This is a genomic window from Microbulbifer maximicatervae (SeqCode) (assembly GCF_052468155.1).
Genome location: NZ_CP174335.1, coordinates 4558011 through 4615681, shown reverse-complemented (window position 1 = coordinate 4615681; position 57671 = coordinate 4558011). Strand labels below are relative to the sequence as shown.

Annotated in this window: 51 protein-coding genes and 1 tRNA gene (2 of these 52 cut by a window edge); 42 read left to right on the top strand and 10 right to left on the bottom strand. The window is 49.8% G+C overall.

Translation table 11 applies throughout. The features are described 5' to 3' along the window. Positions 1 to 624: the 3' portion of a TIGR01620 family protein gene (locus tag ACJJIY_RS19710; protein WP_445358672.1), read on the top strand. 501 nt of this gene lie to the left of the window's left edge; the window shows 624 of its 1125 coding nt (coding positions 502-1125); its start codon lies beyond the left edge, outside the window; the stop codon is at positions 622 to 624. 78 nt (positions 625 to 702) lie between these two features. On the opposite strand, the gene ACJJIY_RS19705 is transcribed toward ACJJIY_RS19710, so the two are convergent. Then, on the bottom strand, positions 703 to 1203 hold the full coding sequence (locus tag ACJJIY_RS19705; protein ID WP_413665163.1) for a hypothetical protein: 501 nt from the start codon (positions 1201 to 1203) through the stop codon (positions 703 to 705). A 241-nt stretch (positions 1204 to 1444) separates the two neighbouring features. Here ACJJIY_RS19705 and gorA point away from each other — a divergent pair, with 241 nt between their 5' ends. After that, complete coding sequence (gene gorA / locus ACJJIY_RS19700; protein ID WP_445358671.1) at positions 1445 to 2803, top strand: glutathione-disulfide reductase; 1359 nt, start codon at positions 1445 to 1447, stop codon at positions 2801 to 2803. Positions 2804 to 2890: 87 nt separating this feature from the next. Here the strand turns inward: gorA and ACJJIY_RS19695 are convergent, their stop codons facing one another. Beyond that, positions 2891 to 3247 (bottom strand): HPF/RaiA family ribosome-associated protein, encoded by a 357-nt coding sequence (locus ACJJIY_RS19695; protein ID WP_413665165.1) that lies wholly within the window; start codon positions 3245 to 3247, stop codon positions 2891 to 2893. A gap of 539 nt (positions 3248 to 3786) precedes the next feature. Between ACJJIY_RS19695 and ACJJIY_RS19690 the strand changes: the two genes are divergently transcribed. Further along, on the top strand, positions 3787 to 4716 hold the full coding sequence (locus ACJJIY_RS19690) for a hypothetical protein (protein ID WP_445358670.1): 930 nt from the start codon (positions 3787 to 3789) through the stop codon (positions 4714 to 4716). A 97-nt stretch (positions 4717 to 4813) separates the two neighbouring features. Here the strand turns inward: ACJJIY_RS19690 and thpR are convergent, their stop codons facing one another. Next, positions 4814 to 5398, bottom strand: coding sequence for an RNA 2',3'-cyclic phosphodiesterase (gene thpR, locus ACJJIY_RS19685; RefSeq protein ID WP_445356070.1), 585 nt, complete (start codon positions 5396 to 5398; stop codon positions 4814 to 4816). A 146-nt stretch (positions 5399 to 5544) separates the two neighbouring features. On the opposite strand from thpR, the gene ACJJIY_RS19680 reads away from it, so the two are divergent. Both ACJJIY_RS19680 and ACJJIY_RS19675 read left to right on the top strand, forming a co-directional pair. Next, entirely contained in the window at positions 5545 to 6021 is a 477-nt protein-coding gene (locus ACJJIY_RS19680) for an Hsp20 family protein (protein ID WP_445358669.1), read from the top strand. 1 nt (position 6022) lies between these two features. Beyond that, positions 6023 to 6676 (top strand): class I SAM-dependent methyltransferase, encoded by a 654-nt coding sequence (locus ACJJIY_RS19675; RefSeq protein WP_445358668.1) that lies wholly within the window; start codon positions 6023 to 6025, stop codon positions 6674 to 6676. Here the strand turns inward: ACJJIY_RS19675 and ACJJIY_RS19670 are convergent. After that, on the bottom strand, positions 6656 to 7642 hold the full coding sequence (locus tag ACJJIY_RS19670) for a GlxA family transcriptional regulator (RefSeq protein ID WP_413665170.1): 987 nt from the start codon (positions 7640 to 7642) through the stop codon (positions 6656 to 6658). The two genes, ACJJIY_RS19675 and ACJJIY_RS19670, sit on opposite strands and share 21 nt — an antisense overlap. 139 nt (positions 7643 to 7781) lie before the next feature. Here ACJJIY_RS19670 and ACJJIY_RS19665 point away from each other — a divergent pair, with 139 nt between their 5' ends. The 11 genes from ACJJIY_RS19665 (at position 7782) to ACJJIY_RS19615 (ending at position 23191) form a co-directional block, all read left to right on the top strand. After that, positions 7782 to 9638 (top strand): beta-ketoacyl synthase, encoded by a 1857-nt coding sequence (locus ACJJIY_RS19665; protein WP_445358667.1) that lies wholly within the window; start codon positions 7782 to 7784, stop codon positions 9636 to 9638. A gap of 75 nt (positions 9639 to 9713) precedes the next feature. Beyond that, entirely contained in the window at positions 9714 to 10298 is a 585-nt protein-coding gene (locus ACJJIY_RS19660) for a type II toxin-antitoxin system RelB family anti-toxin (protein ID WP_445358666.1), read from the top strand. Positions 10299 to 10597: 299 nt separating this feature from the next. After that, positions 10598 to 12754, top strand: a complete 2157-nt coding sequence (gene fadB, locus ACJJIY_RS19655; RefSeq protein WP_445358665.1) for a fatty acid oxidation complex subunit alpha FadB — start codon at positions 10598 to 10600, stop codon at positions 12752 to 12754. 11 nt (positions 12755 to 12765) lie between these two features. Beyond that, positions 12766 to 13941, top strand: a complete 1176-nt coding sequence (gene fadA, locus ACJJIY_RS19650) for an acetyl-CoA C-acyltransferase FadA (protein ID WP_413665174.1) — start codon at positions 12766 to 12768, stop codon at positions 13939 to 13941. Positions 13942 to 14123: 182 nt separating this feature from the next. Then, positions 14124 to 14208, top strand: a tRNA-Leu gene (locus ACJJIY_RS19645). Positions 14209 to 14393: 185 nt separating this feature from the next. Further along, positions 14394 to 15707 (top strand): trigger factor, encoded by a 1314-nt coding sequence (gene tig, locus ACJJIY_RS19640; RefSeq protein ID WP_445358664.1) that lies wholly within the window; start codon positions 14394 to 14396, stop codon positions 15705 to 15707. 188 nt (positions 15708 to 15895) lie between these two features. Then, complete coding sequence (clpP, locus tag ACJJIY_RS19635) at positions 15896 to 16537, top strand: ATP-dependent Clp endopeptidase proteolytic subunit ClpP (RefSeq protein ID WP_282933430.1); 642 nt, start codon at positions 15896 to 15898, stop codon at positions 16535 to 16537. A 162-nt stretch (positions 16538 to 16699) separates the two neighbouring features. Continuing rightward, the gene (gene clpX / locus ACJJIY_RS19630) at positions 16700 to 17986 is read left to right on the top strand and encodes an ATP-dependent Clp protease ATP-binding subunit ClpX (RefSeq protein WP_282933429.1); all 1287 of its coding nucleotides are present in this window, start codon (positions 16700 to 16702) and stop codon (positions 17984 to 17986) included. 267 nt (positions 17987 to 18253) lie between these two features. Next, complete coding sequence (gene lon, locus ACJJIY_RS19625; RefSeq protein ID WP_413665176.1) at positions 18254 to 20659, top strand: endopeptidase La; 2406 nt, start codon at positions 18254 to 18256, stop codon at positions 20657 to 20659. A gap of 256 nt (positions 20660 to 20915) precedes the next feature. Beyond that, the gene (hbs, locus tag ACJJIY_RS19620; RefSeq protein ID WP_010132873.1) at positions 20916 to 21188 is read left to right on the top strand and encodes a non-specific DNA-binding protein Hbs; all 273 of its coding nucleotides are present in this window, start codon (positions 20916 to 20918) and stop codon (positions 21186 to 21188) included. A gap of 119 nt (positions 21189 to 21307) precedes the next feature. Further along, positions 21308 to 23191, top strand: a complete 1884-nt coding sequence (locus ACJJIY_RS19615) for a SurA N-terminal domain-containing protein (RefSeq protein ID WP_444896709.1) — start codon at positions 21308 to 21310, stop codon at positions 23189 to 23191. 79 nt (positions 23192 to 23270) lie between these two features. Here ACJJIY_RS19615 and ACJJIY_RS19610 read toward each other — a convergent pair whose 3' ends face one another. Then, positions 23271 to 24833 carry a LysM peptidoglycan-binding domain-containing protein gene (locus tag ACJJIY_RS19610; protein WP_444896710.1) on the bottom strand — a complete coding sequence of 521 codons (1563 nt, stop codon included), beginning with the start codon at positions 24831 to 24833 and terminating at the stop codon, positions 23271 to 23273. 196 nt (positions 24834 to 25029) lie between these two features. Continuing rightward, positions 25030 to 25809 (bottom strand): hydroxyacylglutathione hydrolase, encoded by a 780-nt coding sequence (gloB, locus tag ACJJIY_RS19605; RefSeq protein ID WP_444896711.1) that lies wholly within the window; start codon positions 25807 to 25809, stop codon positions 25030 to 25032. A gap of 156 nt (positions 25810 to 25965) precedes the next feature. On the opposite strand from gloB, the gene ACJJIY_RS19600 reads away from it, so the two are divergent. Genes ACJJIY_RS19600 through dnaQ form a run of 3 tightly spaced genes read left to right on the top strand, consistent with a single transcriptional unit; the run spans position 25966 to position 27974 of the window. Then, positions 25966 to 26754: a class I SAM-dependent methyltransferase gene (locus tag ACJJIY_RS19600; protein ID WP_445356073.1), complete on the top strand. Its 789-nt coding sequence runs from the start codon at positions 25966 to 25968 to the stop codon at positions 26752 to 26754. A 42-nt stretch (positions 26755 to 26796) separates the two neighbouring features. Next, the gene (gene rnhA / locus ACJJIY_RS19595; protein WP_413665181.1) at positions 26797 to 27234 is read left to right on the top strand and encodes a ribonuclease HI; all 438 of its coding nucleotides are present in this window, start codon (positions 26797 to 26799) and stop codon (positions 27232 to 27234) included. Positions 27235 to 27248: 14 nt separating this feature from the next. Continuing rightward, positions 27249 to 27974 (top strand): DNA polymerase III subunit epsilon, encoded by a 726-nt coding sequence (gene dnaQ / locus ACJJIY_RS19590; protein ID WP_282933422.1) that lies wholly within the window; start codon positions 27249 to 27251, stop codon positions 27972 to 27974. Between the two features lie 116 nt (positions 27975 to 28090). Here dnaQ and nhaB read toward each other — a convergent pair whose 3' ends face one another. Continuing rightward, entirely contained in the window at positions 28091 to 29626 is a 1536-nt protein-coding gene (gene nhaB / locus ACJJIY_RS19585) for a sodium/proton antiporter NhaB (protein WP_444908425.1), read from the bottom strand. Between the two features lie 381 nt (positions 29627 to 30007). Between nhaB and ACJJIY_RS19580 the strand changes: the two genes are divergently transcribed. The 7 genes from ACJJIY_RS19580 (at position 30008) to ACJJIY_RS19550 (ending at position 38464) form a co-directional block, all read left to right on the top strand. Continuing rightward, positions 30008 to 31714, top strand: a complete 1707-nt coding sequence (locus ACJJIY_RS19580; RefSeq protein WP_444905760.1) for a FimL-related protein — start codon at positions 30008 to 30010, stop codon at positions 31712 to 31714. Between the two features lie 14 nt (positions 31715 to 31728). Continuing rightward, a complete protein-coding gene (nudC, locus tag ACJJIY_RS19575; protein ID WP_445358663.1) occupies positions 31729 to 32544 on the top strand; it encodes an NAD(+) diphosphatase in 816 nt (271 codons plus the stop codon). A 45-nt stretch (positions 32545 to 32589) separates the two neighbouring features. Further along, on the top strand, positions 32590 to 33240 hold the full coding sequence (locus ACJJIY_RS19570; protein WP_413665185.1) for a cation/multidrug efflux pump: 651 nt from the start codon (positions 32590 to 32592) through the stop codon (positions 33238 to 33240). 48 nt (positions 33241 to 33288) lie between these two features. After that, on the top strand, positions 33289 to 34434 hold the full coding sequence (sohB, locus tag ACJJIY_RS19565; protein ID WP_445358662.1) for a protease SohB: 1146 nt from the start codon (positions 33289 to 33291) through the stop codon (positions 34432 to 34434). Between the two features lie 40 nt (positions 34435 to 34474). After that, on the top strand, positions 34475 to 35488 hold the full coding sequence (locus tag ACJJIY_RS19560) for a YhdH/YhfP family quinone oxidoreductase (protein ID WP_444905755.1): 1014 nt from the start codon (positions 34475 to 34477) through the stop codon (positions 35486 to 35488). 159 nt (positions 35489 to 35647) lie between these two features. Then, on the top strand, positions 35648 to 36910 hold the full coding sequence (locus tag ACJJIY_RS19555) for a patatin-like phospholipase family protein (RefSeq protein WP_445358661.1): 1263 nt from the start codon (positions 35648 to 35650) through the stop codon (positions 36908 to 36910). 255 nt (positions 36911 to 37165) lie between these two features. Continuing rightward, positions 37166 to 38464 carry a polysaccharide lyase gene (locus ACJJIY_RS19550; RefSeq protein ID WP_445358660.1) on the top strand — a complete coding sequence of 433 codons (1299 nt, stop codon included), beginning with the start codon at positions 37166 to 37168 and terminating at the stop codon, positions 38462 to 38464. 43 nt (positions 38465 to 38507) lie between these two features. Here the strand turns inward: ACJJIY_RS19550 and ACJJIY_RS19545 are convergent, their stop codons facing one another. Beyond that, positions 38508 to 39278 (bottom strand): pseudouridine synthase, encoded by a 771-nt coding sequence (locus ACJJIY_RS19545; protein ID WP_445358659.1) that lies wholly within the window; start codon positions 39276 to 39278, stop codon positions 38508 to 38510. A gap of 390 nt (positions 39279 to 39668) precedes the next feature. Here ACJJIY_RS19545 and ACJJIY_RS19540 point away from each other — a divergent pair, with 390 nt between their 5' ends. Both ACJJIY_RS19540 and ACJJIY_RS19535 read left to right on the top strand, forming a co-directional pair. After that, positions 39669 to 40877, top strand: coding sequence for an RtcB family protein (locus tag ACJJIY_RS19540; protein ID WP_445358658.1), 1209 nt, complete (start codon positions 39669 to 39671; stop codon positions 40875 to 40877). 79 nt (positions 40878 to 40956) lie between these two features. After that, positions 40957 to 41145, top strand: a complete 189-nt coding sequence (locus tag ACJJIY_RS19535) for a hypothetical protein (RefSeq protein ID WP_413665191.1) — start codon at positions 40957 to 40959, stop codon at positions 41143 to 41145. A 21-nt stretch (positions 41146 to 41166) separates the two neighbouring features. Here the strand turns inward: ACJJIY_RS19535 and ACJJIY_RS19530 are convergent, their stop codons facing one another. Beyond that, complete coding sequence (locus ACJJIY_RS19530) at positions 41167 to 41556, bottom strand: YchJ family protein (protein ID WP_444916108.1); 390 nt, start codon at positions 41554 to 41556, stop codon at positions 41167 to 41169. A gap of 152 nt (positions 41557 to 41708) precedes the next feature. On the opposite strand from ACJJIY_RS19530, the gene ACJJIY_RS19525 reads away from it, so the two are divergent. The 7 genes from ACJJIY_RS19525 (at position 41709) to ACJJIY_RS19495 (ending at position 52966) form a co-directional block, all read left to right on the top strand. After that, positions 41709 to 42236, top strand: a complete 528-nt coding sequence (locus tag ACJJIY_RS19525; protein WP_282933409.1) for a TetR/AcrR family transcriptional regulator — start codon at positions 41709 to 41711, stop codon at positions 42234 to 42236. Between the two features lie 38 nt (positions 42237 to 42274). Further along, positions 42275 to 43339 carry an efflux RND transporter periplasmic adaptor subunit gene (locus ACJJIY_RS19520; protein WP_282933408.1) on the top strand — a complete coding sequence of 355 codons (1065 nt, stop codon included), beginning with the start codon at positions 42275 to 42277 and terminating at the stop codon, positions 43337 to 43339. A 43-nt stretch (positions 43340 to 43382) separates the two neighbouring features. Beyond that, entirely contained in the window at positions 43383 to 46490 is a 3108-nt protein-coding gene (locus ACJJIY_RS19515; RefSeq protein ID WP_445358657.1) for an efflux RND transporter permease subunit, read from the top strand. Positions 46491 to 46768: 278 nt separating this feature from the next. After that, entirely contained in the window at positions 46769 to 48979 is a 2211-nt protein-coding gene (locus ACJJIY_RS19510; RefSeq protein WP_445358656.1) for a hypothetical protein, read from the top strand. 243 nt (positions 48980 to 49222) lie between these two features. Beyond that, positions 49223 to 49774: a GmrSD restriction endonuclease domain-containing protein gene (locus ACJJIY_RS19505; protein ID WP_445358655.1), complete on the top strand. Its 552-nt coding sequence runs from the start codon at positions 49223 to 49225 to the stop codon at positions 49772 to 49774. 77 nt (positions 49775 to 49851) lie between these two features. Then, positions 49852 to 52578 carry a DEAD/DEAH box helicase gene (locus ACJJIY_RS19500; protein ID WP_445358654.1) on the top strand — a complete coding sequence of 909 codons (2727 nt, stop codon included), beginning with the start codon at positions 49852 to 49854 and terminating at the stop codon, positions 52576 to 52578. Positions 52579 to 52663: 85 nt separating this feature from the next. Next, positions 52664 to 52966, top strand: coding sequence for a hypothetical protein (locus ACJJIY_RS19495; protein WP_282933402.1), 303 nt, complete (start codon positions 52664 to 52666; stop codon positions 52964 to 52966). A gap of 123 nt (positions 52967 to 53089) precedes the next feature. Here ACJJIY_RS19495 and ACJJIY_RS19490 read toward each other — a convergent pair whose 3' ends face one another. After that, complete coding sequence (locus tag ACJJIY_RS19490; protein WP_108732688.1) at positions 53090 to 53404, bottom strand: DUF6471 domain-containing protein; 315 nt, start codon at positions 53402 to 53404, stop codon at positions 53090 to 53092. 148 nt (positions 53405 to 53552) lie between these two features. Here ACJJIY_RS19490 and ACJJIY_RS19485 point away from each other — a divergent pair, with 148 nt between their 5' ends. The 7 genes in view from ACJJIY_RS19485 to ACJJIY_RS19455 are tightly spaced (at most 14 nt apart) and all read left to right on the top strand, a layout consistent with a single transcriptional unit that may run on beyond the window. Continuing rightward, positions 53553 to 53957: a DUF2170 family protein gene (locus ACJJIY_RS19485; protein WP_108732689.1), complete on the top strand. Its 405-nt coding sequence runs from the start codon at positions 53553 to 53555 to the stop codon at positions 53955 to 53957. Beyond that, positions 53954 to 54649 carry a PspA/IM30 family protein gene (locus tag ACJJIY_RS19480; protein WP_282933401.1) on the top strand — a complete coding sequence of 232 codons (696 nt, stop codon included), beginning with the start codon at positions 53954 to 53956 and terminating at the stop codon, positions 54647 to 54649. The genes ACJJIY_RS19485 and ACJJIY_RS19480 overlap by 4 nt, the downstream gene beginning before the upstream one ends. A 4-nt stretch (positions 54650 to 54653) precedes the next feature. Continuing rightward, positions 54654 to 55724: a potassium channel family protein gene (locus ACJJIY_RS19475; RefSeq protein WP_445358653.1), complete on the top strand. Its 1071-nt coding sequence runs from the start codon at positions 54654 to 54656 to the stop codon at positions 55722 to 55724. Then, positions 55709 to 56362 carry a YjfK family protein gene (locus ACJJIY_RS19470; RefSeq protein ID WP_413665198.1) on the top strand — a complete coding sequence of 218 codons (654 nt, stop codon included), beginning with the start codon at positions 55709 to 55711 and terminating at the stop codon, positions 56360 to 56362. The genes ACJJIY_RS19475 and ACJJIY_RS19470 overlap by 16 nt, the downstream gene beginning before the upstream one ends. 14 nt (positions 56363 to 56376) lie before the next feature. Beyond that, positions 56377 to 56793, top strand: coding sequence for a DUF350 domain-containing protein (locus ACJJIY_RS19465; RefSeq protein ID WP_282933398.1), 417 nt, complete (start codon positions 56377 to 56379; stop codon positions 56791 to 56793). 12 nt (positions 56794 to 56805) lie between these two features. Next, the gene (locus ACJJIY_RS19460) at positions 56806 to 57420 is read left to right on the top strand and encodes a DUF1190 domain-containing protein (protein WP_282933397.1); all 615 of its coding nucleotides are present in this window, start codon (positions 56806 to 56808) and stop codon (positions 57418 to 57420) included. 3 nt (positions 57421 to 57423) lie between these two features. Then, positions 57424 to 57671: the beginning of a glutathionylspermidine synthase family protein gene (locus tag ACJJIY_RS19455; protein ID WP_444896729.1), read on the top strand. 919 nt of this gene lie beyond the right edge of the window; the window shows 248 of its 1167 coding nt (coding positions 1-248); it begins with the start codon at positions 57424 to 57426; the stop codon falls past the right edge of the window.

Here is a 57671-nt window from a genome sequence, read left to right as displayed (position 1 = left end):
TTTGCCGGTAAGCCCCAAGGTGTACTGCTCAATCGAGTTCTAGATGAGGCAGCTGACTATTACGATAGCAGTGAGTTGTTAGAGCATTTAGAGGTTACCTTCTTAAACGCCCTTGACCAAGAAGCTCTAAGGAGAGTCGTGCGCCACTCAACGAGCACTGGTGCACTGGTTGGGCTGAGCCCTTTTGCCAGTATCGATATTCTGGTTGCCCTGAGGCAGTCACTGCGAATGATTGATGATGTGGCGCAGATTTATGGCGTGCAGCCGTCTCTTGTGGTGCGATGGCGCTTGTTCAAGAGGGTTTTGTCTTTGGTCGCCTACACTGGCGCGAGTGAGTATGCGATCAGTGAAATGTGGCCGGAACTTGTTGGCGATAGCATGCTGAGCACAGTATCTGTGCGTTTGGGGCAGGGGGTCGGAGCCAGTCTGTTTGTTGCGCGTATCGGCTTGGCGACAATGCAAAGCTGTCGGCCAATCCCTTTTACTGAAAAGCAGCGCCCTCGCCTGAGATCAGTTATGGCCCGTATTGGTGGTGGCCTTAAAGAGAGGATGCCCGAGTTGTTTTCTATGGTTGGGCTTAGCTCGCGAAAGGAAGCAAAGGTTCGGAAGGCGGGTACCGAGTAGCTACTGGGATCGTAAGTCAATCTCTTGGGCTGACTATTTGATGTAAGGGGGCGAAAATCTGCCCCCTTTGTCAGCAACTTATTGAAACTGTTTTTTCATCAACATGCGGGTGTGATGTCGATCAACCAGCTGGGCCAGGGCTTCATAGCGGCGCTGTATGAAGGGGGCGGGGTTGTTATTTCCCGATTCATCCCGATATTCAACACCAGACCGGACGTGTTGGAGCTCCTTGGCTAACTCTCTGATGGCGGTGAAGATCTTTTGTGTGTCGTCTTTGCTGTGAAATACTGAGCTTTTTGTGGTGTCTGTCAGGTAATCATCGCACTCGCTCAGCCAGTCCAACCTCTGTTCGAGAAACTGTATTGTATTGCGAATTCCCCCGGTGTATTCGGGGTTGAAGTTATGGTTGATATACTTGTCGAGGCTACGCATGCCCGAGCCGACAAATTGTTCAACCACATCGCCACAGTATTTTTCTGACAGATAGGATGGATGAGACTTTGCGCTGCTTAAATTGCTGATGAGCAGTAGAGAGGTAAGCAATAGGGCGCGCTGCATCACTGCATTTGGGTATTTCATATTATTGCCCATAGGTTTTGCTCTTATTAATGACTGTTATTTTATCCGCCTCAGGTTTTTTTGTTGTGCAATTTCCTCTGGCGGGCTGATATCTGTGACAGCAGTCACATGAATATCCAAAGCGAAGTCAAGTGTCAACGGTTATTAAGTAAGAATTGTCAGCTTGAGATGGTTGTTCACAGAAAACTTATTGTCGGGCTGTTTAAAAATTATTCGAAGCATAGCTGAGTGGGAGTTTATTTTGGCTGAGTATGATTTTGATCTGTTTGTTATTGGTGCCGGCTCTGGTGGCGTGCGTGCAAGTAGGATGGCTGCTGCACAAGGAATGAAGGTCGCTGTGGCTGAAGACCGCTATATGGGGGGGACCTGTGTAAATGTAGGTTGTGTTCCCAAAAAATTATTTGTTTATGCGAGTGGCTATTCCGCAGGCTTTTCTGATGCTCGAGCCTATGGCTGGAATAGCGCGGGAGTTGAGTTTGACTGGCCAACGCTGCGGGATAACAACGCAAAAGAAGTTGCTCGACTCAATGGGATTTATCGCAATTTGCTGGATAACTCTGGGGTGGAAACCCTAAATGGCAGAGCCAGCATCAAAGGTCCTCACAGTGTTGTTGTTAACGGCAAAGAAATTACTGCAGAGCGTATTTTGGTGGCGACAGGCGGATGGCCATTTATTCCGAATATTCCGGGACGGGAATTTGCGCTGACTTCCAATGAAGTTTTCTCAATGGAAAACTTTCCCAAGCGAGTTTTGGTTGTTGGTGGGGGTTATATTGCCGTCGAATTTGCAGGCATCTTTGCTGGTCTCGGCGCGAACGTGCACCTCTCTTATCGAAGAGATTTATTCTTGCGAGGTTTCGATCGGGATATTCGCACTTTTGTTCGCGATGAGATGCAGAAGAAAAATATCGATCTAAAGTTTAACCACAACGTTGTTTCTATTGAGAAGCTTCAGGATGGCAGCTTGCTCGCTCATGCCGATGATGGTTCCAGTATTAATGTAGATATGGTGCTTTACGCTACTGGGCGCGTAGCAAATGTTGAAGGGTTGGGGCTAGAGGAGCAGGGTGTTGTCTTGCACAAAGATGGCACAATCTCTGTGGACGATAATTTTAGAACTAGTGTGCGGTCAATCTATGCACTGGGAGATGTAACGGGTGAGCCTCAGCTTACTCCTGTTGCCTTGGCGGAGGCTATGGCCTTGGTTAAGCATTGGCGCACGGGAGAGACGGCTGAAATTGACTATAACAACATTCCTACAGCAGTTTTCTGTCAACCGAATATCGGAACTGTGGGGTTGTCTGAAGAAGAGGCACGGGACTCTGGACTCAACGTCACTATTTATAAGTCGGAATTCAGGCCAATGCGTCACACAGTGAGTGGGAATACAGAGCGGACATTGATGAAGCTGGTTGTAGATGCGTCCAACGACAAGGTGATTGGCGTGCATATGGTTGGCGATGACGCAGGGGAGATTATTCAGGGGATGGCCGTAGCACTTAAGGCAGGAGCTACCAAAAGCACCTTTGATTCAACGATTGGAATTCACCCCACTGCTGCTGAGGAGTTTGTAACCATGAGAACTCCAGTTGCAGGTTAGGTTCTGTTGTTACGCTGTAGATATAAGTTGCAGTTGTGAATAATGAAAAAGGCGGCATTTTGCCGCCTTTTTTGTGACTCTCAGTTTTTAGCTGGGCTCTTCTACAACCTCTTGTAGGGCTTGGTGCCGCCGTGTTTTCTTGCGTTCGCTACGCTCTTTCAGACAGCGCTCGGCGGAGGCGAATGTGTCGTTTACCGCTCGGTGTATGGATTCGTTCTCACTACTAATAGTCACGGGATTGCCACTAATCGCAAGCTCTAGTGATGCCTTGAAGTGTCTGCCTTTAGTTTTGTGTTGATGAGGAGCTTCGAGGACTACGCGACTATGTATGATGTCGCCACAATAACGTTCCAGCTTGTTTAACTTCTTGGATACGGTAGTCGCCAGGGCGGCTGACTTGTCAATGTCGCGGAACACAATGTTATCGTTAGGCGCTGATTTCATGGGCACATACCTCCGGTTAAAAGAAACCATGCAGGCCGCTGTTGCGGTTTGCTGTAAAGAAGGTAGGGCGCCCTAGTGGGAGGGTTCGAGGCTGCAGTTGAAGCGCCGAGCTGCCGGAATCGCAACGATTGTTTGCTGACAAAGCAGCTTAGGGTGTTTTACGTCCGGGTCGGGTTTCCGCTGAGTCCAGCGATCTTCTCCCTGGTATCCATAATGCTTCCGCCAAAAAAAAAATCAAGCGCTATCGCAGAAAAATTTCATATAAATTTTGGAGTGGTGTCACTGTGGTGACTCAATATTGTGGATTTGAAGGTTTATTGATCAGCTGGTTGGCTCAGGTGAACGCAAGGTCATTGCTCATAGCTTGCTCCCTGCGTAAAATTGACCATATTGCGCAGTAGCTTCACTCTGTCGTAGATTCAGAGTCGCTGCGCTTCCAAAACACGAAACACATCAATTCGAGAAATGGGTTCACGACGATGGCGGTAAAGCGGTGTTGCTCGCTCCTTTTGGCGGGCTTAGTAGTTATGGGTGGGGCAGTGGCACAAGCGCAGACGCCCCTCACGGCGGAGAAGAACCGTCTTGCGCGATTGGAACAGTCTCTTGAAAATCGGAGTGTTGGGCTCGAGGATGTCGAAAATGAGCTGCTCTCCTATGAATATAAGCTCGAGCAGGCCCAGAAATCTCTCGATGACCTGCGCCTGGAATACGAGGCGAGTCGCCAGGAGCTCAATCAAGCGACCCGGGCTCATGAGTCAACCCCCAACTCAGATACTGAGCGTCGCCTGAAGAAGGCTAAGCATGCCTTCGCTATGGCGGAGAGAGGTGTCGATAGCCGTTCACGTCGTCTCGAGTTTATTAAAGAAAATCATCAGCAGCTTCAACAAAAACTGGCTGAAGAGAAACAGGCAATTGCTGATGCCAAAGCTAAGATTTCTGCCCAGCAGGATAAAATTAGCAAGATGGTTGAGGATATGCTGGCAAAGGCTGAAGCATCCGAGAGAAGGGCAGCTATGGCGCGAGCTGCTGCTACTAATGAGAAACCAAAGCCCCCGCAAATTAAAGCTCAGGTCGAGCCGCCAAAGCGCGAGGAGCCCGCTAAAGTGGAAGCTGTTGCTAAGCGTGAGATCGATGCCGACTTATTGGATTATGTAAGGCGGGAAACAGCACGCCTAAGTGATCTCCTGGCTGACGAAGAAGGTAACGATAGAAAAACGTTCCGGGATCTTGAGTTGCGGCCAATTGGGGGGGAAAGAGTGCCCTTTGAGTTTTTGGGGGAAAATCAATATCGCTTGGTGACTACCGTTGAGTCAGGTCGCCAAACTTATAAAATTAACACTTGGAAATTCCGCCGTACAATTCCGGCTGAGGATGATGGGGCTCGCTATGTCTTTATTTTTGATGCGCGTCGTCTGTCTCGACCAAGATTGGTTATGTATCCGGAGTATGTGCTGTCAGAGTTGAATTAATTGTTCAGTGAACAAGTAAATAAAAAAGCGAGCCTAAGGCTCGCTTTTTTGCTTTTGGGGTTCCAGAAAATAGATTTTACCAATGGGGGGGGGAGTTTTACCGCGACTGTAGAATAGTTGTTAGTAGGGGGGTGTAAAGGCTTCCAGCCGGGCTTGGTTGACTTTGGTAGAGAGTAATATTGTTAATTGTTATTGGGTGTTCTAGGTCGACTGGAGAAAATCCGTGAAATTGTTTCCTGTTTCTGCACAGGGTGATATGTGGGCGATAGCACCGGTTTTCTGTCGGTATCGATAGGCTCTCTGCGAGGCGTTTGACGGACATATGCAAGGTCGCCAATTGTTTGGTGGCTGTGATTTCTGCGGCGATTAGATGAGCATCATTGCCTGGGAAGGTATCAAGTTTAAATAGGCGAGTTTTCGTCTCAGTTGTGTTTCGAGCGATTGAGGTCAGGCCGGTTTTTAGCGGCGGTATTGTTTTTATTGGAACCTGGCCTAAAAAACAAAGAGTGATATGACGATTCTTACAGGCTATCCAGCGGGCGCTGGCTAAAGATGGGACGCTTAGTTTGTTCGTGATGAGGCTCGCTAAGTAATTCAAAAATTCTTGTGTTGTTTTATCCAGCTGGATGCCAATAAAGATTCGACAAGTGGGCTCTTTAGGTTTTTTGTAATTTTTTGGCATAAAATTTATCTGTCACCCTTGAATAAGAAACCTCTGCCCATATCTCTGTAGTACAGGTGGTAGCTTCAATGAAAAGTGCCTCTGAATAGAGTCCGGTCATTTGACGGACATGGTTTTAAATATTGCTCTGAATTGAGGATATGATAATGCGTAATTTTGATTTCTCTCCACTTTATCGCTCTGCAATTGGTTTTGACCGTATGGCCAGTCTGCTCGATGCAATGACCACAAGCGAGCAAAAGCAGCCTTCCTACCCCCCTTACGATATAGAGCTGACTGGTGAGGATAGCTACAGAATTTCCATGGCTGTCGCTGGCTTTGAGCAGTCTGAACTCGATATTCATGTGGAGCAAAATCGTTTAGTGATTAGCGGTACTAAGCCAGAAAGTAATAGCCAGGGAAATTATTTACACAGGGGTATCGCCGCAAGAAATTTTGAGCGGCGCTTTCAGCTTGCCGATCACGTGAAAGTGACTGATGCAAAACTGGCTAATGGGTTGTTGCATATAGAATTGGTACGCGAAATACCCGAAGCGATGAAACCACGAAAAATTTCGATTACAGAAGGTAATGTGCTGCAGCACAGAGGGAGTGAGACTAAGTCCACTGCCGCAGTAGCGTAAGTTGTCACTTCATTGCCCGCTGTGCCGCCAAAGTGCGGTACAGCTTTACCATCAGGATAAATTCCGCAGTTATCATCAGTGTGATAACTGCGCGCTCGTTTTTGTGCCGCAGCAATACCATCTGACACCTGAAAAAGAGAGAGCTTATTACGACCTCCATGAGAATTCGATGGAGGATGACGGTTACCATCAATTTCTTAGTCGTTGCGCGCAGCCGTTACTGAAAGAGTTGAATGGAGCCTGTCATGGCCTGGACTTTGGTTGTGGTCCGGCGCCTTTATTGGCCAGAATTATGGCGGAGAGTGGGCACCGGGTGGACCTGTATGATCACTTTTACATGCCGGCCAGAAAGGCGCTGCATAGGAGCTACGATTTTATTGTCGCTACAGAAGTGATCGAACATCTTGTGAGGCCGGGAGAGGAGCTTGAAAACCTTTGGCAAAGGCTTCGCACGGGGGGGGTTATGGCCCTGATGACGAAACTGGTTATTTCTGCAGAGCGCTTCGCCAATTGGCACTACATCAGAGACCCTACACATATTTGCTTCTTTAGCGTGAAGACATTTGAATGGTTGGCTCGGTCACTCGGTGCCGAGCTCCAGTTTGTTCACAGCGATGTTATTTTTCTAAGAAAATTAAGTATTGACCCTGAATAGCTTGGCTCGCACCGTGGTGCGGTATTCACTTGGAGTTGTTGCCAGGAATTTTTTAAATAGCGCTGTGAAATGTCCCATATCCTGATAACCAACTTTTTCAGCAATTTCATTGACCGATAAATTGCTTGATTGTAAAAGCTCGCGCGCCATGTCAACCCTGACATTTTGCAAATACTGCAATGGTGTCTGTCCTGTAGCAAGTTTGAACCGGCGATTGAACGATCGCACGCTCATATCGAAAAGTTGTGCCACTTCGCTAAGGCGTACCTCGGTATTGCAATGTTCCTTGAGCCAGGCCTGGGCTTGAACGATATCTTCGTCTGGGTGTAAGTGAACAGATCCTTCTGAGTAGGCTATCTCTTCAAATGGGCGGCGAATTTCGTGAGAGAAATTGCGCTCTACATGACTGGCAATGGCCGGTCCATACAGTTGGCGGATCATATGAACCGTTACGTCAGCGAGGGCATTGACGCTGGCCGCGCAGAAAAGTTTGTCTGCCTGGGTAATAAAATACTGACGTTTTAATTTTACCTCTGGATAGTCTGAGCTAAATTGATCAAAATAATGCCAGTGGGTGGTTGCAGGTTTTCCGTTAAGGAGGCCCGCTTCGGCCAAAAAGCAAACTCCGGTACCCACAGCACTAATTGCAGCTCCTTGTTTTTCCTGTTGGCGCAGCCATTCCAATATTTTTCCGCCTCGCTTAAGGGCGGGGCGGGGGTTGCGCCACATGGTCGGGATGTAGATTAGGTCGCTATCTGGTGCGTCGCTAAGAGCGACATCCGGTTGAAGGGTAAACCCGCAGCGGGTATTTACTGGTGCCCCATCCAAGCTGGCGGTCACCAGTTTTAGGCTGCCCTTGATGCCCTCAACCCTGGCGCGACTCTCCGCACCGCGGAGCATCTCAAGTGGGAGAACGGTACCGGTTGCCAGCATCTGGTCGATAAGTAGAAAAGTTACTGTTCGCATTACACATCTATGCGCACTTGCGCTATTGGCCAAAACACTCAATTTTGCTGGCCAGTATGCCCATAACTGGACAGAATCGCCACCCCCTACACTCGCATCTCTTATTTTTATAGTGTTAAGTGCTTGGCTGGAGGTCAGGATGCAGCGCCTTCCCGTAATCACCGCATTCGGTGGATTCAACCCTGCTGGACGTAGTTCTTTCCATAGGGGGTACTCTCGCCTCGTGCTAGATAAGCTGGGTAAGGAAGAAAGGGATAGCACTCTTTCCGACCTGGCTGCCCTGATGGGCTTGCGTACCGGAGACAACGCTGAAGGCATTTTGGACCCTGCCCTTGAGCAGCAGGTGTTGGATGGTACTTTGGTGCGCGAGCTAGAGAGTCGCTATTACGACTACCGCAAGTGCCATTTCCATCAGTCTGCCCAACTCGCAAACCCCCAGGGCCTGACATTCGAAATTTCCACCCGGCAGCTTCCGCAGCCTGTGCCCGCTCATTGGCACTTGGAGCATATCCAGGGCGGCAGGGTTCGGGTCACCACAGCTGAGCTGTCAGTTTTGTTGGATAGCCACCGCGAGATAAGTGTGGCTGCTGCCGGCCAGCTCCCAACCGGATTTGAACCGGGCACTAAATATAACTCTCGATTTCACCCGAGGGGACTGCAGTTGGCCCTCTTGGGCGCATCAGATGCTGTGCAGTCTTTGGGGGTTGATTGGGATACCGTTGTATCTGCGGCTGGGCCGGGAAATATTTCACTCTATGCTGCCTCGGCAATGAGTCAACTGGACCCATTTGGCAACGGTGGTCTATTGCAGTCCCGCCTGCGAGGTGGTCGCGTAAGCTCTAAACAGTTAGCGCTTGGTCTAAATAGTATGCCAGCGGATTTTGTTAACGCTTATGTGCTCGGAAATGTCGGTTCTACTGGCGCTGTTGCCGGTGCTTGCGCAACCTTCCTGTACAACCTTCGCGCTGGCGTTGAAGATATTCGCTCGGGTAGGGCGCGGGTCGCTGTAATTGGTGCGGCTGAGGCGCCCCTTGTGCCTGAAGTTGTCGATGGCTACTCAACGATGGGTGCTCTTGCCACTACCGAGAATTTACGCAAGCTTTTCCCTGGTGAAATTGATTATCGACGCACCAGTCGCCCGTTCGGTGAGAACTGTGGTTTTACCTTGGGTGAGGGTACCCAGTGGGTCATCTTAATGGATGATACTCTGGCGCTTGAGTTGGGTGCTTCCGTATATGGTTCGGTTGCCGGTGTGTTTACCAATGCTGACGGTACAAAGAAATCGATTTCTGCGCCGGGTCCCGGGAATTACCTGACGATGGCCAGGGCAATGGCGGAGGCGCGGGCAATTGTGGGCGAGGATAGTTTGCGGCGTCGCAGCTTTGTGCAGGCCCATGGCTCCAGTACGCCGCAAAATCGGGTTACTGAGTCCGCTATTTTTGATCGTTTGGCCGGCGCATTTGGCATTGCCGAGTGGCCGATTTGTGCGGTCAAGGCCTTTTTGGGGCATACCGTCGCTTCAGCCAGTGGAGATCAGTTAGTTACAGCGTTAGGTGTATTTGATCGCGGCATACTCCCGGGAGTGACCACCGTTGATCACATCGCCGATGATGTTCATTGTAAGCATCTGGATATTTCCCTTGAGCATACCGATAGGGGCAGGGGTGCGCTTGATTTAGCGTTCTTAAACTCGAAAGGTTTTGGTGGAAATAATGCGACGGCAACAATTTTGTCCCCGCAGATCACAAAATCAATGATGGAAAAGCGTCATGGCAAGTCGGCCATTGTGGCGTCTCAAGCGTTGAACGAGAAGGTTGTAGAGCAGAGCGAAAAGTACAACACCAAGGCTTCTCGTGGTGAGCTTGATGTTATTTATCGATTTGGTGAGGGCATGATCAATGAAAGTGAGATCACTATCTCAGAAGAAGAAATTTGTTTACCCGGAATGCCGCCGGTGAAGCTGCCAAATGGAAATCCCTTTGAAGATATGGTGTGATTGGCTTTTACATAATGCCTCAATTTCGGTGATTTTTACCTGAGGGAGATTGCACAAAAGGAGCTAATGGGGAGCATGGATGATCCTGAAGAGGATGTTGGCGCCCGCTTGAAAATGGTGCGCCACATTTACGGTATCTCACAGAGGGAGTTGGCGAGACGGGCTGGGGTAACCAACGCAACAATTTCTTTTATTGAATTGGGAAAGGTTAGCCCTTCCGTAAGCTCCTTAAAAAAAATATTGGGCGCCATTCCTATGCCGCTAACCGATTTTTTTTCCTTGGAAATATCGGGCGCAAAGCAAATTTTTTTTCGCGGAGATGAAGTGCCTGAGGTCGGTCACGGCTCTGTGTCCTGCCGTTTGTTTGGGGGGGCAAAAGCAAACTGCGGCATGTCGCTATTGTGGAAAGTATTTCCGGCTGGGGATGACACCGGCTTTTCTCTCGAATCTGCTGAGGGGGAGATTGGTGGGGTGGTTGTCAGTGGTGACCTGGAGGTTACGGTTGGCTCCGACTTTGCCCTGCTGAGTGCCGGTGATGGGTATTATTTTGATGCTCAGCGTCCGCACCGCTTTCGAAATACAGGTCGCTGTGACTGTGTAGTTGTCAGCGCAATGATGCCGGCTTATGGGCACCCCGACCTTCAAGAGCCCAATTCCTGAAAGGTGGTTTAGAAAAGAGGGAGTTCGTGCCAAGTGGCTGATAAGGCAGCACGATCCGAGATAGACTAGCCCAGCTTTAATTTCTCTCTGTTCGCAAACTGGCGAATTTCTGTACTTTGGCACTCCTGGTGCCACTCCATTTGTAAGAAATAGTATTCAAACAATCGTTTGAATCTGGCTATACTACGGCTGACCAAATTGGGCCTAAGTGTCACCGCGCTGTGCGGGGCGGCCCTTGGTTGCACAAAAATTCCGACCCCGGGCCCAGGATCGCGGCCCAGAATAAAAGAGGTCAATCAATGTTATTTAGTGGCAAAGCGCTCACGGTACAGATGCTGGACAACGGCATCGCCGAGCTCAAATTCGACCTGCAAGGCGAATCCGTCAATAAATTTAACCGTCAGACGGTTTCTGAATTCTCCCAAGCGCTGGATGCTATCGAAGCAGCGGATGGTGTAAAAGGTGTACTGCTGACCAGCGGTAAAGGCGTCTTTATTGTTGGTGCTGATATCACTGAGTTTGGTGGTGCCTTCTCTGCAGGTGCAGAGGGCGTTGCTGATCTGATGAATCAGAACAACGAAAATATCAACCGCCTGGAAGACCTTCCGGTACCGACTGCGGTAGCAATTAATGGCTACGCGCTTGGCGGTGGTTTTGAGGTGTGTCTTGGCTGTGACTTCCGCCTGATGGGCGAAGAGGCCAAAGTTGGCCTTCCGGAAGTTAAGCTGGGTCTGATTCCGGGCTGGGGTGGCACTGTTCGCCTGCCGCGTGTAGTGGGTGTTGATGTTGCTGCCGAGTGGATTGCAGCGGGTAAAGAGCAGAAGCCTGCCGCCGCTCTGGAAGCTCACGCTGTCGATGCGGTGATCCCCACTGCCAAGCTCAAAGATGCAGCGGTCAAGCTGCTTGAGCGCGCTATTAATGGCGAGCTGGACTACAAAGCCATTCGCGAGCTGAAGAAATCTCCAATCCCCTTGAATGATACTGAAGCGCTAATGGCCTTCTTTACCACCAAGGCATTTGTGGGTCAGCAGGCGGGTAAAAACTACCCCTCTCCCGTAGCTGCGGTTGAGTCAATCGAGCAGGGTTACAAGTTGACCCGTGATGAAGCGCTGAAAATCGAACAGGAGAAGTTCATTTTCTGCGCGCAGACCGGCACTGCGAAGTCTCTGGTAGGGCTGTTCCTGGCTGACCAGGCAATTGGTAAAGTTGCCAAAGGTTGGGAGAAGAAAGCCGATAAGCCGATTGAGCGTGCGGCAGTATTGGGTGCTGGCATTATGGGTGGCGGTATCGCTTACCAGTCTGCCTACAAAGGCACTCCGATCAAGATGAAGGATATCGACCAGAAGGGTATCGATCTTGGTCTGAATGAGGCGAACAAGCTGCTGTCCAAGTTGGTTGATCGCAAGCGCCTGACCCCCGTTAAAATGGGTGAAGTGCTCAACCGTATCGAGCCTACCTTGAGCTACGACGGCTTCAACGATATCGATGTTGTTGTGGAAGCGGTGGTTGAAAATCCCAAGGTGAAGCATGCAGTATTGAAGGAAGTGGAAACCAAAGTAAGCGAAGACACTGTAATCGCTTCTAATACCTCCACTATTTCTATTAACCAGTTGGCTGAGCCGCTTTCCCGCCCGGAAAACTTCCTCGGTATGCACTTCTTCAACCCGGTGCACAAAATGCCGCTGGTTGAGGTGATTCGTGGAGAGAAAACTTCCGACATAGCTGTAGCTCGCGTTGTTGCCTACGCAAACAAGATGGGCAAGAAAGCTATTGTTGTACGCGACTGTCCTGGATTCCTGGTTAACCGCGTTCTCTTCCCTTACTTTGCCGGTTTTTCCATGCTGGTGCGCGATGGCGCTGACTTCCAGGCCGTTGACAAGGTGATGGAGCGTTGGGGTTGGCCGATGGGCCCCGCTTACCTGATGGACGTTGTCGGTATCGATACCGGTGTTCACGCAGAGAGCGTAATGGCTGAAGGCTTCCCCGACCGCATGGGTAAAACCTTTACCGCTGCTTCCGACGTTATGTATGAAGCGGGTCGTTACGGCCAGAAGAACAACAAAGGCTTCTACAACTACGAGCAGGACAAAAAAGGTCGCCCGAAGAAAGTGGCTACCGAAGAGTCCTACGAGCTGCTTAAGCCGCACGTTGCTGAACGTCGCGAGTTTGAAAAAGACGAAATTATCGAGCGCATGATGGTGCCTATGGCAACCGAGCTGGCTCGCTGCCTGGAAGAGGGTATCGTGGATTCCCCAGCTGAAGCTGATATGGCGCTGATCTACGGCATTGGCTTCCCTCCGTTCCGCGGTGGAATCTTCGCGTGGCTGGACAGCATTGGTCTGGATGAATTCGTGAAGATTGCCGATAAGTACGCCGATCTGGGTGAGTTGTACAAGCCGACCGATCGCATGCGTGAAATGGCCGCAAGTGGCAAAACCTACTACGGCGACAAGTAAGGAGAATAGCGATGAGTTTAAATCCTAGAGATGCCGTAATCGTCGACTACGCGCGTACGGCCATGGGTCGCTCGAAGAATGGCGTATATCGCCATGTTCGCGCCGATGATATGTCCGCTGAGCTGCTGAAAAAGTTCATGCAGCGCAATGACAAGCTCGATCCCGCCGAGATCGATGACCTGATCTGGGGCTGTGTTATGCAGCGCGATGAGCAGGGCTTTAACGTAGCTCGCTTTATCCTGCTGCGCGCTGGTCTGCCACACACTATCCCGGCGCAAACCGTCAACCGCCTGTGCGGCTCCTCTATGTCCTCCCTGCATACTGCAGCTGCCAACATCCAGGCTGGCGTTGGCGATGTGTACGTTGTGGGTGGTGTTGAGCACATGGGTCACCTGAACATGATGGAGCATGTTAGCCCCAACCCAATGCTGGGTCGCTATATGGCTAAAGCTGCCGGCTCCATGGGTATGACTGCTGAATACCTGGCGATGATGCACGGTATCCAGCGTCAGCAGATGGATGAGTTCGGTGCACGCTCTCACCATCGCGCCGCTGAAGCTACAAAGGCTGGCAAATTCAATCGCGAAATTATCGCTATTGAAGGTCATGACGATGACGGCGTACCTTTCCTGGTTGAGACGGACCAAACCATCCGTCCGGACACCACCGTGGAAGGTCTGGCGCAGCTGAAGCCAGCATTCGATCCGAAACACGGTCAGGTAACAGCTGGCACCTCCTCTCAGATCACCGACGGTGCCTCTGTGATGCTGGTAATGTCCGCTGAGCGCGCTCAGGCTTTGGGTATGACTCCTATTGCTCGCGTGAAAGAAATGGCGCTGGCTGGTGTTGATCCGTCCATTATGGGTTATGGCCCGGTGCCCTCTACCAAGAAGGCGCTCAAGAGAGCGGGTCTAACTGTTGGCGATATCGACAAGTTTGAGCTGAATGAGGCATTTGCGGCGCAGGCGCTGCCGGTGCTGAAAGACCTGGATCTGCTCGAGCAGATGGATGAGAAGGTCAACCTATACGGTGGCGCTATTGCCCTGGGTCACCCCTTCGGCTGCTCTGGCGTGCGCATTACTGGCACCCTGCTGAGCGTTATGCAGAATGAGGGCGGCAACCTGGGTGTGTCTACCATGTGTATCGGTCTGGGGCAGGGTATTACCACTGTTGTAGAGCGAGTCTAAGGAAATTAGACCCCGAAAAAAGGCGCCTTTGAGGCGCCTTTTTTTATTTTATGAGAAAAGTGTTCAGTAAAGTGTTGAAGACCCCAAAATGCTGTGGCACAATCTGCACCCCTTGTCGCGATGGGCTCTAAAAAAGTAGCGAAAGCGCTTAAATATCAAAGAGTTAGCGGCAGGTTCGATTTGGGGACGTGGTGAAATTGGTAGACACGCCAGATTTAGGTTCTGGTGCCGAAAGGTGTGGGAGTTCGAGTCTCCCCGTCCCCACCAAATTAAAAGCCTTGAAGTCCGTGTGACTTGCCCTGGAGGGGTAGGTGCGGGCTTCTTGTGTATTTGGCGGCAGCACAAAAGTATTGTTTTGGTGCTGGGCCTACGAGGTTACTGACTAAGTCTCGGTGACCCGGTATTCGTTGGCGCTGCGGCGCGATTACAGAGATAGTCTCACGAGGATAAACATGCAGGTTTCCATCGAAACTACTTCCGGTCTGGAGCGTCGCTTAACGGTCAACTTGCCGGCAGAAATTGTCGACAAAGAAGTGGATAAGCGTCTCCAGCAGGCTGCTAAGACTGTTCGCATCAATGGCTTCCGCAAAGGCAAGGTGCCCATGAAGGTTGTTCGTCAGCGCTTTGGCGCCGGCGTTCGTCAGGAAGTTCTGGGTGAGGTAATGAGCCGTTCTTTCTACGAAGCGGTACAGAAGGAAGAGGTTAAACCTGCCGGCCAGCCTAGCATCGAAGCTAAGCAGACTGCTGCTGGCGAAAACCTGGAGTACGTTGCTACTTTCGAGGTTTACCCTGAAGTTGAACTCGCTGATCTGGCTGAGATCGCTGTAGAGCGTCCTGTTGCAGAAGTTACTGATGCTGACGTGAAGAACATGATCGATGTTCTGCGTAAGCAACAGTCTTCCTGGAAAGATACCAAGCGCAAAGCTCAAAAGGGCGATCGTGTTGTTATCAACTTTGTTGGTCGTAAAGACGGCGAAGAGTTTGAAGGTGGCAAGGCCGAAGGCCACCAGTTGGTACTGGGTTCCGGCCAGATGATCCCTGGCTTCGAAGAAGGCATTCTGGGCATGAAGCCCGGTGAAGAGAAAGACATTGATCTGACCTTCCCGGAAGATTACCAGGCAGAAGAGCTTCGCGGTGCTGCTGTAACCTTTAATATCAAGGTGACTTCTTCCGAGAAGCCTGAACTTCCCGAGTTGAACGAAGAGTTCTTCAAAGCTTACGGTGTTCAGGAAGGTGGCGAAGAGAAGTTCCGTGAGGAAGTTCGCAGCAACATGCAGCGTGAGCTGAAAAATGCCGCTCTGAACAAAGTTAAGACCCAGATCATGGATCAGCTGTTCGAAAAGCATCCAGTTGAGCTGCCGTCCGCGCTGGTTGCCAGTGAAGTAACTACCTTGCGTGGTCAAATGGTTCAGCAGTTTGGTGGTCAGATCAAGGCTGAAGATGCCGAGCGTATGTTGCCTGACACTATGTTCGAAGAGCAGGCAAAGCGCCGTGTAGTTCTCGGTCTGGTAGTCGGTGAGATTGTTAAGCAGAATGAACTTTCTGTTGATGCCGATCGCGTAAAGGCGAAAGTTGAAGAGCTGGCTTCTACCTACCAGCAGCCGCAAGAAGTGGTTGACTACTACTACAGCAACCGTGAGCTGCTGTCTGGTGTTGAGTCTGTTGTACTGGAAGACCAGGTTGTTGATCACGTACTGGCTTCAGCTAAAGTATCTGAAGTTGACAGCAGCTACGACGAAGTGATTAAGCCGCAAAAACAAAGCTAATCTCTCACTTCATTCAGGTGTAAGGTGGCGTCCGCTCAAGCGTGACGCCCCTACATCTCCTTCCTTTTTACCGGCTGGCTTTCTCTCGCCTGACCGGTTAAGCTCTGAAAACCAAATTTTTCAGCATGGGCATACGATGCCTATTCGCTGGCCTGCCGAATACGCCACAAAAGGAAGCAATGGTACCTATGGCACGAATTGATTTTCCAAAAGCTTCGATAGAGCCCTCAGCATCAGGTTTAGTTCCCATGGTGGTAGAACAAACCGCCAGAGGGGAGCGCTCATTTGATATTTATTCTCGCCTGTTAAAAGAGCGTGTGATCTTCCTGGTCGGGCCTGTAGAAGACCACATGGCCAACCTGGTTGTTGCGCAGCTGCTTTTCCTCGAGGCAGAAAATCCGGATAAGGATATTCACCTCTACATTAATTCACCGGGCGGTTCGGTAACTGCCGGCATGTCTATCTATGACACCATGCAGTTCATTAAGCCTGACGTCAGCACTATGTGCATTGGGCAGGCCTGTAGTATGGGCGCCTTCTTGTTGACTGCCGGTGCTGAAGGCAAACGCTTCGTAACACCAAACTCCCGTGTGATGATTCACCAGCCCAGCGGTGGGGCCCAAGGGCAGGCGAGCGATATCCACATTCACGCCCAGGAAATCCTCAAGATTCGTCATCGTTTGAATGAGCTCATGGCGCATCACTCTGGACGTCCAGTCAGTGATATTGAGAGGGATACAGAGCGCGACAACTTTATGAGCGCCGATGAAGCCAAGGAATATGGCTTGGTCGATGATGTATTGTCTCGCCGACAGGCATTCGATAAGTAGATTTTTCTACATTAAAAGTTTGCCGGAGGCGGATTTCAGCGAAAGTTAGTTTTTTTGACAGGCTGGCTTTCGTTGGGGCTTGAAAATCACGCCAAAAGGCAGCATCTTGCTGGGTAAGCTGAATTTAGGGCCCTGGCCGGCCAGTGACGACGGAGTATTTTGATGACCGACAAAAGCAGCGGAGAAGACAGCGGAAAATTGCTGTACTGCTCTTTCTGTGGCAAGAGCCAACAGGAAGTGCGGAAGTTAATCGCTGGGCCGTCAGTCTTTATCTGCGATGAATGTGTCGAGCTGTGTACCGACATTATTCGTGAAGAAGTACAAGAGACTGCGGAGGGGCCTGAAGGGCGCCTGCCGACACCCCGTGAGATTACTGAAATCCTCGATCAGTATGTGATTGGGCAGGAGAGAGCCAAGCGTGTGCTGGCTGTCGCCGTATACAATCACTACAAGCGTCTGCGCACCAAGTCTGGTGTTAAAAGTAAGGATGAAGTAGAACTCAGCAAGTCTAATATTTTGCTGGTAGGCCCAACCGGTAGTGGTAAAACCCTTCTTGCCGAGACTCTGGCCCGCCTGCTCAATGTTCCTTTCACTATTGCCGATGCAACCACCCTGACCGAAGCTGGTTACGTGGGTGAGGATGTTGAGAATATCATCCAGAAGCTTTTGCAGAAGTGTGATTACGATGTAGAAAAAGCCCAGCAGGGTATCGTCTATATTGATGAGATCGACAAAATTTCGCGCAAGTCAGACAACCCTTCAATTACCCGTGATGTGTCCGGTGAAGGTGTGCAGCAAGCGCTACTGAAGTTGATTGAAGGCACTGTGGCGTCTGTGCCGCCGCAGGGTGGACGCAAGCATCCGCAGCAGGAATTCTTGCAGGTCGACACCTCCAATATCCTGTTTATTTGTGGCGGCGCTTTTGCGGGGCTGGATAAGGTTATCCGCGATCGCTCGGAGAAGGGTGGAATTGGTTTCAGTGCCGAGGTTAAATCAAAGGATGGCACCAGTAATTTTGGTGAGATCCTGCGCGACCTGGAGCCTGAAGACCTGGTTCGTTACGGGCTGATCCCGGAGTTTGTTGGACGCCTACCGGTGACCGCAACTTTGGAAGAGTTGGACCGTGAGGCTCTGGTACAGATTCTCACCGAGCCACGCAATGCCTTGACCAAACAGTACGCAAAACTGTTTGAGATGGAAGATGTAGAACTGGATTTCCGCCCCGATGCGTTGGATGCAGTTGCCACCAAGGCAATGGAGCGGAAAACAGGCGCCCGTGGCCTGCGCTCTATCATGGAGTCCGTATTGTTGGAGACCATGTATGACATCCCATCCACAGATAATGTGGTGAAAGTTGTGATTGACGAGGCGGTCATTAAAGGCGAATCAGCCCCGTTACTGGTTTATGAGAGTGAGTCCCAGCCGCAGAAGGCGGCGCCGGAAGAGTAGCTCAAATCCCACCTCAAAAAGCCCCAATATTGGGGCTTTTTTTATAGTTTTTTCTGATTACCCGGGTATCTAACTACCTGTCTGGGTATTCCTGGCTCGAATAGCACTCTTAGCTCGGCACAAATTGGTCGCGAGATTAGACTTGTATTTCGGGCCCTTCCCCCCCATTACTAGCATCTGAAGGGCGGTGGCCCAGGTTAAGCTGTCAATTCCAACAGCAGCATGATGCCGCGCCAAATACCCAGTGATAGGGCCGAGAGGAGTTCTATGGATCAGTCATCCGACACCACACTTGAATATCCGTTGTTGCCATTGCGCGATGTTGTTGTTTACCCCCATATGGTGATCCCGCTTTTTGTCGGCAGGGAAAAGTCCATAGAGGCCCTGGAAGAGGCCATGCGCAGGGATAAGCAGGTATTGCTTGTGGCGCAGCGAAAGGCATCTGAGGATGACCCAGGTGCAGACGATATCTATCGCGTGGGCACTATTGCCAGTGTCTTGCAGTTACTCAAACTCCCCGATGGCACTGTGAAGGTGCTAGTAGAAGGGGGAGAGCGCGTAAATATCCACGAAGTGATGGAGAGGGAGAACCATTTCGAGGCGACCGTTTCGCCGATGGAGACGCAGGAGTTGCCGGAAGGCGAAGCAGATGCCCTTGTGCGCTCTGTGATGTCTCAGTTTGAACAGTACGTTTCTGTAAGTAAGAAAGTCCCCAATGAGGTTATTACCTCCCTGTCGGGAATTGATGAACCTGGCCGCTTGGCAGATACCATTTCTGCACATATGTCCCTTGAGTTGGCTCAGAAGCAAGAGCTTCTAGAGACTCTCAGTGTTAAAGAGCGTTTGGAGCATTTGCTGGGCCTTATGGATGCTGAAATCGACCTGATCCAGGTGGAAAAACGCATTCGTGGGCGTGTGAAAAAGCAGATGGAGAAAAGCCAACGCGAGTACTATCTCAATGAGCAGATGAAGGCGATTCAAAAAGAATTGGGCGAGATCACCGAAGAGCCTAATGAAATTGAAGAGCTGGAAAACAAAATTGCCGAATCCGGCATGAGTGCGGAGGCAGAGAAGAAAACCCGCGCTGAGCTGGCTAAATTGAAAATGATGTCGCCTATGTCTGCGGAAGCTTCGGTTTTACGCAGTTATATCGACTGGATGTTGAGCCTGCCCTGGAAAAAAGCGAGCCGGGTGAGACACGACTTGGTTAAAGCCGAGGAAATTCTCGAGAAAGAACACTACGGCTTGGAAGAGGTTAAAGAGCGGATTCTTGAATACCTCGCTGTACAGAAGCGAGTGAAGAAAGTGAAAGGGCCGATCTTATGTTTGGTTGGTCCTCCCGGGGTGGGTAAAACCTCCCTTGGTCAATCTATTGCCCGAGCGACAAATCGTCAGTATGTGCGTATGGCCCTGGGCGGCGTTCGCGATGAAGCCGAGATTCGCGGGCATCGACGCACTTATATTGGCTCACTGCCGGGCAAGTTGATTCAGAAAATTTCGAAAGTTGGAGTGAAAAACCCCCTGTTCCTCCTCGATGAGGTCGACAAAATGGGGATGGATCAGCGCGGCGATCCCGCCTCAGCGCTTCTTGAGGTTTTGGATCCAGAGCAGAATAAAACCTTCAATGATCACTATTTGGAAGTGGATTACGACCTTTCCGATGTGATGTTTGTCTGCACCTCTAATTCAATGAATATTCCAGGCCCGTTGCTGGATCGTATGGAAGTTATTCGAATCCCCGGTTATACCGAGGACGAAAAACTGAATATTGCACAGCGCTATCTTGTGCCGAAGCAGCGCAAAGCCAACGGCCTTAAAGATGATGAGCTGGATCTCTCCGATGACAGTATCCGAGATATTGTCCGCTACTACACCCGTGAAGCGGGTGTGCGTGGCCTGGACCGGGAGATTGCCAAGATCTGCCGCAAGGTAGTTACGGAGCACGTTCGCAATCCTTCAGAGAAGAAGGCTGTAATACAGCCAGAGCAACTTGAAGAGCTTCTCGGTGTTCGCAAGTTTGATTTTGGCCGTGCGGAGGAAGAGGACAAAATCGGAATTGTTACCGGTCTCGCCTGGACCGAGGTGGGTGGTGAGCTTCTTAACATTGAAGCTTCAGCTGTGCCGGGTAAAGGGCGCATGATCAAAACCGGCTCCCTCGGCGATGTTATGCAGGAGTCTATTCAGGCGGCCTTGACGGTTGTGCGTTCTCGCTCCCAGGCACTGGGAATAGGTCCGGACTTCCACGAGACCCGGGATATTCATATCCACGTGCCTGAAGGTGCCACCCCCAAAGATGGCCCTTCGGCGGGTATTGCCATGTGCACCGCTTTGGTGTCTGTGTTAACGGATATTCCCGTTCGCTCAGATGTGGCGATGACTGGAGAAATTACTCTGCGTGGAGAAGTTTTAAGAATTGGTGGTCTTAAAGAAAAGTTATTGGCAGCGCATCGGGGCGGTATAAAAACTGTACTGATTCCCGCTGATAACGAGCGAGATCTGAAGGATATTCCCGATAATATTCTTCAGGACTTGGTAGTTAGGCCCGTTAAGTGGATCGATCAGGTACTTGAGCTGGCGCTCGAACACAAGCCTGAATCCCTGTCTGATGAAGAGTATTCCGCCTTACAGAAAAAGGCAGAGGAGCGCTCGCAGCGAGGAATCCAAACTCACTGACTCTTGTAATGGGGTGACTTTTGTCGCCCCTTTACAACTTGCAAGGCCAAAACTTCGCCAATCAGGCTATCTACGCTGCTTGAAAAGTGTGCATCTGCCCGGAAACCCGCATGGTTCCTTGACCCGCTTCTGGGCAGTTGGTATAAAACGGGGCTTATTGCCCGGCGCGTAAATTGCCGAAGGCTAAAAAATTTAAAGTATGGGTGTCTTTTGTAGACCACCCGAAGCATATTTAAAAAGAACAGAGGGATTAAGCGTGAATAAGTCCGAACTGATTGAAGCAATTGCCGCATCTGCAGATATTCCAAAAGCAGCAGCTGGCCGTGCTTTGGACGCAATGGTTGATAGCATCACTGATGCCCTGAAAAAAGGTGATCAAGTTGCCCTCGTTGGCTTTGGTACCTTTGCTGTGAAAGAGCGTGCAGCTCGTACTGGTCGCAATCCTCGCACTGGCGATCCCATTGAAATCGCTGCGGCAAAAATTCCTAACTTCAAGGCCGGTAAAGCCCTGAAAGACGCTGTAAACTAAGTTTTCAGCAGGCTTTGAGACTTTGTAAAAGAGTCTGAATGTCAAAGAGGCGTGTCAGTTGGGATGCGCCTTTTTTGTATCTGATAGTAGTTAAAAACAATTAATTTTCGGAGCTGAGCATGCTTCAGTCCATGCGTGACAACCTGAAAGGGACAGCCGCGATTATTGTCGCAGCCTTTTTCGGTTTTATTATGGTCATTGGGGGAATTGATTTCTTCACCGGTGCCAGTGGAGGTGCTGCCGATGCGGTAGCCGAGGTTAATGGCGAAAAAATTACAAACTTGGATTTGCAACGCGCAATTCAAAATCGCCGCAATATGATCATTAGTCAGTACGGCGAAGATGTGCCCGCTGATTTAATCAGCGATGAGCAGTTGCGTGAGCCAGTTTTACGCCAGTTGGTTTCCAGTGCTGTGATGCGCCAAGCTGCTCAGGACAGCGGTATGGTGATGAGTTCTGCGGCGGTCGATAGAGCGATCGTGGGAATTCCGGCTTTTCAGGTGAACGGCAGTTTTGATCCGCAAATGTACCGCGATGCTTTGCGTCGAATGGGGTATAGCCCCGCAGGCTTCCGCCAGATTATGGAAAATGATATGGCGCTGGAGCAGTACGCAAACAGTGTGGTTGAAAGTGCTTTTACTACCCAGGCGGATGCAGAACAGATTGTTGCCGCCTCTATGGAAGAGCGTGATTTTGATTACGTGGTGATGCCAGTTGAAGGCCTGCTAGCAGAGACTCAGGTTTCGGATGCTGAGGTAGAACAGTATTACCAGGAGAATCAAGGGCAATACCAGCGTCCAGAGCAGGTGGCGGTTGAGTATATCGAGCTAACACCTGAAGTATTTGCCGGTAACATTGATATTTCTGAAAGCGATGTTCGCGCTCAGTACGAGCAAGAATTGAAAGGTTTCGCATCGGAACTTCGCCGCCGCGCTGCACATATTTTGCTTGAAGAAGCTGACGCAGAAAAAATTGCCGAGATTCAGAGCAAACTGGATGCCGGCGAAGATTTTGCCGAGTTGGCAAAGACTTACTCCCAAGACGTAGGCTCTGCGGAGGAAGGCGGTGAGTTGGGTTACACCACGGGTGATGTATTCCCAGAGGCATTCGAGCAGGCCTTAGCCGCGCTGGAAGTGGGCCAGGTTTCTGCCCCAGTGGCCACCGATAGTGGAACTCACTTTATCAAACTGCTGGAAGTAGAGCAGAGTGAGCCGCCAAGTTTCGAAGAGCAAAAAGTGGCGATCGAGAATAGGCTGCGTGCATCTGTTGCCGAGCGCGAGTTTGTTGATGCCTTGTCCCGTCTTGCCGATCTGGCATACAACGCGGACAACCTGGCTGAGCCCGCTGAAGAGTTGGGTGTTCCCCTGAAGACTGCCGATCTGTTTTCGCGCGAGAGCGCATCTGGCGTACTTTCTAACGGGCAGGTTATCGAGGCTGCCTTCTCTGTGGAAGTGAAGGAGGATGGTAATACTTCAGATGTGATCAACCTGAACAATGAGCACTCTGTCGTTTTGCGGGTCACCGACTCTAAGCCCGCGGGTACTTACCCTCTGGAAGAGGTTCGCCAGCAAATTGTTGACCGTTTGAAGCGTGATAAGGCCAGTGAGCAATTGGCTAAGCAAGCGGAAGAGCTAAAAGAGAAACTCGCTACTGGTACTAGTTTTGCGGAACTGGCGGAAGCGCAAGGTTTAACCCTGGAGACCAGTGATAAAACTCGTCGCGGTGGTTTTGCTCAGCGCGGTGAGATTAATGCCAAGGCATTTGCATTACCTGCACCATCTGCTGGCAAAGATGAAGTGACCAGCTTCGCTACAAATAATGGTGATCTGGTAGTTCTCGATCTGCGCAGTGTGCGCCCGGGCGAACTGTCCAAGCAGAGCAAAGAGCAGCGTCAGGCACTGATGCAGCAATTGGCCTCTGTAAATGGTGGGGCCGAGTTAGCAGCTATTCAACGCTACTTGTCCGATCAGGCAAAAATCGATCTGGCCTCTTCTGCCGAGTAACGGTTGTTATTGAGTCATAAAAAAACCCGGCAATTGCCGGGTTTTTTTATGACTAACTCCCTGTAGGGTAGTGGGCGCTTTAAGTGTTGCTGGCACTATCCACAAATAAGGTTAAGCGCTGTCCGGGTTGTAAATACTTGGACTTGTTTATCTTATTCCAGCGGAGAATATCATCGATTTCGATACTGAATTTATTGGCTATCCGATATAGAGAGTCGCCGCTGCGTACCCGGTAAGAAACCTTGCGGGTAGTGCGGTTGTTCTCTGATACTGCGGGGGAGCCGTTGTAAGCTACCAGGGTGCGTCCAGGGCGCAGGGTGTCTCCCGGTGCCATGCTGTTCCAGCTGGCCAGTTGCTTTACGGTCACATTCAGCTTGCGTGAAATCCCCCAAAGGCTGTCGCCAGGGCGTACAGTGTAATTAACTTTCTGGCCCTTGCCGGAAGACTGCTTGCGTTTAACTCGCTGATCGAGTGCGTAGGCATACTGTCCCGCGGGGCCCGATGCGCTGGGGATTAACAGTGTTTTACCGGCGCGAATATTATTACTGCGCAGTTTGTTTGTCTCGCGTATCGCTCCGACGGTGGTCTGGTAGCGGCGAGCGATAGTGGAAAGGGTGTCGCCTCGGGCAATGGTGTAGCGCTGCCAGCTTACCCTCTCTTCCTTGGGAAGTTGTGCCAGGGCGCTCTCAAACTTTTCCTGGGTCTTTATTGGAATCAGTAGTTGGTGGTTTCCGTTGGGGTCGGTTGCCCAGCGATTATAGCCTGGGTTCAGTAGGTAGAGCTCTTCAATCTCAATTTCTGCAAGTTCCGCAGCCTGGGCCAGATCGATCTGACTGCCTACATCGACACGGGCGTAGTAGGGCTCATTGGAGACATCATGCAGTGGGATTTTGTAATGGTCCGGGCGGGATATAACCTCCGCCAGAGCCAGCAGCTGGGGCACATAGCGCTTGGTTTCCCGCGGCAGTTTGAGATCCCAATAACTGGTGCCAAGCCCGTTGCGACGATTGCGCTCTACGGCTCTGCGAACCGTTCCCTCACCGGCGTTGTAAGCAGCGAGTGCCAGCTCCCAGTCCCCATCAAAGCGATCGTGTAGGTAGTTGAAGTACTTTGCCGCAGCCTGGGTGGATTCATGGACATCGCGGCGTCCGTCATACCACCAGTTTTGCTCGAGCCCGAAAGAGCGCCCGGTGGCCGGGATAAACTGCCACATACCGGAAGCCCGGGCGTGGGAGTAGGCGAAGGGGTCGTATGCACTCTCGACAATGGGGAGCAGCGCTAATTCAAGTGGGAGATTTGCCTGTTCCAGCTGTTCTGCAACATGGAAAATATAGCGACGAGAGCGCTCGGTTACCCGAGCCATATAGCCCTCGTTGCGGGCGAAGTAAGCAATATATTCCTTAACCTTGGGGTCGCTGGTGTGGTGATCCAGGGCGAATCCCTGACGAAGTCTTGCCCAGATGTCTACGGGGGGAGGGACCGCTTCAGAGGGTTCGTGCTTTTTAACAGCTCGGTCACTCGCGACAGAGGTTTCCTCTGCAGGGATATTTTCAGTTTCGGGCGCAGAGGCCTGTTCCGGTAATTGCGAGCAGGCCCCTACCGTAGCGGCTAGTAATGCTACGGCAAAATTCTTGTGAACCATGTGTGATATCCGCGAGTCTTTCTTGTAATTCATCCTGACGCATTTCAGAACAATTATTGGTAAAGCGCCAGGCATTTGGTCAATTACTTTTGATTCTAATTAGGCAAATTAGTTTCGGTCAATATTGACGGTTAAAAAGTATGCAAATTGCTAGTTTATCACCCAGCCTGAGAGGAGTTTAGGTGAAGTTGGGCGTTTAGAAGTTGTCCTTCCAGCCGCGCAAGCTCGCAAAAATATCTACGTTATCGCTTCCGTCATTTAACTCCGGTCTCGAATTGATAGCTGTCTGCCTAACTTCCGGATACTGACAGCGAAGAAATGGGTTGGTGTCTAGCTCAAGGGCGATAGTTGAAGGCAAAGTTGGCTTGTTTTCTACTCTCAAGGCTTTGCACTGAGCAACCCTTGCCTCAATGGCTTGATTGTTAGGCTCTACCGCTTGGGCAAACTTCAGGTTGGCGAGTGTGTACTCGTGTGCAGGATAGACAAAAGTTGCGGCGGGTAATTTACTGAGCTTCTGCAGAGAATGGTACATCTGCTCTGGAGTGCCTTCGAACAACCTGCCGCAGCCAGCGGAAAAAAGAGTGTCACCACAAAAAAGGTGCAATTGTTCACCGCCTGCTGCTGTGGTTTCATTCAAAACCAAAGCTAAGTGGTCTAGAGTGTGCCCCGGAACAGCGTGTACCTGGAAGGGCATGCCAAGGATCTGTAAGGAATCTCCACCGGCAATGGGGTGAGTGACACCAGGTATTTGCTCGGGGCCATAGACAGGGCACTGGTACTGGCGACAAAGCGTTTCGATGCCGCCGGTATGGTCATAGTGGTGATGAGTAATGAGAATGCCGCTGAGCCTGGTCCCTTGTAGGGCCTTTTCTACTGGCAGCGCATCACCAGGGTCGACTACCCAGTGCTGACCATCTTTTTGCAGGTGCCAGATATAGTTGTCATTAAAGGCGGGGATTGGCGTGATGGATAGCATAATCGGATCGTCTTATCGCTGAATAGCAGAACAATATCATGGAAGGCGTGAGACGGTGTGAATTGTTACCTGAGGACTGGTTTACTTAGATAAGGCCCTGGAAACATCGCCCGAGTGTAGAATTGAATAGCTGTTAGATTGATCAATGGAGATATGATGACCGGAAAGAGCAGGCCTGGTAATGATGAGGAGCAATCCCCTCTTGGCAAGGTCTGCCCAGCGCTATCCCATTGGTTTTCCAGTTCGCTGGGAGAGGAGATTCTCTCGCAACAGCTGGCGTTGGCCCAACCTTTAGTGGAGGGCTTTTTCGGTTATCACTTTCTACAGGCCAGCGTGACCCAATCCGTTGATTTTGGCACTTTCAGTCGTATCAATCATCGTTTTCGATTGGGGGCGACCTCTGAGCAGGGCGGGGCTGCGGTAGTAGAGTTCGAGCAACTGCCCCTCCCCGCCGATTCAATCGATGTAGTACTGCTGCATCACCTTTTGGACTTCTCCAGTCATCCCCACCAAGTATTGAGAGAGGCGGCCAGGGTTTTGATACCCGGTGGTCATATGCTGCTAATCGGGTTTAACCCGTTTTCCTTGCTCGGCTTGTCCCGTCTGCTATTTTCCAGGGGGGCTTACCAGCGCGGAAATCAACTGCGGGCTGCTCGAATTGCCGACTGGATGAATCTGTTGGACTTGCAGGCTGAGAGGGTAGATCGCGGCTTCTTCCGCTTGCCATTACAGCAAAAGGAATTGCTTTCCAAGACGGCTTGGATGGAGCGCCTTGGCTCCCGCTTGCACTTGCCATGGGGGGGCTTTTACATCATAGTCGCCCGCAAAGAAGTGGCACGTGTTCGCACTATTAAAATCAATTGGCGGGCCGAGAGAAAGCCCGCTTTGGTTGCCACCCCGTCGAGCCCTCGCGTTGCAGCACGCGGGAAGCATCAAAAGCGCTGATTTCGCTGAAAATCGGCCCCATATCTAATTTTGGCGTAAGTTTTGAAACAAATTACTATCTATACAGATGGCGCTTGTCGCGGTAATCCTGGCCCCGGCGGTTGGGGTGCCCTGTTGGTGTACGGTGAGCGGGAGAAAGAGTTGTTTGGTGGGGAGGCGCATACCACCAATAATCGCATGGAATTGTTAGCTGCAATCAAAGCTCTGGAGGCTCTTAAACAGCCGTGCAAAGTTGATTTACATACTGACTCACAGTACCTGCGCCAGGGCATTACCGGCTGGATTAACAACTGGAAAAAGAACGGTTGGAAAACGGCGAGTAAGAAGCCTGTCAAAAATGCAGACCTATGGCGGCAGTTGGATGAGAGCGTCTCCCAGCATGATGTGGAGTGGCACTGGGTTAAAGGTCATGCCGGCCACCCGGGCAATGAGCGGGCCGATCAGTTGGCAAATCGCGGCGTCGATGAGCTGGAGTCCTGAGGGGAATATTGCATATGCGTCAAGTGGTTCTCGATACAGAGACAACAGGTCTCGATCCCAAAAGCGGCCATCGTATTATTGAAATTGGTTGCGTAGAGCTGGTTAACCGAAAGTTGACTGGCCGTCACTATCACCAGTACATCAACCCGCAGAGACAAGTGGAAGATGGGGCTATTGAGGTCCATGGAATTACTAATGAATTCCTGGCGGACAAACCCGTATTCGCTCAGATCGCCGATGAATTTATGACCTTCTGTGAAGGTGCAGAGCTGGTTATTCACAACGCGCCTTTCGATGTCGGTTTTATTGATGCTGAGCTGAGGCTGCTGGGTAATCCGCGCTGGCGCAATGTCAATGCGCATTGTGGGGTTTTGGATACCCTGACAATGGCCCGGGAAAAGCACCCCGGGCAGAAAAACAATCTGGACGCCCTTTGTAAGCGCTACTTTGTCGATAACTCCCAGCGGGATTTGCACGGCGCATTACTGGATGCGGAGATTCTTGCCGACGTCTACCTGATGATGACCGGTGGCCAAACCGATTTGGTGTTGGCACAGGGTGATTCCTCGGAAGGGGAGGAAGGTAAGAAGGCGGAAAATGATGTGGCGGGTGAAGCCATTCGTCGCCTATCGGCAGATCGCGCGCCCCTGCTAGTAGCGCGTGCTACGCCACAGGAAGCTGAAGCGCATCAATCGATGCTAGGTTTGCTGGAGAAATCAGCGGGCAAACACTTCTGGTAGCACATCAATGAAGAGGTGTTCTCTTTAACCTTGATGTTTATTGCGCTTTTCTTTTTCTGAGCGGGTGGGAATTATCAATCCCCACCCATCCAGATAGTCTCTTATACAAGTTCTCTTTAGATCGCGTAGACCACGCAAATCAAAGCAACAATACTCAGTACGATGGTGTAGGGCAGAGCCATGATCACCATGCGGCCATAAGATAGGCGTATGAGAGGTGCCAGGGCCGATGTCAGCAGGAACAAAAATGCAGCTTGTCCATTGGGAGTGGCAACGCTGGGTAGGTTGGTTCCGGTATTGATGGCAATGGCCAGCTTGTCAAAATGTTCTCGGGTAATATCACCTGCGGTGAGGGCAGCCTTAACTTCGTTAATGTAAACCGTTGCCACAAAAACATTGTCGCTAATCATCGATAAAATACCGTTTGCCATGAATAGCAATCCTGGCTGCTGTTCGGGCTTTTGTGCGAGAACGAAGTTGGTTACAGGCTCGAATAGGTGCTGCTGGTGAATCACTGCAACAATTGCAAAGAAAACCACGAGCAGTGCAGTAAATGGCAGCGCCTCTTCAAACGCGTGGCCGATTCTAGCTTCTTGAACAACGCCGTTAAACGAGGTCAGAAGTACAATAATCATCAGGCCAATGATACCGACTTCGGCAACATGAAATGCCAGGGCAAAAACCAGAACCACAGCGACAATGCCCTGAATCCACAGCTCGGCAACCTGCGCCGAGGTGCGCTTCTTTTCTTCCTCTTTGGAAAAATTAACCAGTACCTCACGTACGGCGCTAGGGAGCTGGGCTCCATAGCCAAACATTTTAATTTTCTCCAAAAAGAAACAAGTAGCTAGGCCGGCAAAGAATGTTGGAATGGTTACTGGGGCCATCTGCAGGAAAAACTGTACAAATTCCCACCCGGCTTTCTCAGCGATCAGCAGGTTTTGCGGTTCTCCAACCAAGGTGCAAACACCACCGAGAGCAGTGCCTACGGCGCCATGCATGATCAGGCTGCGAAGGTAGGCTCGAAACTGATCCAAGTCTTCGCGGTGATACTCCACGACATGCTCATCGTTGGAGTGGTCATGGTCGTTGTGGTGGTGTGGCTGCTGGGAGGCGACCCGGTGATAGACTGAGTAAAAGCCTACGGCAACCGCAATCAGAACAGCAGTTACGGTCAAGGCATCTAAGAATGCTGACAGTACTGCAGATACAGCACAGAAAAGTAGTGACAGCAGAGATTTTGAATTCACATTAATCAAAATTTTAGTGAATACAAATAGAAGCAGGCTCTTCATGAAGTAAATGCCGGCCACCATAAACATTAGCAGCAGAATAACTTCGATATTCTCAACTACCTCGTGGTAGACGGCATCGGTGCTTGTCATACCCATCAATACGGCTTCAATTGCGAGTAGTCCGCCGGGTTGAAGTGGGTAACACTTCAGGGCCATCGCCAGGGTAAAAATGAATTCACCAATAAGGACCCAGCCTGTTACAAAAGGCCCCGATACATACAGTATTAATGGGTTGAGAAGCAAAAAGGCGGCTATGGTCAATTTGTACCAATCAGGCGCTTCGCCGAGAAAATTTTCGGCAAAGGCGCGACCAAATCCGCCGCCGGATGCCGCAATGGTGTTGTTGTAAGTGTTCATCATTTACTTCCTTGGTTAACCCATTGGTGTGGGTCAAAATGGAATCTTTGGGAATTGGCGGTGTATGCGAAATAGATACCTGAGCTCAATTATCGCTGCGTGCTTCCCCGGGTTTATTGTGCACAGATTGATTGGTTTTTGTTCTTTAACACAAAAAAACGTACAGCTTTAAACTTGAAAGTAGCAAACGCTACTGGGTTTTCTGGAAAATTCAAGTAATTTAGGGGCTTCAGCCCCGCCGCTAGGTTATTTGTCGATTATTCGGTGGAAATTGTTTGGCGAAAGGTGGACTCTTTTATTTATTGGGGTAAATTGCCCTTAATGAGGCCAGAATCATCCGGATCTGGTTGTTTTTTGTTCGATTATAGGAAGAATGCAGCGGTGCAGCCAAAGACTGAATTGCGCAAGATCAATATCACTTCTGTCAATGTAGTGAAGGATGAGCTGGTAGCTACCATCGATAATGCCGCCTCACACTTGGATAAATTTGCCGCGGATACTTCCCAAAAGCAGGCTCTCGAACAGAGTTTGGCTGCACTCAGGCAGGTCAGTGGAGTATTGCAGATGGTGCAGCTCCAGGCAGCTGAGCTCCTCGCCCAAGAGAAAATCAAAGCGCTTACAGAGGTGTTGGAGGAGAGACAGAGCGCCTCAGAAGAATTGATGGAAGCGCTGGGTACAGGTTTTTACGTAATGGGACGCTACTTGGATTTTGTCCAAAGTCGTGCCATTGCCCGTCCAGAATTGCTGATTCCCTATATCAATAATTTGCGTGCGGCCCGGTCTCAGCCCCCTGTGCCGGAAAGTCATTTTTTCCGTTGTAATTTGGAGGGGGCTGTGCCTGGTGCCGGGGCTTCTGCGGTAATGTCGGAAGACTTGAATAGTTTTGTTCGCCGATTCCGCCATATGTACCAGGTTGGTTTGTTGGCTCTGTTGCGAGGTAAACCTCGGGGCCCAGCGTACACGATGATGTCTCGCGCCCTTGAGAGAATCGCAAGCATCACCATGGGGCGCCCAAACGGGCGTTTATGGGTGGTAGCAGGGGCGGCACTTGCAGGCATGGCCTCCCAGGAAATGCGCATCAGCCGATCCCGAGTGATGGTTTTCAGTATGTTTGATCGCTGGCTACGAGCTTTGCAAAAAGAGTGTGATACAGCTTTAGATCAGCCTGCGCCACCGATTTTGCTGAAAGAGTGCCTCTATTGGCTGACTCTTTCCAAGCCCGAGGGCTTTGGTGGCAAGTTGCTGGAGGCCTTCTCCGCAGAGCCTCTTGATTACAGCGAAGAGGAATTAGAGCGGGAGCGAGCCACCCTTGGAGGCCCCGGCGCCACGGCAATTACCGCAGTTGCTAACGCCTTAGAGGAGGAGTTGTCCGGTGTGCGCCGGATGTTGGATGACGCTGAGTTAATTGGTACTACTACCTTGGATGCAGAAGATGGCCTCGCTTCTTCTCTACAGAGAGTGGCCGGTACCTTGCAGATGCTCAATTTTAAGCGGGTTGGAGAGAGTCTGCGCAGCGCGGTTGCGGAATACCAGAGTGCCTCCGGCGCGGGCGGATCCATAGCGGACAGCGCACTGCAAAAACTGACAGGCCAGGTGTTGATGGTCGATAGCACGGTAAGAGCGCTCAAGCAGAGTACTTCTATTGATCTGGATGAATACGGTCATGCGGATATTGCCTTTGAGCACAGCCAGCTGGCGGAAGCGGAAGTGGCTGTACTTAAAGAGGCTGAAGCCGGTTTGGCGTTGATTAAGAGAGCACTGGCGGCCTATGCAGAGTCCGACTTTGATCATGGCCATATTCGCAATGTTTCCACTACTTTGAACTCAGTGCGCGGAGGCTTGATCGTTCTCAACTTAAGTAGAGCGGCGGCCGTAGTTGAAGGTTTGCTGAACTTTGTTGAAACTGTTATCGACCGTCATGATGCCGGCCCTGAAGTAGAGCAATCTTTACATATTTTTGCCGATGCGATTATCAGCCTTGAGTACTACCTGGGAGAGGTAAAGCTGCATAGGCAAGCAGATATTCAATCCCTCAGTCTCGCTATCGAAAGCTTGACTGCTCTGGGTTATCCCGTTGAGGCCGCATAATTAAGGAGGTCTCCTTGGTAGATACGTTTGTCCCAGCAGGTAATGTGTGGGCAGTACCGGAATTTTCCCAGCATATCCTGATTGCTGATGGGCTGATTCTCTGCCGAGGAGATTTTTTCCTCCACGACGCCCAGGTATTGGTAGCAGAGGCTGTTCAATCCAGCCACTATTTGGGAGAGCTAAGTGGGCGGGCGTGTGGTGTCCACGTTTTGTCTCGCCAGGTTGAAATTGCCGGCTATGAATGGCGAAACCTGCGCAGCCTGCTGACTTTGGTTGAGGAGCCGATGTTTGCATTGGCTGGGCGGGCGCTACAGATTTCCCATTGGGATAGCCAACATCGATTTTGCGGTCGTTGTGGCACTCCCACCATCTATCACTCTAATGATCGCGCTCGCACCTGCCCGGCTTGTGATCTTACTGTCTACCCCAGAATCTCCCCCTGTGTAATTATGCTTGTTACACGGGGAGATGAGTGTCTCTTAGCTCGTCATGCCTCGCGTCGAAATGCAACTTATACGGCCCTCGCTGGGTTTATAGAGCCCGGTGAGAGTGCAGAACAAGCGCTGGTGCGTGAAGTCTATGAGGAAGTGGGGCTCAAAGTGGGTGCCCTGGAGTATGTGGGGAGCCAATCCTGGCCTTTTCCCGGGCAGTTGATGATCGGGTATTTGGCGGAGTGGCAAGGTGGGGGATTGTGCTTGGACCCCAATGAGATAGAAGAGGCAAACTGGTTCCACTACAGTTCATTGCCAGCTATACCGCCCATACAAACCCTGTCCGGCCGCTTGATCCACACTTTTGTCGAAAAGGCTGCAGCGAAGAACCGCCCGTAAGGTTGGTTTAAAGATGTTGCGCAGTATCAGGGAGTAGAAATCATAATGTATATAGCGATTACCTTTATTATTGCCATCCTGGCGTTGTTGTTTGTGTTTTGGGGGGCGCGAGTCCTGCTATCAGGAAATTGGTTCCTGGGGTTTATACGTGGCTCCGCCGGTCTTTTTCTTTTTGCAACTGCCCTTTGGATTGTTCTGATTGCTGCAGATGTTTACAGCTATAGAAACCTGGCTGAAGAGCACAGTGTTGGTATTGTTTCGTTTCGTAAAATTGCCGAGCAGCAATTTGAAGTCAAGTTTTCTGATGCGGATGGTATAGCGCAAAAGTTTGAATTGCTTGGGGATCAGTGGCAGTTGGATGCCCGAATGCTCAAGTGGCAGGGTCCATTAGCCCGCTGGGGAATTAAGCCTGCTTATCGTCTGGACAGGTTGAGTGGTCGCTATCTCACGCTACAGGATGAGCGAGCTCGCGAGCGTTCTGTCCATGAAATAGAGGGGGCGAACTATGGCGTGGATGTCTGGCAGTTTGTACGCGGTGTTGATCGCAAGTTGCCCTTTGTTGATGCGGTATATGGCAGTGCCACATTTCTACCTATGGAGGACGGTGCGGTTTACGAGGTGCGTATTAGCCACAGCGGTTTGTTGGCTCGCCCCCTTAATCAGCGAGCAACTTCCGCCTTGGAAGGTTGGCAGTAAAATACTGAAGCTAAATAAAAATTAGTTAAGACGGAAAATGGAGTCTAAGTGGAATTTTTAATTGAATACGGCCTTTTTCTAGCCAAAATTGTTACGGTTGTCGTGGCCTTAATGGTGTTGATAGGTTTTATTTTTGCAAATCGAGAGCAGCTGAAAGAGCGTGTTCAGGGGCATATCACAGTTACACATTTGAATGATCGCTATGAGCAGTTTAAAGAAACACTGCTTGAAGCTGTGATGGATAAGCACGAATTCGCCCGTCGTAAAAAGCAAATGGCGAAAGAAAAGAAGACTCAGGAAAAAGCCCTGGCTAAAAAACATAAAGCTGAGAGCAAAAAGCAGCCTGAAAAAAGTGCTGCTACTTCTTCCGACGTTGCTAAAGAGGAAGGAGAGCATGAGTCCAAGGGTATAAAAGGGGAGTTGGTCTCCGAGCGCAAGCGTGTCTTTGTTATGCAATTTAATGGGGATATCAAAGCGAGTGCGCTTTCCCATTTGCGTGAAGAGGTGACGGCCATTCTTCAAGTGGCAGAGTCCGGAGATGAAGTTCTCCTTTGTCTTGAAAGCCCTGGGGGCATGGTGGCGAACTATGGTTTGGCCGCCAGCCAGTTAACCAGGATTCGCAGTGCAGGTATCCATTTGACTATTGCGGTCGATAAAGTGGCTGCCAGTGGGGGCTATATGATGGCCTGTGTTGCAGACCGTATCCTGGCAGCACCCTTTGCGATGTTGGGTTCTATTGGTGTTTTAGCTCAGATGCCGAATTTTAACCGCCTGCTGAAGCGCAATGATATCGATTACGAACTGTTTACTGCGGGCCAGTACAAGCGCACTGTGACCATGTTTGGTGAAAATACTGAGGAAGGTAAACAGAAGTTCCAAGAAGATTTAGATGAGATCCATATTCTGTTTCAGCACTTTGTCGGGGAGTACCGTCAAAAACTCGACGTCGACAAAGTTGCCACGGGCGAGGTTTGGTTCGGGCAAAAAGCCCTATCCTTGGGACTGGTCGATGAGCTGAAAACGTCAGATGAGTACTTGACCAGTTGTGCTAAGGACTGCGACTTATATCAGGTGGAATTCAAAGAACGGAAAAATATAGCTAAGAAAATAGGGCTGGCGGCAGAAGCCGGTGTGGAATCGGCGGTCACTCGTCTCTTTTCACGGCTGGCAGCTCTGCGTCATCAGGCGCAATAGTTGTAACGTTACAGGTTGATAGTGCTGCGGGATATACCCCATGGAAATAGATAGGGATGAAAAATTTCGGGCAATTCAGGTTGCCGAAGTAGCTTCGGGAAAATTTGACCAGTCTGTTGTTGAGCGTCAGCTTTCTGAGCTTCCCGATAACCCCTTGCTGTTGGCCGTAAGTTATTCATCCTTGAATTTCAAAGATTCTTTATCTGCGTTTGGCAATCGTGGGATTACTAATGCCTACCCCCATACCCCGGGTATTGATGCGGTGGGCAAAGTGCTGTTCGATCGGAGCAAGACGTTTCAACCGGGTGCCGAATTATTGGTCAATGGCTACGATTTGGGCATGAATACTTCTGGTGGACTTGCAGAGCGTATTGCCGTTCCTCCGCAATGGGCCTTGCCAGTCCCCGAGGGCCTAACAGCTTGGGAGTCTATGGCACTGGGTACGGCGGGTTTTACCGCCGCGCTTTGTGTGGAAAAGCTCCTGGAGTCCGGCGCATCTCCTGAGGATGGAGAGATTCTGGTAACAGGTTCAACCGGGGGCGTCGGCTCTGTTGCCGTCGCCTTGCTGGCGAAGCTAGGCTTTCGTGTCGCAGCAGTGACGGGAAAGTTGGAGTCTGCTGATTATTTGGCGAGATTGGGCGCATGGAAGGTTCTCGACCGGGATACGCTGGCCCCTTTTGCCAATAAAGCGATGGCCAAGCCATTGTGGGCTTGGGCTGTAGATACTGTGGGCGGGGAAACGCTTTTTAATGTCATTAAATCCCTGCGCTACGGCGGCGGAGTGGCTGCTTGTGGTATGGCTTCAGGTGCTCAATTTCACGCCAATGTATTTCCATTTATCTTGCGCGGTATTAGTTTGTTGGGTGTGGATAGCGCTGTTTTGCCAATAGAAAAGAAGGCAGAAGTATGGAAGCGGTTGGCCAGTGAGTGGTATATCGGCGATAAGCTCGACAGTATTGCAGAGAATATTAGCCTTGATCAAGCTCCAGAGTTTCTTGCGCGCTTAAATAGAGGGCATGGAATAGGTCGTTACGTTGTAGATATGGCTCTCTAATAGATCTATCGATTTAGAATAATAAGTACACTTAAAAGATTCTATTTATCTTACCAAATATCCCCGGCAACTCTGAATCTGAGTTGTATATGGGCTTTTTTCTCAATAGCCTTTAAGCGGACTCTGTTGTTTGCGGGCTTGTTGTATTGGAAGAAAACTTTGTCGACAAGTAACAGTGAAAGTAACAAACCTGGCCAGCGTAATGCTCTGGTTCTCTCTGGGGGGGGGGCGCGTGCTGCCTATCAAGCGGGCGTTTTAAGGGCGCTTGCGGAACTGGTTCCAGAAGATAATCCTCGGCCCTTTCAAATAATCTGCGGCACCTCTGCAGGAGCTATGAACGCGATGCTTCTCGCCTCTCATACAGGTACCTTTAAAGAAGCTGTCGACAGAATGTGCTCTGTTTGGTTGCAGCTTAGTGTTGAGCAGGTTTATCGCACCAGTTGGCGTAGTTTACTTGGAAACCTGTTTTCTATCAGTCGTTCGCTCTTGAACCAAGGTGTGGGTAGACAAAAACCTTTGGCACTCCTGGATAACAGTCCGCTGCGCAGCTTGGTTGAGCGCGAGATAAACTTTGACAATATTCAAAAAAATATTTCGGCTGGGCATTTGCATGCCACAAGTGTTAATGCGCTTTCTTATAGTGAAGGGCAGTCCGTCAGCTTTTTTCAGGGGGCGGAGAATGTTAAAGGATGGCAGCGGTTTCGTCGCTTTGGAGTGCCCACTCAATTAACCTCGGACCACCTGTTGGCGTCAGCAGCAATTCCTGCCATTTTCCCGGCGGTCAAATTGGATGGAGTTTATTTTTGCGATGGTGCCATTCGTCTGATGGCCCCGATTAGTCCGGCACTGCATCTCGGTGCCAAGCGTGTCTTTGTGGTGGGTGTGTCGGACAACCGTTCTCCAGCCCATTGGGGGAGTCGCAACAGTCCTGCGCAGATGGAGTCCCCTTCGATGGCGCAAATAGCTGCTCAGTTATTCAATGCCGCATTTATCGATAGCTTGGAGGCAGACTTGGAGCATCTGGATCGAGTAAATATGTTACTTGACTATGTGGATCCAACAGATCATTCGGATTTGAAATTGTTGCGTTCGGTAGAGTCGGTTGTTATTGAGCCCTCGCAGAGTTTAGGGCGTCTTAGTGGCAGAAAACTTGGTCACCTCCCCTCGGCGCTACGCTGGTTATTCCGCTCTACGGGTGCGACCAATCCCGGTGGCGGTGTTTCTGCAGCCAGTTATCTATTATTTGAAAGACCATATATCGAAGAACTTATCGATCTCGGCTATCAGGATGCCATGTGGGAAAAAGATAAATTGCGCAGTTTTCTGCAGCCGGAGCCGGAGGGTATAACTGAGCGCAAGGGGCTATTTGGGATTCGCAGTAAATCTCAAGAAGAGGCTTCTCACGGTAATTCTGAACACTAACTTTAGTTTCTGTGCCCCTCATTGGCGTGACTACCGCCTTTCATCTCAGTGAATATTTTTGCATGAAGTTTCTAAAGGGCGTTAAACGCCCTTAAATTCAATATTGTTCCGCCAAGACGGCGGAAGCCTTTAGCATTTATTTTCGCGCTTTCTTATGGTTGTCTCGGACTGTGTGTGCTCTCACTCATCCGAACAAGTAGCTTCTATATTTAATAGTGATGTCAATGCTGTCGGGTATTATTCAAGATGTTTTCTGTGTTTTTACTCGTGACTCTTTTTTCATTTAGTACAGGTAATCAGGATTTCGCCCAGATGATCGGTAGGGTTGATCGGGTTGAATATTTAGGGGGAGGCTTGGTTGTTTCTGGGTGGGCTTGTCAGAAAGGAGTATTCAAGTCAGTTTCTGTTGGTCTTTATCTAGGTAGCGATAGGAGAAGCGGGTTTCCATTAAAAATTTCCAGAGCTGATCAGGCGTCGTCAAAAGGAATTGCCAATATATGTGATACCCAGGGCGTTCCCCATGGATTCAAGTTCTATTTGAATTATGAGGAAATGAAAAAATTTGTAAGAAAGAAGATCTATGTATACGGGTTTTCATCAAATCAAGGCAGATTCAGTGCAATCTCAAATTCTGGTAGATATCGGGTTGGGATCCCCTACATGAAATATACCGATATTACCTTGTTGCGAAGAACTTTTGATTTGCAACCACTGGCTACGTTTGATGATCAGCATTTAAATTTAATTCCAATGCCCGGTAATGGGTATGCACTGGAAGCTCAGTATATTCCTTATGAGAAGGGTTCGGAGAGAATTAGTACATCGACCCAGTTAGCCAAATCTGTTTCATCGGCAACTCTCGCTTACGATGTGAAGTTTCATCGGAACTTCGAGTTTGTTAAGGGAGGTAAGCTACACGGCCTTGCTGGTGGGGGGCAGGCTTCAGGATGCGTACCTATCGATCCGAAGAGTTGGAGTGTGCGGGTTAAGTTTGGTGCGGAGGGTAGGGTCGGGCTCTATACCTATCATCAGGATAGAGTCGCTCGGTGTGGAGATGGGTATCAAGGGAATGACAGCTTTAGATTTGAGCGGGATACCTGGTATCGGATTGAGTTGTTTGTGCAATTAAATAGCGGTGCAAATAATGCTGACGGATATATCGAGCTATTTATAAATGGCAAAAAAATTGTAGAGGAACAAGGGTTACGGCTGACTGGTAGTGATAGGGTAGCTATTGATAAATTTCAGTTCAGTACTTTTCATGGCGGTAGTTCAGCTTTGTGGTCACCCTCCAAAAAAGTCTATGCCTACTTTGACAATATTTCAGTGAAGCAAGGGAGAAAGATATATGGCCTTAAGGGGGCTGAATGCGAAAATGAGAAAGCTGGAATATACAATGGGTCGGGAGCTTGCTGTTCCAGCTCGTGTGGGGCCTGTGGCGGCCCTGGATGCGGCCAATTAAATGGCGGAAGCTCAGCCTGTTGCACATCGGAAATTATTAATTCAGCGCCATTGTGCTCTTATCCTGGGCAAACCGCCCCATGCACTATGTAAGGCTTGGCTTGAGGGGGTCTGAGTAACTCAGGGGCTTTATAATTTAAGGTTGCCATTTAAATCGCTGAATTAATTGCAAGAAACTTCCCTGTATTTCGCATTGTATTTTCAGCTGAGAACCGCTCACCGGATGTTCAAGCTTGAGTTCAGATGCATGCAAAAGCAGTCGAGAGCACTCGAGCCTGTTGGCAAAGAAACGATTATGGGTTGACTTTCCATATTTCGGGCAGCCAATTAGAGGGTGGTGGATATGCTTGAAATGCCTTCTTATTTGATGGCGCCGCCCTGTTTTCAATTGGATTTCTACTAGGGAATACCGGCTGGTCGGGTAGCGGTCAACCTCATAAGGTAGCTCAATAGTCTCCAAGCGTCGGTACAATGTAACAGCCTGCTGACGTGGCAGATCCGTTTTTGGTCGCTTCCTCTGGTGTTTGAAGTCGGCAACGGGGGGGAGGGCATAGTCAATGACACCTTCTTCCGGGCTATACCCTCTGCATACAGCAATATATTTTTTTGATGATAAATCACTTTCCAGCTGCTGCTGTACCTGCGCAGCAATCTCACTGATTTTGGCAAAAATAATAACACCGGAGGTAGGCTTATCCAGTCGATGTATTGGATAAAGAAAGCTGCCACATAGGTCCCTCAAATATTGCAAAAGTACACGCTTTTCATGGCGGTCTATTTCTGATCTGTGAACAAGCCACCCCTCTGGTTTATAAGCGGCAAGTAAGTAGTCGTCTTCAAAGAGAATGGTAGGTTCTTGAGTGGTCATTTTGGGGGTGTGGCGACTGGACTGTAATTTCGGTAACACGATTTTATGGCATAGCGAGCCCTCAAGCTATGTTGAAAAGTAAAAGTTGGTTAGTGAATTCAGGGTAGAATTTTTATCGATAGACAAAAAACAGGCTTGACATGGTACCAAATGAGAATAAACTGCACCTAAATTCCATTGCTGATCTAGTTTCAAGGTTGGCATTCTAATTGGCAGTATTTTTGAAGTGGATCGCACCACTAAGGAGCCGTGAAATGCGAAATGTAGATATTAAGAGTTTATTTGTTTAATCGCTTTTCACGCACTTGAGCTTGGAAAGTGATATTGCTTTCCAAGCCAGACCTTCCAAAAGCCCTGGCAAATGCCGGGGCTTTTTTGTTTTAGCTTGGATTGCTGTTTCAGTTAAGTGGATTAATCCAGGGATAAAATATGCCTGTAAAAACAGTGTTAAATCGAAATGCACCGCCTGGCACCGTACCGGTAAAAATCTATACCGATGATATCGAGCCCCAGGCAATGCAACAGTTAAAGAATATTGCCCAGCTTCCTATTATGCACTCCCATGTTGCTGCTATGCCGGATGTGCATTTGGGAAAGGGGGCAACGGTAGGGTCGGTGATCCCAACGGTAAGTGCGATAATTCCTGCTGCCGTTGGGGTGGACATCGGTTGTGGAATGAATGCGGTGCGAACTTCGCTACATGCCCATCAGCTGCCAGACAATCTGAAAGCACTGCGGGACGCCATTGAGGTGAAAGTGCCGGTTGGTCAGGGAAGACATAAACTGATCAGCGCCAGGGAATCTGCCTGCAAACTTTTAGCTCCCGGTGTGGATAGATTGTTTTCAAAGCATCCAGGGCTACTGAAGAAACTGCATCAGCCACAAAAAACCTGGGTGACCCAAATGGGTACATTGGGGGGTGGCAATCACTTTATCGAAATTTGTATTGATGAGAGTGGTGCTGTCTGGGTGATGTTGCATTCAGGGAGTCGAGGGATTGGCAATGCTATTGGTCAGCATTTTATCCAGCTGGCCCGTCGGGATATGGCTGGGCATATGCACAATCTTCCTGATAAGGATCTGGCCTATTTCTCAGAAGGCTGCCAGAATTTTGACGATTATATTGAAGCGGTTAATTGGGCGCAGGAATATGCTCGCTGGAACAGGCAGGAAATGATGAAGCTTGTGCTTGGATGCCTGAAGGTCAGCTTACCAAAGTTTACTCTGACCACAGAGGCAATTAACTGTCACCATAATTATGTTGTTCGCGAGCGCCATTTTGATAGAGATGTATTCGTGACTCGCAAAGGGGCTATTAGTGCTCAGAGAGATCAACTGGGAATTATTCCCGGCTCTATGGGGGCTAAGTCATTTATCGTGCGTGGGCTTGGCAATAAGGAATCTTTTTGTTCCTGCGCCCACGGAGCTGGTCGAAAAATGAGTCGTACAGCGGCTCGCCAGCGTTTTACCAGAAAGGACTTGGAAGATCAGACCCGAGGTGTGCAATGCCGTAAAGATAAGGGCGTTCTGGATGAGATTCCTGCTGCTTATAAGGATATTGATCGGGTGATGGAGAACCAGTCCGATCTTGTGGAAGTGGTGCACACGCTACGCCAGGTAATTTGTATCAAGGGGTAAATAAGGAGGTATCAATACAAGTTTTGAGTGAGAAGATATTTGGAAGAGTGGATCTACTAAAAGTAAAAGGTGAAGTTTTATGAAAAAGAAAGAAAAAATTCGTAGTTACGTTGCGCGTAATCCGCTAATGAGAAAGGGCGGTGCCCACGTAAAGGCAAAATCTTCGGGTCGTTTCGCTAGCAAGCAGAAGCTGCGTAAAGAGGTGCGGGAGTGCGACTCCCGCCCCCAGGCTTTTGCTGCTATTTTTTCGTTGATATCGCCTCTTTAGTTAGCCGTGTTCTCTGCTAGCCTATTTCCCATCAGGCCAGTTGGGTAGAGCTTCCAAATATACCCAGCGCTTCTTAAATAACTTAAATAGTGAAATTTCGTGAATCAGGTGTTCTTGGTCATTTTCTGTATACCAAGCCTTAAATTCCACAATCGACTTTTTTAGTCCCGCCTTACTCTTAATAACTTCCAATCGTGTCCACTGGGTTTCAATATCCTCAGCTTGCAGTTCTGGGCAGGTGTCGGGATGCCAGGTTTTTTTCAGGTACCGAAAATTTCCGGTTGCAAAGGCCGTATAGCGACTGCGCATAACCGCTTCTGCATTATTGGGGTAAGCCTTTCCCGACAAATAGAGTCCGCAGCAGTTATCAAGGGGCTTGCCCGATCCACAGGGGCAGTACCGATCCGTCATAAATCATCTCTCCAGCGTGAACTTAACGCTCTCGTAACACTTTTTAACCATGTTTTCTGGTGAGGGAGCGTAGCATAGCTTGACCTTTGAAATGTTGCCGCTAAGATACCGACCAACCGGTTGGTTTTGATTGATGATGCCCAGGAGGTCATGTGTCGAGAGTCGACAAAGCTGCCATTGTTCGAGCAGCAGAAGAAGTAGTCCGGGATCGCGGGGCGCGCAAGTTGACCCTGGATGCGGTGGCTGCACAGTGCGGGCTCAGCAAGGGCGGTTTGATTCATCATTTTCGAACTAAGCAGTCACTCCTGAAGGCGATGCTGGAGGCGGCAATAGCTCGTGAAGATGACAGTGTTGCCACTTTTGTGTCCTCGGGGGACAGCTTGTTGGTGTCGCGCTTGAAGAGCATTTTTGAATTGATGGAGGACGACAAGGGGCTGCCTCGCTCACTGATCGCCGCCGTGGCCGAAGACCCCATGTTGCTGGGGCCGGTAAAAGACAAAGAGGAGCAGCAGCGTCGCGATATCTGCGATGCGTATCGTGACCCGGAAATGGCGGAACTGCTAATCCTGGCGGCCCAGGGCATGTTCCTGGGTCGCGTACTCGGTGTTGTTGAGTCTGAAGACCCGATTATTGAACGTTTACAGGGACGTCTGCTGGCGCTCTCTGCCGACCTGAACTAAAGGTCAGCCCCAGTTAATACAGTTTGTGGATGATGAATATGAATATATCGCCAAGATCGCGTTTCTCATTGGCCGTTTTGATCGCAGCAGTTGCAGTTCTGGCAGGATGCTCCGAATCGAAGACGGAGCAGGCGCAAGCAGAGCACGTCTGGCCCGTGAAAGTAGCTACCGTTGCCAGTAATGACCAGGTCAAAGATCGACAGTTTGCCGGTCGTGTTAAGGCAGTGCAGAGTGTCGATCTATCTTTCCAGGTTGGTGGGAAGCTGGACAAGCTCACAATTCGCGAAGGTGAAATTATTCCTAAGGGAACCCTGATCGCAGAACTTGATCAGCGGGATTACCTGCGCAGGGTAAAAGAAGCACGATTAAATGTAGAGTTACTGGAAAAAACCCTCAATCGTCAACGCTCTCTGGCAGGGTCAAAAGTTATTTCACAGCAGCAGCTGGATGAAACGAAAAGTAACTTTGACTTGGCTAAAGTTACCCTGGAACGTGCTGAGCAGGACCTGGCTTATACACAGCTAAGGGTTCCTTTCGATGCTTTGGCGACTCGCCAGCTGGTAGAGAATTACACCAACGTCCAGGCCGGCCAGGCAATTGTCCGTTTGCAGAATATTTCTGAAGTTCGAATTCAAATCTCCGTGCCTGAAAAGCTGTTGGCCACGGTTAATGAAGAGCAAGTCAACTCCATGACCGCCGAATTTGAATTTTTGCCGGGCAAGGAGTTCCCACTTACTTACCGTGAGCACCAGGCTGAGGCAGACAGCGTTACCCAGACTTACGTTGTCGAGTTTGGAATGCCCCGCCCCGAAAATGTACAGATCCTTCCCGGCATGACCGCTCGCGTTAGTGTGAAGTTGAATAAAGCGAGTGGTGACCTGTGGGTTCCCCTTTCAGCAGTGCAGACTGGCCCGGAAGGTAAGCCCTATGTTTGGCAAATTAATGCAGACCAGTCTGTTTCCAAAGCTTCCGTGACCCTCGGGCGAACTGATGGTGAGTCGGTTCAGATTAAAGATGGCATTAGCCCCGCTATGAAACTGGTTGCTACCGGCGGCCAGCATCTTTATGACGGTGCAAAAGTACGCAATTACGCGCAGCACTAATTAGTGTGTTAGCTCTGGCCCTGTTAACAGTAGGGAAAATGTTGTGAAGATTTCTGACATATTTATAGAAAAGCCAGTTTATAGCTGGCTATTGATGCTGATTTGCTTAATCGGTGGTCTTTGGGGGCTTTCAGATATTGGCCGCCTGGAAGATCCTGCGTTTACGATCAAGGAAGCCCGTGTTTACACCTTCTACCCAGGCGCCAGCGCCCAGCGTGTAGAAGAGGAGGTCACCGAAAAGCTTGAGGTGGCCATCCAACAAATGGGACAGCTGGACAAGGTCTCTTCCACCTCAAGTCCGGGAATGTCTGAAATTCGGGTGGAAATCAAAGATCAGTATGCCTCGCAGGAGCTTGCCCAGGTTTGGGATGAATTGCGACGCAAGGTTAACGATGCTCAAAGTGATCTGCCCAGCGGTGCTTTACCCTCCATTGTGAATGATGACTTTGGTGAGGTTTACGGTATTTATTATGCGATTACCGGAGAAGGGTTTTCGCTGACTGAAATGCGTGAAATTACCAAAGCGATTCGCCGGGAGTTACTGGGAGTTGAGGGGGTTGCCAAGGTTTCCCGCTCAGGCATTATCGACGAAGTGGCTTACCTGGATATTGATGAATCCCGCCTGGCCCAGTTTGGTTTTTCCCTGGATGACTTAGCGCAGGTACTGCAATCTGAAAGTTCGACCCAGAAAGTCGGCGAGATTGGAGGCCAGGATTTACGTACCCGTATACTGGTCGACAATCCTGCGAGTGACCTGGAATCCATTCGTAATATTCTCGTCGGCGTGCCCGGCTCTACCGCGATGCTGGCCGTCCGTGATATCGCCGATATTTCTCTCGGTTACGATGAGAGCCCCAGCTTTATTGCCCGATTTGATGGCAAGCAGGCCATTCTGCTGGGTGTGGCCGGTGCGGAAAATACCAATATCGTGAACGTTGGCAAGGCGGTAGAGGCCAGGCTGGAGCAGATTAAACAGGCATTGCCCCTGGGTGTAGAAATCCATCCTATCTACGAGCAGCATCAGGTAGTAGAGGAGAGTGTTGACGGTTTCCTCTTTAACCTGGTTTCTTCTGTCGTGATCGTTACTCTAGTACTTTGTGTATTTATGGGCTGGCGTTCCGGTGTTGTGGTTGGCACTGTCCTCGGTTTGACCGTTTTGGGCACCGTGTTAATCATGAACCTGTTTGGCTTGAATTTGCAGCGGATCTCTCTCGGTGCCCTGATTATCGCCATGGGTATGTTGGTTGATAATGCCATTGTGGTTGCCGAAGGGATGCTGATGGGGGTTCAGAGAAAAGAAGAGCCTAAGAGTGCTGCCAGGCGTGTAGTCCGCCAGACTTTCTGGCCACTGCTGGGCGCGACCATTATCGGTATTATGGCGTTCTCCGGTATCGGTCTGTCCGATGATGCTACTGGCGAATTCCTTTTCTCCCTGTTTGCGGTAATTGGTATCTCCCTGTTACTCAGCTGGATACTGGCGATTACTATTACCCCTTACTTGGGCTATCACCTGTTTAAGCCGGGTAAGCAAGCCGACTCGGAAGATCCTTACGATGGCCGCTTCTACAATATGTACTCCGGTGCTCTATCAGGAGCTTTGAAGCGCAGGGGCCTGACCATTGCAGTACTTATTGTGGTGACTCTGGTCAGCTACTTTGCTTTCGGGTTTGTGAAGCAGGGGTTCTTCCCCAATTCAAATGCTCCACTTTTTTATGTTAACTATTTCATGCCTCAGGGCAGTGATATTAATCGTACTGATAAGGCGCTTCAGGAAGCGACTGCATTCTTCCAGGAACAGGATGAAGTTGTCTCCGTGACAGCAGTAGCTGGTCGCGGAGCCGATCGCTTTATGCTGACCTATGCTCCCGAGCCACCCAATGCGTCTTATGGCCAGTTGATTGTTCGCACTGAAAACCGGGAGCAAATCCCCCAGTTGATTGAGAGCGCCAAGGCGAAGTTGCGTGTAGCGCAGCCGGAAGCATTGATTACTTTCAAGCGATTGGTGTTTGGTCCCGGTGGCGGATCGGATGTTGAAGTGCGTATTTCAGGTCCGGATTACCAGACACTGCGTACCTTGGCAGTCAGTGTAGAACAGCAGTTCCGTGACAAAGGACTGGAAGATATTCGTCACAACTGGCGCAGCAGAGAGCCTACTCTGCACGCACATCTGGATGATGAGCGGGCGCGAGTTGCCGGGGTTACCAATGCTGATGTCAGCCGTATGATTCAGTTTGCCACTGCGGGTTACACCGTTGGCGATTTTGAAAGCGGTGACCGTATTATCCCTATTGTTGCCCGTATGCCAGAGGGAGATCGCAATCAGGTGGGTTCACTGGAAGACCGCTTGGTGTGGAGCCCCAATGAGCAGGGTTATATTCCGGCAGGACAGTTGATTACTGATTTCGAGTTAACCGCTGATGAAGGATTGATCCAAAGACGCAACAGGGTGCCGACTATTACCATCAGTGCGGATGCGCCTGAAGGTGTTACAGCAATGTCAGCCTTTGGCCGTATACGTCCCTGGGTTGAAGAAATGAAGTTGCCACCTGGCTTCAAGGTTGAATTCGGTGGTGAGTACGAAAGTTCTACCGATGCGCAGAAGTCACTAGGTAAAGGTTTACCCTTGGGCTTCCTGATTATGATCCTGGTGTCGATACTGCTGTTCGGTACTGTTCGGGAGCCGGTGATTATCTGGCTGGTTGTTCCTATGTGTCTCGTCGGTGTTGTTGTCGGGTTGTTGGCGACGGGATTACCATTTGGATTTATGTCTCTTCTCGGTGTTCTCAGCTTGTCTGGTATGTTGATTAAAAATGCCGTGGTATTGGTGGATGAGATTGAGGTTCAGACCCATGCGGGCCTGCCGAGGTTGACAGCTATCCAACGGGCCAGCGTTAGCCGTTTGCGTCCGGTATTCCTTGCCGCTGTCACTACTATTTTAGGAATGTCCCCGCTTCTGTTCGACGCTTTCTTTGCGGATATGGCGGTGACAATTATGGGTGGGCTTGGATTTGCCACGGTGCTGACCTTGATTGCAATCCCAGTATTCTATGCGGTGTTCCATAAGGTTAGGCCCAGTGAAGTATTGGGAGGTGACACACAAGCTGAGGTTAAACCTTTAGAAAAGGCTACTGGAGAGGCCGTATCGGCATAATGGATTATTCCCGATAAAAGAACTGTCATAAAAAACCCGCATTAAGCCATACTGAGCTTACTGCGGGTTTTTTTGCCCTTCGACTTTAGAATTTGCTGAGATTTATCTGAAATCTCTGATGTTAGGTGATATTAAACTTTTGATTGAGAAAATTAATTAAATTAATTTTTATCGCTTGTAATGAAATCGTATTAAGCCTGTCACTAAGCGTTACTACTCTATGGCGCCTTTATAACTAGAACTACCTTTGGGTGGGGAAAATGCGCATAGGAGTAACTATGGAAAATTATAAAATTTTCAGGCGATCAGTATTGGCTGCTGCTGTAGCCACTATTTTGGCGGGTTGTAGTGACGATAATGATAATGACGGCTCTGTGGTAGAAATACCAGATCCAGAAGTTCCCGAAGAGGTGAGCCTGTTTGAATCGACTCTCGAATCAGAAGGCTCCCAGCACATAGGCCCTTCTACTGCCCAGCAACCTCATGTTCTTGCCGTCGCGGAAAATGTAAAAATCGTTAACTTATTGAGTAACGGGTACCTTCCTACTGATTATATCGATGCTGAAACCCCACAATCGGATCTCTTACCTATTTTTGAAGAGCACTCCAGTCTGGACTCGACAGATACAGATGGTCTTTATGTCTTGTCGGGCGAGCCCGATGGCCTCGGGTACCTGGATAATGATGATGGTACTTTTACTCTGTTTATGAACCAGGAACATTACAATTTTGTTGGGGGTGACGGGGTTGTATTAGAGAATTCGAATCGTAGCCTAAAATCAACCGGTACATTCGTATCAAAATGGGTGATTGATAAAACCACCGGAGAGATTGAAGGTGGTGAAGATCTAATAAAAGGGGTGTATGCCTGGCGCCGTACTTTGTATGACACGGATGGCGAGATAGCAGAAGAGCCTGGGTACACTTATGTAACTCAAATGAAGCCTTACTTCGATGCCGATGGTGATTTAGTTAATACTGGCGCATTCGAACGCTTCTGCTCCGCTACCCTACCAGCTGAAACGGCTTTCTATAATGCTGAAACTGGCAAAGGCACTCAGGTGAGATTGTTCTTGACTGGAGAGGAAAGTGATGGCGGTGAAAGTCTGAAAACCTATTACGATGGTTTGGTTCAGAAGCGTGGTTACGAGGGGCTCACTTTTGATGCTTTTGGCAGTATCAGTGGTGAAGCGAAAGAGAAAAGTGAAATCGAAAGTGTTTACGAGTACGACAAGTCTGAAATTTATATTGGACGCGGTATCGCAGTATTGACTACCGGTGATAATGCCGGCGATGCTTACGAACTGCCACTGTTGGGTAAGGCCCGCTTCGAGAATATCGTACCTAACTACAAAGCCCAGGATAAAACGGTGTTGTTGTCTATCGATGACGAGAGACCACGTTTTGATAGTCCAGATAATGCCTATCGCCACGGTGGATACATAACTGTTTACGTTGGTGATAAGACCAATGAGGGCAGTGAAGTTGATAAAGCCGGCTTAACCAATGGTGATCTCTACGCGGTTCGGGTGTTGGATAGCGAAGGTGCGCCAATTGTCGATTTTGATGATGACGATAATCGTGCGTTGTTGGATGAAAGCGCACTTAGCTTTGAACTGGTGCAGCTGACCGACCAGGATACCAACGGTGACGGGACCCCAGAAGATATCCGGGACATGAGTCAGGAAGCCTTCCGTACCCATACTACAGGAATGGATGCATCTCTGTGGCGTTCACCTGAAGATGGTGACTGGGATCCTATAGATCCAAATGTCTTTTATTTTGGTGCAAAGTACGGTGTGTACCAACTGGATTTTGCCGATATTACTAACCCCGCAGAAGGTGGTTTAATCAAACGGGTGGTAAAGGCAAAAGAAGATGGTGATATCACAACTAATTATTATAATTTTGACAACATGGCTGCAGTTGCTGGCGTTGATGATAAAACGCGCTTGGTGCTGCAGTTTGACAATTCCAGCCTCTATTCGCCTATTTATGTTGCAGACCCGGAAACTGGGGAAATGACCCGCATTGCTGAGTTTAATCCAGAAATTATTGGTGATAGTCGCGATGAGCTTGATTTAAAGATAGAGCACCAGTTGGCTAGTGGTGAGCTTGATGAAGAGCCTACTGACGAGGAGTACGATACCATGCTTATTGAGCATATTGCCTCCAAGCCTTACCGCCAATACTACGCTAAGTCCTCCGATGTTCGAAGCGGTCTTGATAGCCTCGGAGTAGAAGTTTCACGTGATGCGGATGCCGAAGCCTCAGGGATAATTTATGCGGGAGATATCTTGGGTGAAGGTTGGTTCTTAAGCTCAATGCAGTTCCACTATGATTTTGAGGGCCGTGTCGATAGCTACTTGGGATCACTCGATGTGCGTGATCAAGAAAATGGTCCGACTACCCAGTTGATTCAGGAGATGATGGCCGGAGGCCAGTTACACGCAATTTATATTCCTCAGGCAGTAGGGCTGGTTAAGTAACGAGTTAGCCTTCAAAAAAGGACCGCACCCTACCAGGTTATTCTTTGGTAGGGTGGGTTCATTTCAAAAGCTGAAGATTTAATCGAAATATTCTTCTTTCCTAATCTTCCTTCATAGTTTTATTTTTTCCATTCGGTGAGTTCCTTGCGCTTTTAAGTCGATTTTTGATGATTTGAACCGCCGCATACAATTGGTACACACTTTCTTGTAACCTAGCGCTCTGGTTTGATTGGTAGTTGATGTATGAGCGTTCGGTCAGTTTCTAAGCTTTTTTCCATTGCTGTAGTTTTCTCCTTCAGTTTTTCCGCTTTTGCAGCGTCTTATGATCGGGCGGAGTGGCTGCCCAAATGGTCTGATTCCGATCGGGATTGTCAGGATACCCGCCATGAGTTGTTAATTCGCTATTCACTATCCCCGGTAACCTATACCCGCACCAATCACTGCAAAGTAGACACCGGTTTGTGGCTGGACCCATACACGGGTGGCTTCTTTGTAAAAGCTTCAGATCTTGATGTGGAACATATTGTGCCGCTGAAGTGGGCACACGATCACGGGGGAGCCGATTGGACGCGCAAGCGAAAGCAGCGGTTTGCTGAGGACATCGAGAATTTATGGCTGGTTGATGACGGTCGTAACCAAAGTAAAGGCCACAAAGGGCCGGACAAGTGGATGCCGCCCTATGGACCGGTCAAACAAGTTTACCTTAAGCGGTTTTTGGCAATCGTAGATAAGTATGGCCTTCAGCTAAGTGCGGGCGAGCGCCGCAAATATCAATCGCTAATGGCGGATGGCTGAGGACAAGTAATCTCTGGGGGGTATAACAAGGTTCCGGCATCCGTTAGAATTTTGTTGTCCCCCAGGAGTTATTTGAAATGCAGGACAACCCCAAGAAGTTAATCGAATACTTTCGACGCTGCTATCAAGCTGACAGTTACGACCTCTCCCTCAACAATATTCTAAATCTCAAATCGAATCGGCGTCTGTTCTTAGATGAGCGGGACTATTTGGGGGCTGATGAGTTACCACGTGTTCCTGTCTCCACTACGGCGGGAGCAAAACTGCTGGAACAAGTGGATGCTTACCGAAAGGAGCGGCGGCTGATTTATGGTTGCCTGTTTATTTGTGGTAACTACGCTCTCCAATCTGGACTAAGTGCAAAACGCAAGCTCTGTGCACCACTACTTTATTTTCCCGCCAAGCTACATTTTGATGAGGATTATTTTGTAGAGATCAACCCTGCAAACATTCACGTTAATCTGCCTGTTTTACGTCAACTGCTTAAACCTGATGTTGAGTCCTCAATAACAGATAGTTTCCCAGTGCTTGCTTCGCCACTGTCCTCGACACAGCTGGCTGACGTCGGTCGCTGGCTAACCCATTACACCATTTTGGAAAATGTGGAGGAATTGGGGCGCTGGCCTAACCTGAGTGATAAGGCAGCTGTTGAAAGTGCATCGAAGGGGGCTCAGTTGTCCTTGGTCTCGGCGGGTGCGGTAATTCTTGCGGATAGATCGAGGGGCTCTCGTGGAGTACTGCACGAATTACAACTTTTAGGCAGGGAAAAAAAATTATCTCCTCCGTTACAGGCGTTGCTGGGAGAGTGCCAATGGGAAACTGCACAGAAAGCGTGTGAGCCGGATATGCTGCCGGGTCTGTTGAGTGGGGCACAGGAGAGGGCACTGGAAAATGCGGCTCGCTTTCCTCTTAGTCTTGTTTCAGGTCCGCCCGGTACGGGAAAGAGTTTTACAATCGCCGCTATGGTTCTCGATCGAGTGCTGCATGGTGAAAGTGTTTTGGTGGTGTCGAAGAACCAGCAAGCATTGGATGTGGTGCGGGATAAGTTGCGAGATGAGTACGGGCTGACTCAGGGGTATGTACATCGAGAGGAGCGGGGTTTTATCCCCAGCTTAAAAGCTCATCTGGATAGACTGCTGAAAGAGGGGGTGGAACTTCCAGAGAGAAAGCCTGCCCAGGTGAAGAGGGAACTGAAGAGGGCTTATCGAGCCTTGAGGGGCTTGGAGAAGCGCTTCTCCAAAGAGCTGGGATTGGCGCGCGCTGTTAGTGTAGGTCGGTTTGCTCAGTGGGTAGCGCGACATGCCTGGAGCTTCTTTGCAAATCGATTGAGTGTTAAAAATCTGTGGCAATCACAAGGTGCGATTGATGATTGTCGGCGCAACTTTGAAAGCCTGGCAAGTCAGTATTTAAACACTTATCGCCGCGATACATTGCACAGGCTGCTGGAAAAAAATCGGGGTACCCTGAGCCAATTCAATCAAGCCTTGCGATCTCGAACTTCAAAAGTACAGGCGGAGCGCTTTGCCCAAACTGATATGCGGGTGGTAATGCAGGCGTTCCCCATATGGCTGGTGGAGGCAGATGAACTCAATGAAGTGCTGCCATTATCGCCCGCCATGTTCGATTTGGTGGTCTTTGATGAGGCAACCCAGTGTGATATTGCAAGTTCACTGCCGGCTCTGTTTCGAGCTGAGCGGGCAGTGATTGTCGGTGACAGCAAACAACTGCGGCATGTTTCATTTCTTTCCCGCAAGCGGCAGCAAAGTATCTGGCAGGGAGTGATAAAAGAGGCCGGGGTGCCGCCAAAACTGAGCTATAGGGATCAATCACTTTTGGATTTGGCTTCAGACGTGATCCTCACTCAACAAGCTGTTGTGATGCTGGATGAGCACTTTCGCAGCCATCCAGAGCTGATCGCATTCAGTAACCATACTTTTTACTCCGGCCGCTTGAAAGTTATGAGGGCCAGGCCCAAACCATTACCGGGCTCGGCGCTAGAATTTTATCAACTGCCAGGGCGCCGGAGGAAAAATGGGAGAAACACGGTAGAGCGCGACTGGGTTATTGCGCAATTGAAAGCGCATTTCGAGCGCTATGCCGATGCTGCAATTCGGCCATCGGTCGGTGTTTTGTCTCCCTATCGGGATCAGGCTGATTATTTGGAAGGGGAGTTGATTAAGGTCTTCTCCTCGCAGAAGTTACAGAGTTTTTCTGTGCGCGTTGCCACGCCCTATGGTTTTCAAGGAGAGGAGCGAGATTTAATGCTTATCTCCATGGCTATTGATAGTCAATCGTTGCGGGCAGCCAGCTACTTAAACCGGGCGGATGTGTTTAATGTCGCAATTACCAGGGCAAAAGAAAAGCAGTTGGTTGCGTTGTCGATTGAGCCCCAAACTCTCCCTTCGGGTCATCTCTTGCGTCAGTATGTTGAGTTTCCACACTCCGTTGGCAGTCATTTGCAGGGTGATGAAATCGTATGTCGTTTTGCGAGTGAAGTTAGCCATTTATTAACCCTGCACGAAATTCCCCATTGGGTGGGCTTTCCTGTGGCTGGGCAGATTGTAGATGTGGTTTGTGCTGTGAGCGGGCGTTTTATCGGTATTGACCTGATTGGGTATCCCGGCGACTACGAGTCTTACTTTAGTGTAAAGGTCTACAAGGCATTGTATCGGGCGGGCATTCCGGTTTTTCCCCTGCCGTATATTAACTGGCTAAAAGACCGGCAGGGCTGCATCGAGCAGTTATTGACGATTCTTAAGCAGGAAAAAGTGCCTATATCTGAAGCTGCTATTCCTGAAGGTTAGTGCTGCTGCTTAGGGTTCAGAGATGAAAGTTACGCCGTAGCTGCTAGTCTTCAAGGAGGTTTGAGCAAAATTCCAGAGTAGATCTATGAAATCCTGGTTGCTGATTCTCTCCCTCTCTGTGGTTGCAATTGCCGGAGTGCAAGTTTCTTTGGCTGATCCCCAGCAGGTTCAAGGGGTGCGAAGCCCCACTTTAAGTTTCTGCCAGGCGCGGTTCTATGAGGAAGAGGACGGACGCCTCTACTGTAACTGGGCAGTCAATTTCAGGTATGCCTGCTTTGTTTGGTGGCCAACGAATAAGATTATTCCTGCGGGGGCCAAGCTTTCAGAGCCTGAGGTTGTCGGAAAGTGCGGTAATGGTGAGCCAGTCGTCAAATTGCATCACTACTAACTCACCTGTAAAGGAGCTGTGCAGGTGAGTCGTGGATACCCCGGTTTTTCAGCGGGTAAGCTTGATTACTGACGACGGAGTCAAAGTGTGATCGCGTGTACTGGTGTCCAAGGAGGTGGCGTGTTAGCTTTTCTCCTGCTCGGCATAGAGTCCTCGATCTTGCAGCTCACGGGCCTGTTTGAGGATTTCAAGCATGGCGCTGTCCTCTACCGACATGGCATCGATGATGGCTGCCAGCAGATCTGCTGAAAACATGCACTTGCTGACTTTGCTGCGCAGGTTTTCCGGTGTCATTGAAATTCCTCTCTCGGCCAGTGCTTGGGCGAGATCTCCGTAACGCATGCCCTTTAGTGCCATTGATGCGCGCACATAGCGAGCAATTGCCTGCTTGTAAGGGGTCAATGCTTGCTGGTTGCTCAGGCTTTGCTTGTGGTCCATGGGCTCTACTCCGTCCTATTCACTATCACCAATGTGGTAAATATTATCTTTGTGTGTATTATTTGCAACATTAGTTTGTAATAAGTTATTGACCGCAGATTTTTTGGTGCTATATTTGTGACCAATATTCCACAGCGAGGGAGTTGAGATGACCTGGAACAATGAGAACCTGCGCCAATTGGCGGAAAACCACTCCGGATGGGTGGTCGAATCTGAGGGGGATTGCCTCAGTATTTCCAACGATGAAGGCGTCGATGCGTTTGTCTATGTTGGCGAGAAGCAGATAGTTGTAGAGAGTATTCTGTTTCCCGTGAGCCAGGTAGATGATGTGGCAGCGCTCAATGAAATGGTTCTGCAAACACATCAGCTGGTGCCGCTGACAGCCATTGCGATCAAGAATATTGGTGGTGAGAACTACTACGTCGCTTTCGGTGCTCTGTCGGTGTCCAGCAAGGACGAAGTTGTTATCGAGGAGGTTGAGACCCTGTTTTCCAATGTGGGTGACTTCCTGGATTTATTTGCCGATCATTTTGAAACGGAGGGTGTAGCATGAGCCTTAAGAGAATTTGGACTGCTTTGAAAGGCGCAGTTAACGAAGGAACAGAAGCAGTAGCGGATAGCCAATCGATTCGTATTCTTGACCAAGAATTACGCGAGGCGAAGGAAGAGTTGAAAGCTTGCGATGAAAACCTGACCAAAATCATGGCGAAGCGCAAACTTACTGAGAGTAAGGTCCAAGCGCTGCAAGCCGACGTTGAAACCTATAGCACTCACGCAATCAACGCGAGTGAAAAGGGCGATAACGAACTCGCTCTTGAGTGTGCAGAGCGTGTTACTGAGCTGGAAAGCCAGCTGGAAACTGAGCGCAGTATCCTGGATGGATTCCTGAGTTCAGAGAGCACCCTGAAAGGTAACATTACCCAGGCAAAAACCAATGTGCGCCGTATGGAGCAGCAGATTGACCAGATCAAAGCGACTGAGTCTGTTCAAAAAGCACAGGTAGCGGTTTCTTCCCGCCACATGGGTGCGAACAGCAAGATCAAAACAGCGCTGGACAGCCTGGATCGCATCAAAAACAAGCAGGAGCAGCGTGCTGCTGAGCTTGAAGCTGCGGAAGAGCTGGCTTCAGAGGAAACCGGTTCCAGCCTGGATGCCAAGCTGAAAGCGGCGGGCATCAAGCCCGGCGGCCAGAAAAGTGGCAGCGATAAGTTGGCTCAACTGTTAGCGGGCCGCGAAAAGGCTTAACACAGTGCTGCTTTATCGAGTGCGACGCCTTCTGGCGTCGCTTTTCATTCGGGCCAATGTAACCACCATTCTCATAGCTGTAGGCAGCTATGTTTTCATCTCCTATTGGCTACTCAAAATTGCCGGTGAAGCTGATATTGTCGCGGGCGAGAATTTCTTTTATTGGTTGGTCGTTACCGCATCGACAGTAGGTTACGGTGATTTCTCCCCGGTAACCCCTGAGGGTAAAGTCGTGGTTGCCGCTTGGGTGATCCCAGTGGGCCTCAGCCTGTTTGCCATGGTGGTCACAAGAATTGGCTTTGCGGTTTCAGAATTTGTGCATCGCGGCAAGAAGGGCTTGCGTATGACAAACCATATTGATCACACAGTAATTATCGGCTGGAACGGTACCAGAACGCTCCGCTTGATTGAGTTGCTACTCTCCAAAACAAACGGTAGCGCAGCAGAGATTGTCCTCTGTGTTGAAGCCGATATCGAAAATCCGATGCCGGGTAAGATTGATTTTGTCCGGGTGGAATCGTTTTCCCACGGGGAAGGTATGCAGAGGGCAGGGTTGGTCGATGCCGCTCGAATTATTATCGACAACCCTCTGGATGATGTAACCCTTACAACCGCCTTATTCTGCGACAAGCTCAGCCCGAACAGCCATAAAACGGCTTATTTCCAAGATGAAAATGTGGGTGAATTGCTCCGTGCCCACTGTCCCAATATTGAATGTATTCCCTCTGTCGCTGTAGAGATGTTGGCAAAATCCTCGCTTGACCCCGGTTCCGCAAGGTTGCACCGACAGTTGCTCGATAGCACATACGGCATGACCCAATACAGCGTTGAATATCGGGGTGAGAAGCCTCTTCCTGTCGGTGAATTATTTGACCATTTTAAGCGGGATCTCTCCGCGACCTTAATTGCGGTACGTAGAAAGGGCGTGGTTAAAATTGATGTGAACCCGGGGCTTACCGATCAGGTCACCGAGGGTGACATGCTGTATTATATCTCTGCAAAGCGGCTCGATGAAAAAAGCTGTTTCGATATAAAAAGTAATGAAGAAGGTGTTGGTACATGTTTACCAAACTGATAAATAAAATAAAGGGAAAGGACGCTCCAAAGGTCAAGACTCCAGAAATTATGGGCTTGCGAATGGGGGCGAGTTTTGAGCTGGACCCTTTGGCTATTCGCCTGATACTCGATGAACTGACCATTGAATCCTGTTCACCGACCCAGATCATTAAAGCGGCCGGTGTTGTCGAACTAGATGGTACCTGGATTTATCGCTTTTACACTGATGATGATGCCTGGCTGCAAGTGATTGCTGAGGGCGGTCAGCGGGATGAGCATGTGGTCGATGTAAAGCTATTCCATTTTTACGACACTCTGGATGTTGGTTCGGAGCAGGCTTGGAATAAATTGTTAAAGAGTGATATTGGCGCACCCAGTTATCACCTGCAGGACCGCTCTTATAGCCGTGTATGGACCGCAGCAGGGGACTACCACAACCCAGTGCATATGGCCGAGAAGACTTACGATGAAGATGGTGATTATTCAGTAACGGATCAATTCACCATGCTTTTTGAGCGCGAATTGTCTGATCAGCAAACCGAATCCCTTTTTCTCTCAGCTGAAGAGAAAGAAGAGGATGCAGGCTACTTGAGCCGCAGCCTGGTGATTAGCACCGGCATTACTCTGACCCCCTCACAAATAACAATACACGGATAATAAGGAGATATTTAATGGACCAGCCTTATGATTTACTGACTGGTATCTTGCATTTTGCGGCCTACTTTGGCCTGTCGCTGGTACTTTTGATCGCGTTTAAATTTTTATACGCACTGGTGACCCCTCACGATGAGTGGAAGTTGATCCGCGAAGATAAGAATACGGCTGCCGCCATAGGTTTTGGTGGCGCTGTTTTGGGTTTTGCAATTGCCGTAGGTGGTGCTGCCAGTAACTCTATTTCTATTGTCGATTTCGCCATCTGGGCCCTGGTTGCATTGATCGCCCAGTTAATTGCTTTTGCCATTATCCGCTTTGGGTTTATGCCGCGTATTGTTGAGCGCATCGAAGATGGAGAGGTGAGTGCCGGTGTTATGTTGGCTGCAACTACAATCGCTGTTGGCGTATTGAATGCGGCTTGCATGAGCTACTAATTGGGGGTGGTAATGAAGCGTACCAAGAATATTAACCTGGCAAGGATGCGCAAGGGCGGTGGCTCCAATTTTTTACTGCGCCCACTTGCCTTAGGTGTAGCGGCTGCCCTGGTCGGTTGCTCCTCAGATGAGGAAGTTAAAGTTGTCTCTTCAGTAGATGACTGTGTGGCCAATACCCAGCTGGACGAAGCTCAATGTGAAGCAGCTTATCAGCGCGCGGTTGAGGAAGCTGAGCGCACCGGGCCCAAGTATTCCCGTCTCTCTCAGTGTGAGGCTGAGTTTGGTAGCTGCCAAGAGACCAGTAGCGGCGTCTGGATGCCTCTGATGGCGGGCTTTATGGTTGGTTCCATGCTCAATGACAGGGATCGCCACTATAACTATGGCTACTACAACCCGGTCTACCGCTATTCAGGTTCCCGTTACCGCGACAAGCTGATGACAGCTGACGGCGGCATCATTGGCGACTATGGCCGTTCATCTTATAAGGTGGATAAAAGCGCTACGGCGCCTAAGCCTAAAGTTACCAAAACAGTTTCCCGTGGAGGCTTTGGTGCAGTGGCATCAGCCAAATCCAACTGGGGAGGGGGGCGCTCCAGCAGTGGTGGTTCGCGCGGCTGGGGAGGTTGATTTGTGCTGAGGTTGCCGATTGGTGAGCGCCCGCGTTGGCAAGAGCGAGCGCAGGAGTTTGGGTTTCACTTCCATACCATGTATGGCCAACCCTACTGGGATGAAAGCGCCTACTATCAATTCTCTTTGGAGCAGATAGAAAAGCACATTGAAGATCCCACTGAAGAAATTCACCAGATGTGCCTGGATGTCGTTGCCCGTGTGCTTGAGGATGAGGAGTTGCTGAGGCGGTTCTGTATACCCGAGCAGCA

Excerpts from the sequence above, each read along its gene's own strand:
- ACJJIY_RS19705 (WP_413665163.1), bottom strand. The coding sequence starts at position 1,203 with ATGAAATACCCAAATGCAGTGATGCAGCGCGCCCTATTGCTTACCTCT.
- ACJJIY_RS19695 (WP_413665165.1), bottom strand. The coding sequence starts at position 3,247 with ATGAAATCAGCGCCTAACGATAACATTGTGTTCCGCGACATTGACAAG.
- thpR (WP_445356070.1), bottom strand. The coding sequence starts at position 5,398 with ATGCCAAAAAATTACAAAAAACCTAAAGAGCCCACTTGTCGAATCTTT.
- ACJJIY_RS19680 (WP_445358669.1), top strand. The coding sequence starts at position 5,545 with ATGCGTAATTTTGATTTCTCTCCACTTTATCGCTCTGCAATTGGTTTT.
- ACJJIY_RS19670 (WP_413665170.1), bottom strand. The coding sequence starts at position 7,642 with ATGCGAACAGTAACTTTTCTACTTATCGACCAGATGCTGGCAACCGGT.
- ACJJIY_RS19665 (WP_445358667.1), top strand. The coding sequence starts at position 7,782 with ATGCAGCGCCTTCCCGTAATCACCGCATTCGGTGGATTCAACCCTGCT.
- ACJJIY_RS19660 (WP_445358666.1), top strand. The coding sequence starts at position 9,714 with ATGGATGATCCTGAAGAGGATGTTGGCGCCCGCTTGAAAATGGTGCGC.
- fadB (WP_445358665.1), top strand. The coding sequence starts at position 10,598 with ATGTTATTTAGTGGCAAAGCGCTCACGGTACAGATGCTGGACAACGGC.
- fadA (WP_413665174.1), top strand. The coding sequence starts at position 12,766 with ATGAGTTTAAATCCTAGAGATGCCGTAATCGTCGACTACGCGCGTACG.
- tig (WP_445358664.1), top strand. The coding sequence starts at position 14,394 with ATGCAGGTTTCCATCGAAACTACTTCCGGTCTGGAGCGTCGCTTAACG.
- clpP (WP_282933430.1), top strand. The coding sequence starts at position 15,896 with ATGGCACGAATTGATTTTCCAAAAGCTTCGATAGAGCCCTCAGCATCA.
- clpX (WP_282933429.1), top strand. The coding sequence starts at position 16,700 with ATGACCGACAAAAGCAGCGGAGAAGACAGCGGAAAATTGCTGTACTGC.
- lon (WP_413665176.1), top strand. The coding sequence starts at position 18,254 with ATGGATCAGTCATCCGACACCACACTTGAATATCCGTTGTTGCCATTG.
- ACJJIY_RS19615 (WP_444896709.1), top strand. The coding sequence starts at position 21,308 with ATGCTTCAGTCCATGCGTGACAACCTGAAAGGGACAGCCGCGATTATT.
- ACJJIY_RS19610 (WP_444896710.1), bottom strand. The coding sequence starts at position 24,833 with ATGGTTCACAAGAATTTTGCCGTAGCATTACTAGCCGCTACGGTAGGG.
- gloB (WP_444896711.1), bottom strand. The coding sequence starts at position 25,809 with ATGCTATCCATCACGCCAATCCCCGCCTTTAATGACAACTATATCTGG.
- ACJJIY_RS19600 (WP_445356073.1), top strand. The coding sequence starts at position 25,966 with ATGACCGGAAAGAGCAGGCCTGGTAATGATGAGGAGCAATCCCCTCTT.
- dnaQ (WP_282933422.1), top strand. The coding sequence starts at position 27,249 with ATGCGTCAAGTGGTTCTCGATACAGAGACAACAGGTCTCGATCCCAAA.
- nhaB (WP_444908425.1), bottom strand. The coding sequence starts at position 29,626 with ATGAACACTTACAACAACACCATTGCGGCATCCGGCGGCGGATTTGGT.
- ACJJIY_RS19570 (WP_413665185.1), top strand. The coding sequence starts at position 32,590 with ATGTATATAGCGATTACCTTTATTATTGCCATCCTGGCGTTGTTGTTT.
- ACJJIY_RS19560 (WP_444905755.1), top strand. The coding sequence starts at position 34,475 with ATGGAAATAGATAGGGATGAAAAATTTCGGGCAATTCAGGTTGCCGAA.
- ACJJIY_RS19540 (WP_445358658.1), top strand. The coding sequence starts at position 39,669 with ATGCCTGTAAAAACAGTGTTAAATCGAAATGCACCGCCTGGCACCGTA.
- ACJJIY_RS19535 (WP_413665191.1), top strand. The coding sequence starts at position 40,957 with ATGAAAAAGAAAGAAAAAATTCGTAGTTACGTTGCGCGTAATCCGCTA.
- ACJJIY_RS19530 (WP_444916108.1), bottom strand. The coding sequence starts at position 41,556 with ATGACGGATCGGTACTGCCCCTGTGGATCGGGCAAGCCCCTTGATAAC.
- ACJJIY_RS19520 (WP_282933408.1), top strand. The coding sequence starts at position 42,275 with ATGAATATATCGCCAAGATCGCGTTTCTCATTGGCCGTTTTGATCGCA.
- ACJJIY_RS19510 (WP_445358656.1), top strand. The coding sequence starts at position 46,769 with ATGGAAAATTATAAAATTTTCAGGCGATCAGTATTGGCTGCTGCTGTA.
- ACJJIY_RS19505 (WP_445358655.1), top strand. The coding sequence starts at position 49,223 with ATGAGCGTTCGGTCAGTTTCTAAGCTTTTTTCCATTGCTGTAGTTTTC.
- ACJJIY_RS19500 (WP_445358654.1), top strand. The coding sequence starts at position 49,852 with ATGCAGGACAACCCCAAGAAGTTAATCGAATACTTTCGACGCTGCTAT.
- ACJJIY_RS19495 (WP_282933402.1), top strand. The coding sequence starts at position 52,664 with ATGAAATCCTGGTTGCTGATTCTCTCCCTCTCTGTGGTTGCAATTGCC.
- ACJJIY_RS19490 (WP_108732688.1), bottom strand. The coding sequence starts at position 53,404 with ATGGACCACAAGCAAAGCCTGAGCAACCAGCAAGCATTGACCCCTTAC.
- ACJJIY_RS19485 (WP_108732689.1), top strand. The coding sequence starts at position 53,553 with ATGACCTGGAACAATGAGAACCTGCGCCAATTGGCGGAAAACCACTCC.
- ACJJIY_RS19480 (WP_282933401.1), top strand. The coding sequence starts at position 53,954 with ATGAGCCTTAAGAGAATTTGGACTGCTTTGAAAGGCGCAGTTAACGAA.
- ACJJIY_RS19470 (WP_413665198.1), top strand. The coding sequence starts at position 55,709 with ATGTTTACCAAACTGATAAATAAAATAAAGGGAAAGGACGCTCCAAAG.
- ACJJIY_RS19465 (WP_282933398.1), top strand. The coding sequence starts at position 56,377 with ATGGACCAGCCTTATGATTTACTGACTGGTATCTTGCATTTTGCGGCC.
- ACJJIY_RS19460 (WP_282933397.1), top strand. The coding sequence starts at position 56,806 with ATGAAGCGTACCAAGAATATTAACCTGGCAAGGATGCGCAAGGGCGGT.